The sequence below is a fragment of the Pimelobacter simplex genome (assembly GCF_900114845.1).
In the GTDB taxonomy this organism is placed as follows: domain Bacteria; phylum Actinomycetota; class Actinomycetes; order Propionibacteriales; family Nocardioidaceae; genus Nocardioides; species Nocardioides simplex.
The window spans coordinates 1,058,434-1,113,769 of sequence record NZ_FOUK01000001.1 but is presented as its reverse complement, the minus strand read 5'-3'; the positions used below and the strand labels follow the sequence as shown (position 1 = coordinate 1,113,769).

Here is a 55,336-nt window from a genome sequence, read left to right as displayed (position 1 = left end):
GACGCCGACCGCGGTCGCGTCGTGGCGATCGACCTCGACGCCGCGGATCCGGCCCCCGTCCCGCTCCCCCGGACGCTCATCGCCGAGACCGCCGACCAGCTGATCGGCGTCCTGGCGCCCGGCGACGAGCTGCTCGCCGTCCGCCTGGTCGACGCGCAGCCGTGCTTCGACCGGTACTCCCTGAGCGGGACGCACCTCGGTCGGCTCGCGGCAGCGGCCGGCGCGCTTCCCCCCTATGGCGGCCTGTGGGCCGATCCCACGAGTGCCGACTTCTTCCTCGGCATCTCCACGGTCACCCAGCCGCTCCTGGCGCTGCGCGGCACCGCGGGCTCCGACGACCTCGAGCCGCTCGACGACCTGGTCCCGCCCGGTGGTGCCTACGACCCACCCGCCGTCACCGTGAGCCGGGTGCGCGCTGCCAGCAAGGACGGAACGGAGGTCCCGTACTTCCACGTGCGCCGGGCCGACCAGGACCCGGCCGCCGCGGTGCCCACGCTCGTCTACGGGTACGGCGGCTTCGGCATCCCCGTGGGCGCCGACTACATGGAGATCTACCCGGCCTGGCTCGAGGCCGGCGGCGCGATCGCGATCGCGAACCTGCGCGGCGGCGGCGAGTACGGCACGGCCTGGTACGAGGCCGGGCGACGTGAGCACAAGCAGAACGTCTTCGACGACTTCATCGCCGTGGGCGAGCACCTGCTGGCGTCCGGGGCCGCCGACCACCTGGTGCTGCACGGCGGCAGCAACGGCGGACTCCTGGTGGCCGCGGTGCTGACCCAGCGGCCCGACCTGGCGACCGTCGTCCTGCCGGCAGTGGGGGTGATGGACCTGCTCCGGTTCCACCTGTTCACGTTCGGCGCGGCCTGGATCTCCGACTACGGCGACCCGGACGACCCCGACGACTTCGCCGTGGCGCTGGCCTACTCACCCCTCCACAACGTCCGTCCGGCGTCCTATCCTGCGACGATGATCGTCACCGGCGACCACGACGACCGCGTCGTCCCGTCGCACAGCCACAAGCTCACCGCGACGCTGCAGCGCGCCCAGCGAGGGCCGGCTCCGATCGTGACGCGCGTCGAGCGCGCCGCGGGCCACGGTGCGGGCAAGGCGACCTCGCAGGTCGTCGCCGAGACGGCAGACATGCTCGCGTTCGCCGCCCACCACGTGGGCCTGGTGCCCGGCTGAGGCTCGTCCGGCGATCAGGCGGGACGGCCGAGCTCGGTCCGGAAGAGCCGCTGCACGTTGGCTCCCAGCACCGCGACGACGTCGTCCTCGGCCCAGCCGCGGCGCAGGAGCGCCTCGGTGACGAGGGGAAGCCCGGCCGGGCCCTCCAGGCCGGGGATGTAGGCGTCGGGCGGGATGTCGTCGCCCGGGACCGGCTCGCAGCACGGCGGCTGGGTGTCGGCGAGGACCTCCTTGACGAAGTCCGGCCCGATGCCGACGTGGGCGATGCCGGCTACGTCCACCACGTGCTCCAGGTGGTCGACGAGCCGGTCGATCGAGTGGTCGGTCGCGTGCAGGTAGGGAGCGAAGAAGTTCACGCACACCACGCCACCGGTCGCCGCGATCGCCCGCAGCTGCGTGTCTCCGAGGTTGCGGTGGTGGTCGAGCAGCGCCCGGGCCGACGAGTGGGTCGCGATGAGCGGGCGGGTCGCGAGCTCGAGCACGTGGTCGACGCCGCCGAGACCGAGGTGGCTCAGGTCGAACATCATCCCGAGCCGCTCCATCTCGGCCAGCGCCTCGACGCCGGCGCGCGTGAGCCGGCTGCCGGCATCGTCCTCGCTGCTGCCGTCGGCGAGCATCGTGCGGCCGAAGTGTGCGATCGACGCCACCCGGACGCCGAGCCGGTGTAGCGTCGCGAGCAGCTCGACGTCGTCGCCGACGCCGGGGGCGCTCTCGAGCGCGAGCACCAGCGCGATCCTGCCCTCGGCCAGCGCGCGGTCGACCTCGGCGCCGTCGCGGCAGAGCGCGACCTCGTCGGCATTGCCCTCGGCGACCCGGTGGGCCGCCTCGACCATGCGCAGCGTGTGCCGCAGTGCACCCTCGGGCCGGTAGGGGTCGTCGATGAAGACCGGCAGCACCTGCAGGTCGACGCCGCCCGCCCGCAGCTGCGGCAGCCACTGCTCGCGGAAGAACCCCGCCCACCGCTCGACCGGTCGCGCGACGACCGCGCAGAGCAGGTCGTTGTGGGTGTCCGCGACGACGGCGCGGCGGTGCAGGGCCGCGCTCGTCCCGGTGCTCACCAGGTCACCCACTCCGAGCGGACGGTGACCTCGGCGAGGACGTCCGGCAGCGGCGTCACGCCCAGCCCCGGACCGGTGGGGACGGCGAGGTGGCCGTCGTCCATCCGGAACGGCTCGGTGAGGTCGGTGCGGTAGTAGCGGTCGGAGGCCGAGGTGTCGCCCGGCAGCGTGAACCCGGGCAGCGCCGCGAGCGCGACGTTCGCCGCGCGCCCGAGCCCCGTCTCGAGCATGCCCCCGCACCAGACCGGGATGTCGTGCGCCATGCAGACATCATGGATCCGCCGCGACTCGAGATAGCCACCGACCCGGCCGGGCTTGATGTTCACGATCGAGCACGCGCCGAGCGCGATGGCGTCCGCCGCCGCGCGAGCCGACACGATCGACTCGTCCAGGCAGATCGGCGTGCTCATCACCCGGGCGAGCTGGGCGTGGCCGACGATGTCCTCCTCGTCGAGCGGCTGCTCGATCAGGAGCAGGTCGAACGGGTCGAGCCTCGCGAGGTGGCGCGCGTCCTGGCGCCGGTAGGCGGTGTTGGCGTCGACCTGGAGCGGGATGTCGGGATAGCGCTCGCGCACGGCACGCACCGGCGCGACGTCCCAGCCGGGCTCGATCTTGAGCTTCACCCGGACGTAGCCCTCGGCCACGTACCGGTCGACGGCGTCGAGCAGCTCTCCGATGGAGTCCATGATCCCCACCGAGACCCCGCACGGGACCGTCTCCCGCGCCGCACCCAGCGCCGTGCCGAAGGACGTCCCGGCGGCCCGCAGCTCGGCGTCCAGGACGGCCATCTCGAGCGCCGCCTTCGCCATCCGGTGACCCTTGACCGGCGCCAGCACCCGCCCCACCTGGTCCGCCGACAGATCCCCGACGTCGGTCAGGGCCGGCACCAGGAATCGCTTGAGGACGTCGACGCACCCCTCGACGTACTCGGACGAGTAAAGCGGCTCGGCCATCGCCACGCACTCACCCCATCCCTCCCCCTCGTCGGTCACGACGCGCAGCAGCAGCGCCTCGCGCTCGGTCTCGGTGCCGAACGACGTGCGGAAGGGGGCGACGAGCGGCAGCGCCACCGTCACGAGCTCGATCCCGGTCAGCTTCATGGGGCCATGCTCGCCGCTGGCCGCCGCCCGCGCGTGGTCGCGCGGTACGGCGGCACGCGGGCCGTTTCGTAGCGGGCGACGACCGGCGACCTGCGGCAGTAGGCTCCCCCGCATGGCAGTCCGTGTCGACCTCAACATCTCGCTCGACGGCTTCGCGACGACGACCGACCAGACCCCCGACAACCCCTTCGGCGACGACTGGCCGCGCCTCACCGGCGCGTACACCGCGACCCGCACGTTCCGCGAGCGCGTCCTCCACGACACCTCGGGCGAGGGCACGACCGGCGTCGACGACAAGTACGCGCAGGCGTACTTCGACGAGCTCGGCGCCGAGATCATGGGCGCCGGCATGTTCGGCCTGCACAACTTCCCCGACGACCCCGACTGGCGCGGCTGGTGGGGCGACGAGCCGCCGTTCCGGATCCCCGTCTTCGTGCTGACCCACACCGCGCCGCGGCCCTCGATCGAGATGGCCGGCGGCACCACCTTCCACTTCGTCTCGGCGTCGCCGCGCGAGGCGCTCGACCGGGCGCTCGAGGTGGCCGACGGCAAGGACGTCCGGGTGGGCGGCGGGGCGTCCGTCGTCCGCGACTTCCTGGCGGCGGGCCTCGTCGACCAGCTGCACGTGGCGATCGCGCCGATCCTGCTGGGGCGCGGGATCCGGCTGTGGGACGAGCTGCGCGGACTGGAGTCCGGCTACGACGTCGTCACCGAGACGGCCGAGAGCGGCACGATCCACCTGACGTTCCGGCGCTAGCAGCGCGCGTCGATCAGCGACTGGGCCGAGGCCGGCAGCGTCGCCGGGTCGTCGAGGAAGCGGGCGGACTGGCAGATCCGGACCAGGCCGTCCCACACCTCGCGGTAGAGGAGCAGGTCCGCCTGCAGGTCCGCCGCCTGCTGCGGCGTGAGAGGGAACTTGTAGCTGCCGTCCCAGTGGCCCTGGCCGACATCGAGATCGAGCAGGTACGCCGTCCGGCGCCGGATGATCTGCGGCGCCCAGCTCCACTCCGGCCCCTGCGGCCGGAACACCACCTCGTCCTCGTCCGGCAGCCGCAACGAGACGGCCCGGTCGCTCACCACGTCCGCGACCAGCTCCGGCGCCAGGGTCAGCCACACCACGGTGTCGTCGCGGACGGCCAGGTGGGTCGCGGCGTAGTGGTTGGCCGGCGGCGCCTCCGTGAAGTCCCAGGCCACGGTGCGGGCGACGTCCGGGTCGTAGCGCGCCGCCGTGGGCCGCATCGGGCGGACGTCGTAGGTGCCGCCGAGGATCGCGACGACCCGTCGTACCTCGGCGCTGTCGACCGGCCGGCCGAGCGCGGTGGCGAAGGTCGCGTAGGGGGTCGGCGCCGGAAGCGGGCGGCTCACGGCTCCTCCGGCAGCGGGATGGGCTGCCAGGACCCGTCGTCGGCGCGTTCGAAGGCGGCCGGGGCGGGCGTGGCGAAGACGGCCTCGAGGTCCGGCTCGCCCTTGATCAGGTCGCGCAGCGGGACGAGCGTCGCGGAGCCGGGGTCGTCGAGCTCCTCCTGGGTCTCGGTGCCGGCGTAGACGCACCAGCCACTGTCCTGCTCGTTGCGCGGCGCGTAGCGCTCCAGCCAGCGGACGCCGTCGCCGCGCACGACGCCCGGCGAGGCGATCGCCAGCTTGGCGAGGCTGCCGAACCAGAGCTCCTCCATGCGCCGCGCCCGCGCGACGATCTCGGGCGCGCCGAGCTCGACGCGGACCCGGAGCAGACCGCCGTCCGCGCCCAGGTCGCGGTACACCGGGAAGGCGCCGTCGCCCCACGACGTGAAGAAGCCGCAGACCCGGCCGCCGGCGACGTCGGCCGTCGCGGACTCGCTCGGGGACTCGCGCATGGCGGCGAGGATCCGGTGGTCGTCGTCGTGGGGACGGTAGTCGGTCGCGACCTTGGCGGACGACGCCTCCAGGTGCTCGCGCAGGGCCGCGCCGAGCCGTCGTACCTCGTCGAGCGGGCGGTCCCGCCAGCCGTGGACGGTGTGCCCGGCCTCGTCGAACCGCTCGGCCCCCAGGCGCGCGGCGACCGCGTCGCCGTCCCGGCCCCAGAACACCAGGTCGACGAGCCCCTCCTCCATGTCGCCCGCGTTCCACGAGGACAGCGCGTCGGGGTCGGCGAACATCAGCCGGGCCCGGTCGACGAGCACGTAGCCGATCGCCTCGGACGACGCCACGTCCCCCTCGGCGACCTCGACCCAGACCGACCGCCACCGGCCCGCGTCCGGGCCCTCGGGGTCCATCCGCACCCCGCGCACGGGCAGTGCCCGGCCGGCCGGCACGCCCCGGACCACCACCCCCCACATGCCGTGGAAGGGCACCTCGGTGCCGGCCGGCGTCCGGTCCAGCAGCCTGCGGACGCGCTCGCGGTGCGGCATCCGCTCGATCGGCCGCAACTCGGCCTCGAGCCCGTGCCCCGCGCACACCGCCGCCAGCCGCTCCCGCACCGCGCTCGCATCACCCGGTACGTCGAACGCGTACCTGCCGTGCACCGATGCGAGGTCCAGGTGACCCGCCGCCCGCTCGGCGTCCGGCCCGACGACCTCGTGGTCGCCGCCCCGGTTGAGCGACGCCGTCAGCTCCGGGTCGAACCGGCCCTCCTCGACGACCGGCGACGCCTCCCCGGACCACAGCTCGGAGCAGCCGAAGTCGAGCAGCAGCAGCTCGCCCGATCGCGTCTCGACCACGCCGAGGGACTCGGTCGGGACTGCGGGGCGGGCGGGCTTCCGGAATCGCATGGCGCCATCCTGCCCTCGGGTGGTGGGGACGAACCTGCGAGCTCAGGCGGACAGGCGGAAGCCCGCGAGGGTGATCTCGAACGGGTCGACCGAGCCGTCCGACGTCATCCCGGTGTAGCCCTCCATGACGAAGCCGAAGAGGTGGTCGAGGGCGGCCTCGCCGAGCTCGAGAGGATGGAACGCGAAGGGGTACTCGTCCTCGTCGTCGTCCGTGGCCGGGAGCTCGCCGGCCCAGAAGGGCAGCTCGAACGCGAGCCGGTCGCCGACGTCCTCGAGGATCTCCCCCTCCCCTCCGTTGACGCTGAGCGCCCGCCGCAGCCCGCCGTCCGGGCCCCAGACGCCCATCGCGAACCAGTCGACGCTGCTGTGCATCGCGTGGACGTGCACGGTGCGGCCCGCGCCCTCCGCGAGGAATCGGCCGCCGACCTGCGACGGCCGGTCCAGGGCGACGCGGCCGGTGCACACGATCGCCGCGCCGGGCCAGACGGCGGCGAAGACCATCCCGTCGCGAGGGTCGGCGTCCTCGCCCAGCGTGCCGTCGGCGGCGGGCGTCACGGTGTGCCCCGGGAACAGGCGCCCGACCAGCGCCTCGGTCGCCCCGCGGTCGACCTCGGGACGCGCCGCGAGCACGCTCGCCACGTCGCCGTCGGCGTAGCAGATCAACGAGGTCTTGGCGCCCATGGGCGGGAGCCTAGGGGGCCGGGGTCGACGAGCAGGTCGTTTCTAGACGTTGAAGCCACCGGGTGAAGTCCCGAAAGCTGTGAGCACCTGATCGGCATACGTCGTCATTCCTCGCGCACGGATGCGTCGTCGCTGACCGATTTCGCCTCCACCATGCGCGTGACCTGCGCCCAGTATCGGACGCCCTTCGCCCCGTTCAGATGATTGAGGCGGTCGGCTTCGTTCTCGGCTTCTTCAGCGTCCTCTAGGACCTTCACAACTGTGACTTGTTGCTCAACCGTCGTGTCGAACTGAGTGGCGTACTCGTCGTACCGCACGACAACAGACAGAACGCTTCGCTCGCACAACGCGAGTATCGGGCAATGCTCGCTGTCCGGCGGCCGAGTTGCCAGGCGACGTTCCGCGAGCCTGACGTTGAACCGGAACTAGACGTTGAACCTGAACTCCACCACGTCACCATCAGCCATGACGTAGTCCTTCCCCTCCATCCGCACCTTCCCCGCCTCCTTGGCCTTCGCCATCGACCCCGCCGCGACCAGGTCGTCGAACGAGACGACCTCGGCCTTGATGAAGCCCTTCTGGAAGTCGGTGTGGATGACGCCCGCGGCCTCGGGGGCGGTGGCGCCCTTGGGGATGGTCCACGCGCGCGACTCCTTGGGGCCGGCGGTGAGGTAGGTCTGCAGGCCGAGGGTGTCGAAGCCGACGCGGGCCAGGACCTCCAGGCCGGGCTCGGTGACGCCGGCCTCGGCGAGGAACTCGGCGGCCTCCTCGTCGTCGAGCTCGATGAGCTCGGACTCGAACTTGGCGTCGAGGAAGATGGCCTCGGCGGGGGCGACGATCTCGCGCATCTTGGCCTTGAGGGCCTCGTCCTGGAGCTCGTCGGCGTCGCAGTTGAAGACGTAGATGAAGGGCTTGGCCGTGAGCAGCGAGAGCTCGCGCAGGAGCAGGCGGTCGATCGAGGTGGCGATGATCGGGGTGCCGGCCTCGAGGGCCTCCTTGGCCTGCTTGGCCGCGTCGAGGTTGGCGGCGAGCTCCTTGACCTTGCGCGCCTCCTTCTCCAGGCGGACGACGGCCTTCTCGACCGTCTCGAGGTCGGCGAGGATGAGCTCGGTCTGGATGGTGGAGATGTCGTTGGCCGGGTTGACCTCGCCGTCGACGTGGGTGACGTCCTCGTCGCGGAAGACGCGGGTCACCTGGCAGATGGCGGCGGACTCGCGGATGTGGGCGAGGAACTTGTTGCCCAGGCCCTCGCCCTGGGAGGCGCCGCGGACGATGCCGGCGATGTCGACGAACTCGACGGTGGCGGGCAGCTGGCGCTCGGAGCCGAAGATCTCGGCGAGCTGGGCCAGGCGCGGGTCGGGGACGCCGACGACGCCCACGTTGGGCTCGATGGTGGCGAACGGGTAGTTCGCCGCGAGGACGTCGTTCTTGGTCAACGCGTTGAAGAGCGTCGACTTGCCTGCGTTGGGGAGACCGACGATGCCGATGGTGAGTGCCACGGGGGGCGATTCTATGGGCGGGCGGCCCGGCTGCGCGCATCGACGCGAGAACGGTACGGGTGGGGCTACCCCCGAGTCGGAGCCCCACCCGTGCCGTCCACCACCGGGTCAGGAGCCGTAGAGCGCCCGGACCCCCGTCGCGTCGGACGCCTGGAACTCCAGGTCGGCCGAGCTTCCGTTGCACTGCGGGTAGTGCATGATCGACGCCGAGTCGTACGGCGTCAGCGGCCGCCAGTTGTTGTCCTCGAAGCAGGTGCCCGCCTCAGGACGGGTGTGCTCGTGGCGGAAGCCCAGCACGTGGCCGAGCTCGTGGCCGAGGATGTCGCCCGGCTCCCAGTTGCCCGAGGACCAGATCGAGTCGTCGACGAGCACGTTGCGCGAGCTCTTGGCCGAGCTCGGGAAGAACGCGCGGGCGATGTACTGCGAGGTGTTGACCGGCTCGACCGAGAACACCACGTTGTTGTTGCGGGTGGTGCAGCTGCCGTTCTGGGCCGGGACGTAGACGAAGTTGACCTTCGACGTCGCGTTCTCCCACAGCGCCGTGCCGGCGTTCATGGCGGCGACGATGTCGGCCTGCCGGGTGCCGAACTTCGTGCTGACGCAGTAGGTCAGGTTGAGCGCCTGGCTCGCGCTCCACTTGTCGTCGCGGCCGTTGACCGTGTTGACGATGAGGTCGCCCTCGTGGCCGTCGCGGTCGTGGTTGCCGAAGGGGCCGACCATGCTGTTGTAGAACTTCTTCAGCTCGGCCTTCGTGCTGAGGGCCTCGTCGCCGTTGACGACGTACGCGCCGTCGACGTCGACGTAGGTCGACGCCTCGAACTCCTGGTACGTCGGCGGCGCGCTGAGCGTGCTCCAGCCGGTGTCGGCCGACGCCGAGCCCGAGCCCGAGGCGGCTGCCCCCGCGAAGGCGGTCACCAGGCAGGCGACGCCGACGGAGATCCTGCTGATCCGAGATGACAACATCCAAGAACCTTTCTCCCGAGAGTGGATCCGGCACATCGAATCGCTCGGATCGGCCTCAGGACAAGAGATTCTCCGACTCAGAAAGCGGCAGGGTCCGCGGCTGCACGAACGTGAGCCACGGACGGCGGCCACCCGACCGGCCGCCTGAGCCGCCGGCGACGGCAGCGACTAGCCTGCCCAGGTGCGGATCGCCACCTGGAACGTCAACTCCCTGCGCACGCGGATCGACCGCGTCGAAGCCTTCCTCGACCGGCACGACGTCGACGTGCTCGCCGTCCAGGAGACCAAGGCCCGTGAGGAGCAGCTCCCCCTGATGGGCCTGCAGGCGCGCGGGTACGAGATCGCCGCCCACGGCCTGAACCAGTGGAACGGCGTCGCCCTGATCAGCCGCGTCGGCCTCGACGACGTCGCCGTCGGCTTCCCCGACCAGCCCGGGTGGGGCGACCCGTCCGAGGTCGAGGCCCGGGCGATCGGCGCCACCTGCGGCGGCGTCCGCGTGTGGAGCCTCTACATCCCCAACGGCCGCAAGCCCGACGACCCGCACTACCTCTACAAGCTCGACTGGCTCGCCCGGCTGCGCACCGCGGCGGAGTCGTGGCTCGACGTGCCGACGGCGCTCGTGGGCGACTGGAACATCTGCCCCACCGACGACGACGTCTTCGACGTCACCCAGTTCAAGAACTCGACCCACGTCACCCCGCCCGAGCGCGCGGCCTTCCAGTCGTTCCTCGACGGCGGGTGGTCGGAGGTCACCCGCGCGCACGCCCCGGGCTACACCTACTGGGACTACTACCGGCAGCGCTTCGAGCGCGACCGCGGGCTCAAGATCGACTTCGTGCTCGGTTCGGCGCCGCTCGCCGAGCGGGTCCGCGGGGCCTTCATCGACCGCGAGGAGCGCGACCCGAGCGTGTTCGCCGGGGCGCCGTCCGACCACGCGCCGGTCGTGGTCGACCTCGCCGACTGAGGGCACCGGTGCCCAGGACCTTCGTCCCCGCACACCGGTCAGATGCGGCTCTCTCCGGCCGATCAGGGTAGAGATGTCGTGACAACCCCCCACCAGAAAGCAGCACCTTGCTTCGCGCCAGAATCGCGCCCCTCGCCGTCCTGACCTCCCTGTTCCTCACCGCGACGGCCCCAGGCCTGGCACCGGCGCCGGCCCACGCCGAGACGCTCGCCGTCCCCGGGTCGACGTCGGCGACCGTGGGAGCGGCGTCGACCTTGGAGGTCGCAGTGCCCCCGGGGGTGACGCCCACCGAGGTCACCGGGCGGCTGCGGCTCGACGACACGATCGACGGGACGGTCGCGTTCGTCGTGGGTGGCCGGATCGCGGCCCGGGTGCCGGCGCGGGCGGCGGCGAAGGTCGTGGTGCCGGTCGGGCGCGGTGACGTGGTGGACGGCCGGCTGCAGGTGCAGGTCCGGGTCGACGCCGAGGGTCGCGGGGACGCGTGCACGACGGTCAGCGACGTGCGGGCGACGCTCGACCAGGTCGCGCTGCGGGTCGAGGGCCGCGAGACGGCGCCGACCTCCCTGGCGGACTTCTTCGCCCCCTACGCGACGGCGGTCGACGTCGTCGTTCCTGCCGACGCCGGCGAGCCGGTGCTGGCGGCCGGGCTGACCGCGGTCGCCGCGATCAGCAGCCGGTACGCCGACACGACGGCCGTCCGTCTCACGACCCCCGACGACGTCACGGCGGCCGGTCCCGGCGTCCGGGTCGTCCGCCTCACCCCCGGCACCGGGACGGCGACCAGCGAGCTCAGCGACGACGCCGGGGTCGCGACTCTCACCCTCGGCGGCGGGGACGACGAGCTCGTCGCGGCCGCACGGGGCCTGGGCGCCGAGGCGCTCGGCCTGGCCGACGCCCCGAGCACCGAGGGGCTGGCCGCGACGGGCGAGCGCGGCGCGACGACGACGGACGAGCTGACGCTCGGCGAGCTCGGCGTCGACCGGGCGGTGCTGAGCGGGTACGGCCGCGTCGAGCAGTACGTCGGGATCCGCCAGGACGCCTTCGGTGGCCCGGTGGGCGCGCTGCGGATCGACCTCAACGGGACGCACACCGCCGTCCCCGAGGGCGCACGGGCCCAGCTCGACGTCTACGTCAACGACCGGCTGGTCGACTCCACGCAGCTCGACGACGACCCGGTGCTGCACCGCGAGATCGAGGTGCCGGCAGCCGACGTCCAGGGCGACAACGGGCTGGTCGTGGTGCTCAGCGCCGTGCCGCCGCGCGAGTGGTGCGTGGGCGGCGACCGGCAGCTGCCGATGGAGGTCCACCTCGACACCGCGCGGACCGTCGTCCACGCCGACCGCGGCGGCGCCCGGACCACCGGCTTCGCGTCGTTCCCGCAGAACCTCGGCGGCCGCCTCGCGGTCGCCGTGTCCGACCACGCGGCCGACCCGGTCGCCGCCGCGGTCGACGCCGGCGCCGTGGTGGCCGCGCTGCAGCGGCGCGCGGCCCGGCCGCTCGACGTCCGGATGGTGCCGGCCGCCGACCTGCGCGACGGCACGACCTCCGGCCTCCTGGTCGGCGCCGGCGAGGACGACTCGACGGCGCTGAAGGCGCCGCTCCGGCTCTCCGGGATGCGCCTGCTCGACTACGCCGAGGCGACGTTCGAGGTCGGCACCGACCAGCCGTACGCCGCCCTGGTCGCCGTCCGGCACCGCGGGCGCGACGTGCTGATGCTCGGCTCGTGGGCGCCGGGCGGCGACGCCGCCGCGCTGGAGCGCCGGGCCGCCACCTACCTGGCGACCGAGGGCTGGGGTGCGCTGAGCGCGAACCTGCTCGTGCAGCCGGCGGCCGGTGACCCGTTCACGATCGACGCCGACGCCGTCGTCCCCCAGCAGGAGCGGGTCGACGAGCAGCGCTCGTTCGCCTGGTGGCTCGTCGGCGGGCTCGCCGTCCTGCTGGCGCTCCTCGGCGGGCGCTGGCTGCTCGCCCGGCGCCGGCGCCACGAGATCACCGAGATCGTCGACGCCCAGGTCGCCGCGGACGCTGAGGCACAGGCCGGTGACCACGACCGCTCCTGAGCGCACCGGGACCCGCGCCGGGACCCGCGCCGAGGCCCGCGCCGGCGCGGGCCGCCGGGTCCCCGGCAGCGTGCCGGTGTTCCTGCTCGGCTGCGCCGTGGGCACGATCGCGTCGATCTGGACAGTCCGGGCCGGCACCAACCTCGACTACGGCGACGCGATGGCGCACCTCACCATCGCGCGCCGCATCCTCGACGGGCAGACGCCCGGGCTGCAGCAGCTCGGCACGGTCTGGCTGCCGCTCCCCCACCTGCTGCTGATGCCGCTGGTCCAGGACATGTACCTGTTCCGGACCGGCATCGCCGCGTGCATCCTCGGCACCCTCTGCCTGGGCATCTCGGCGACCGCGCTGCACCGGATCATGGTCCGGCTCGGCCTCGGCCGCACCGCCCGCGTGGTCGGCCTCGGCGTCCTCCTCGCGAACCCCAGCCTCCTCTACGCCTACACGACCGCGCTGACCGAGCCGGTGCTCATCGCCGCCATCCTGGCGTGCATCGCGGGCCTGTCGGGCTGGGCGTTCAGCGGACGCCGGCTCAGCGGCGGCGAGCTCGCCGTGTTCGCGGGCATCCCCGCCGCCTGCGCCGTGCTCACCCGGTACGAGGGCTGGGCGCTCGTCGCCAGCGGCGCGATCTACGTCGTCTTCGTCGTCGTACGACGTGGCGACGGCGTGCGCCGGGCGCTCGTGATGGCCGCGGCCTTCGCGTCCGCCCCGCTCGCCGCGATCGGCTGGTGGCTGTCGTACAACGCCGCCTGGTACGGCAATCCGGTCGAGTTCCTCACCGGCCCCTACTCGGCCGCCGCGTTCACCGAGGTGTTCGTCGAGCAAGGCCAGCTGACGACGAAGGGCAACCTCGGCCTGTCGTTCAAGGTGTTCGGCTGGGCCGCCGTCGAGTCGGTCGGGCTGCTGCCGCTGATCGCCGCCGGGATCGGCCTGGTCCTGATGACCTGGCGCTGGGGCATCGACAACCGGGCACTGACCATCTGGCTCGCGGGGACGTCGAGCGCGTTCCTGCTCTTCAGCCTCACCACCGGCCAGCACATCATGGTCAACGACGTGTCCCTGCCGTCCGGCGCCTACAACAACCGCTACGTGCTGTCCGCGGCGCCGTGGGCGGCGCTGCTGTGCGCCTACCTCGCCCACGAGATCGGACGCCGGAAAGCCCTCGCCGGCGCGGGTGTCGTGGTGGCGACGGTGGCCGCTCTCACGGCGCAGAACCTCTGGTGGGCGGGCGATCCGGGCGAGCGGATGACCGTGATCGAGGAGGCCCACCTGGGCCAGCGCAACTTCACCGACGTCAAGAAGATGGCGCGCTGGCTGCACGACCACTACGACGGCGGCAACCTCCTCATCGACGAGAGCGCCGACAAGCTGGCGGTCGCGCCGGTGATCGCGATCGACTTCGACCAGGTCTACAACCGGGCCGCGGGCGACGCCTTCGACGACGCCCTCGCCGACCCGGGGAGCCACGTGCGGTGGGTCGTCATGCACCGCACCCAGGTGACGACGTACGCGACGAAGGCCGCGCTGGACCTGGTCACCACCGCCCTCGCGGACGACCCGGCGTTCCTGGCCGGGTACGAGCTCGTGTACGAGATCGCCGACCTCGGCGTCTACCGCCGGATCGGGGGCTGATGTGCAGATCGGCAGCCACCTCGTCGCGACCGGGCGGATCACCCCCGAGCAGCTCGACACCGCGCTGACCCACCAGCGGGCCGAGGGCGGGCAGCTCGGCCAGCACCTGGTCCTGGCCGGGGCGCTGACCCGGCGCGAGCTCTACGAGGCGCTCGCGGAGCACTGGGAGACGGCCTCGCGCGACCTCGTCGCGCACCCGCCCGACCCGGCACTCGCCGGACGACTCGACATCGCCGAGCTCAGCCACCTCGGCTGGGTCCCCTGCGAGGAGCGGCCGGACGGGACGCTCGTCGTCGCCACGTCGGTGCGGCCGACGCCCGAGCTCCTCGAGCAGGTCCGCGAGCGCTTCGGCACCGACCAGGTCGAGCTCGTCGCGAGCACGCACTGGGACGTCTTCCGGGCCAGCGAGCAGGCCAACCGCGGCAAGCTCCAGCGCCTCGCCGAGGACATGCTCGCCGAGGAGCGTCCCGAGCACTCCGCCCGGCGCGGGCTGACCCGGCTGCAGCTGGTGCTGCCGTTCGTCATCGGGCTCGTCTTCCTCGTCGGCGCGGTGCTGGAGCCGCGCCGGGCGTTCGTCGTCCTGCTGTCGGCGACGAATCTCGTGTTCCTGCTGAGCATCCTCTTCAAGGCGGGCTCGAGCCTGCGCGCGCCCCTCATGCGCGCCCGGCGCGAGCGGCGCCGCCTGGCCGAGATGCGCGAGCGGCAGCGCCGCGGCCTGGCGCCGGAGTGGCAGCCCGGCGGGGACGACGCGGAGCTGCCGGTCTACACGATCCTGGTCCCCGCCTTCCGCGAGGCCAACATCATCGACAAGCTGATCCGCAACCTCGGCGCGCTCGACTACCCGCGCTCCCGGCTCGACGTGATCGTGCTGATGGAGGAGAACGACCCCGAGACGGTCGCCGCGGCCAAGCGGGTGGCGCCGCCCGACTACGTGCGGCTGCTCGTCGTCCCGGCGGGCGAGCCGCAGACCAAGCCGCGCGCCTGCAACTACGGCCTGGCCTTCGCCCGGGGCAAGTACGTCGTCATCTACGACGCCGAGGACCGGCCCGAGCCGCTCCAGCTGCGCAAGGCCGTCGCCGCCTTCGAGCGCGACGCCTTCGAGCACGAGCACCTCGGCTCCACCCGCCCGCGGCTCGCGTGCGTGCAGGCCGCGCTGCACTACTTCAACGCCGACTACAACGTGCTCACCCGGATGTTCGCCATCGAGTACGCGCACTGGTTCGAGTCGATGCTCCCCGGCATCGACGGCAGCGGCATCCCGCTCCCCCTGGGCGGCACGTCGAACCACTTCGACACCGAGGTGCTGAAGCGGCTCGGCGCCTGGGACCCCTACAACGTCACCGAGGACGCCGACCTCGGCCTCCGCGTCTCGGTCGAGGGCTACCGGGTCGACGTCCTCGACTCGACGACCGGCGAGGAGGCGTGCGCGACCGTCCCGGCCTGGATCCCCCAGCGCACGCGGTGGATCAAGGGCTACCTGATCACCGCGGCCGTCAACATGCGGCACCCGCTGCGCTTCCTGCGCCGGGTGGGACCGCTCGGCATGGTGGGCATGGTCGGCCTCATCATCGGCACCCCGCTGACCTTCCTCGCCTACCCGCTCGTGCTCGGCTTCACCGTCATCACGTACGTCGGCGTGCGGCTGATCGGGCTCGACCTCCCCCACTGGGTCGTGCTGAGCAGCCTGGTGACGGCGGTGCTCGGCAACGCGCTCATGATCATCGTGTCCGGCATCGCCGCGACCCGGCGCTACAACTGGCGGATCGGCGTCTTCGCGCTGCTCAACCCCCTCTACTGGTGCCTGCACGCGTATGCGGCGTGGCGGGCGCTCGGCCAGACGATCTTCAGCCCGCACCGCTGGGAGAAGACGCCGCACGGCATCTCCGAGGACTACGAGAGCACCGCCCACGTGTAGGGCTCAGAGCGGCTGCCAGGCCGGCTTCGCGTCGTACACCTCGCGGTAGTGGGCGCGCCGGACCAGGCCGGCCGCCGCCTCGGCGTCGCACAGCACGGTCGCGTGCGGGTGCAGCTGCAGCACCGAGGCGGGGCACGACGCCGTCAGCGGTCCCTCGACCGCGGCCGCGAGCGCGGCGGCCTTGCCCGCGCCGGTGGCGAGCAGCAGGAGGTGCCGGGCGCGCAGGATCGTGCCGAGCCCCTGGGTCAGCACGTGGCGCGGCACCTCGTCGATCGCCCCGAAGAACCGGGCGTTGTCGCGCCGGGTCTCGTCGGTGAGCGTCTTGATCCGGGTCGCCGACGCGAGCGACGAGCCGGGCTCGTTGAACGCGAGGTGGCCGTCGCTCCCGATCCCCAGCACCTGGACGTCGACCCCGCCCGCCGCGGCGAGCGCCTCCTCGTAGCGGGCGCCCGCCGTGGGCAGGGCGTCGGGCGCCGGATCGGGGCCGTGGACGCGCTCGGGCGGGATGCCGAGCGGGTCGGTGAGCTCGCGGGCGATGGTGGCGCGGTAGGACTCGGGATGGCCGGGCGGCAGGCCGACGTACTCGTCGAGGGTGAAGCACCGCACCGAGTCGTACGACGGTCCGGCGCCGGCGCGGTGCCGCCGGATCAGCTCGCCGTAGGCGGGCAGCGGCGTCGAGCCCGTCGCCAGCCCGAGGACGGCGTCGGGACGGGCCCGGACCACCGCCTCGACGACGTCGGCGGCGAGGGCCGCGACCTCGCCGGCGTCGGCAAGGGGGACGACCTCCATCAGCGGCCTCCCCGGCGGTCGTGCAGCACCCGGCCGCCGACGACGGTGGCGACCACGGTCAGGTCGTCGTCCACGAGGACGAGGTCGCCGCGCGCACCGGGCGCGAGCGTGCCGCGGGACGGGTCGCCCAGCAGCGCAGCCGGGACCGTCGTCGCGGACGCCACGGCCTCGGCGAGCGAGCAGCCGGTCGCCGCGCGCAGCACGCGCAGGCACGCCGGAAGGTCGGCGGCGGAGCCGGCGAGCGTGCCGTCCTCGAGCCGCACCGTCCCCTCCCGCACGACGACCGCCTGGTCGCCCAGCCGGGCCGGACCGTCCGGCATCCCCAGGGCGGCGGTGCAGTCGGTGACGGCGAGCAGCCGTCCGGGACCGAGCGCCCCGGCGAACGCCGCGACCGTGGTGGGGTGCAGGTGGTGACCGTCCGCGATGACGCCGACGGTGAGGCGCGGGTCGGCCAGCGCCGCGCCCACCGGACCGGGCAGGCGGCCGGCCAGCGCGGGCATGGCGTTGCCGAGGTGGGTGACGGCGCGGGCTCCTCGGTCGGCGGCTGCCGTCATCTGCTCGGGCGCCGCCTCCGTGTGCCCGAGTGCGACGACGACGTCCCGCTCGGCGAGCGCCGTCACCACGTCGAGGGCACCGGGGAGCTCGGGCGCCAGCGTCACCATCGCGACGCCCGCCGCCCGGGACCAGCCGGCGACCAGGTCCGCGGAGGGCTCGGCGAGCCACCGCGGCGGGTGCGCGCCCTTGCGGGCGGGCGCGATCATCGGGCCCTCGAGGTGCACGCCGAGCGGGACCGCCCCGGTCCATCCCGCCGGCGGTCCCGCCGCGAGGACCGCGAGGGCGCGCTCCCGCGCCTGCGGCGCCGAGGTGATGATCGTCGGCAGGAAGGCGGTGACGCCGTACCGCGGGAGGGCGGCGGCGACCTCCCACAGCCGCTCCGGCTCGTGCGTGAGGTCGATGCCCGCAGCACCGTTGACCTGGAGGTCCAGCAGCCCGGGGAGCACGTGCAGGCCGCGCGCGTCGAGCACGTCGCCGCCGGTGGCGGTGGGTGCCACGTGGCCCTCGGCGATCGTGACGTCGACCGAGCCGCCGGTGACCCGGAGGCTGCCGCCGCTCACGACGGCTTCCCCAGCAGGGCTGCGCCCAGCGCGGCGACCGGTACGTCGAGGGGCGCGAGCCGCAGCCGGCCCGGCAGGTCGAGCGAGCGGAGGAACGGCGAGGCCGCGGCCTGCTCCGCCAGGGCGTGCGCGACCGCCACCCGGAGCCGGTCCCCGACCTGGGCGACGCCACCGCCGAGGACGACGACGGCCGGGTCGACCGTCAGCGCGACCAGCCGGACGGCGTCCGCGACCCGGGCGGCGAACCGGTCCCGGACCGCGACCGCGTCGGCGTCGCCTGCGGCGGCCGCGTCGAACAGCGCCTGCCCCGCGGGCTGGCCCGAGCCGCTCGGCCACAGCGCCGCGAGGGCCGACCCGGACGCCATCGTCTCGAGGCACCCGACCTGGCCGCACTCGCAGCGCGGGCCTGCCGGGTCGACCGGGATGTGCCCGATCTCGCCGGCCGCGTTCTGCGCACCGCGCCGCAGCCGTCCCTCGAGGACGAGCGCCGCAGCCAGCCCGGTCCCGAGACTGAGGTAGCCGAGGTCGTCCAGCCCCAGCAGCGCGGCGGCCCCGAGCGCGGCGGCGTTGGCGTCGTTGTCGAGGACGACCGCCGTACCGACGGCCGCGCCGAGCCGGGCGCTGAACGGGTAGCCGTCGGCCACGCCGAGGTTCACGGCGTGCCGCACGGTGCCGTGGGCGACGTCGACCAGGCCGGGGATGCCGACGCCGATCACGCCCGTCGTACGGTCTCCGGCGGCCGCGCGCAGCTCCGCGACGACGTCCGCCGCCGCGGCGACCACCTGGTCGCCGCCGCTCGGGCTCGCCACCCGCACGGACCCGAGCACCTCTCCCTGTGCCGACGCCACGACCCCGAGGATCTTGGTCGCACCGATGTCCAGTCCCATGAGCACGCCGCTCACCTGTCGAGCCCCGCTTCCCGAAGAATCTCCGTCACCGCCGCGATCGACGGCTGTCCGTTGCCCTGCGTGCAGATGCGCGCGTGGGGCGCGTGCGCCCACCCGGTGCGGGGGCCGGGCCAGCCCCACTCGACGACGACCAGTGGCCCGGGATGGGCCGCCAGCGCGGCCGCCACCTCGGGGCGCCGGTGCGCGTCGCGCACCTGGACGACGAGCGCGCCGTCCGGCAGCGGCTCGCCGGCGGCCACCTCGAGATCCGCGACCAGCCCCCACCGTCCGGGACCGACCGCGATGTTCGCCTCGGTCGCGACGCTGACGACGCGCGCGCCGGCCCCCGTCAGGTCGGGCAGCGGCCCTTCGACCAGGCACGCCGCGCGGGCCGCGGCGGCCAACCGGCCCACCTCGACCCCGCAACCGGGCGACTTCGTGCCCGCAAGCCCCCCACTTCGCGGGAGGTCGGCGATCCGGGTGGCGGCGTCGGTGAGCCGGGCGAGGGGCAGCCGGCCGGCGTCGACGGCGGTGACGATCGCGGCCTGGACCTCGCGGACGAGGCCGGCGTCCTTGTCGGGGCCGATGCAGAGCAGGTCGCAGCCGGCGGCGAGCGCGAGGACGGCGGCCTCCGGGATGCCGCGGGACGCGGAGGCGCCCGCCATGTCGAGCGCGTCGCTGACGATCGCGCCGTCGAAGCCGAGCTCGTCGCGCAGCAGGCCCAGCACCGGCGCGGACAGGGTGGCGGGGTGGTCCGGGTCGAGGGCCGGGACCAGCAGGTGCGAGGTCATCACGGCGGCCGCTCCCCCCGCGACGGCGGCAGCGAAGGGCCGCAGCTCGCGCGCCCGGACGACGTCCGCCGGCGCTGCCAGGACGGGCAGCGTCAGGTGGCTGTCCTGAGCGGTGTCGCCGTGCCCGGGGAAGTGCTTCACGCACGCCGCGACGCCCTCCGCCTGCAGCCCCTCGACCCAGGCGGCGACGTGGCGTCCCACCCGGGCGGGGTCGGCACCGAAGCTGCGGGTGCCGATGACGGGGTTGTCCGGGTTGCTGTTGACGTCGGCGACCGGGCCGAGGTCGAGGTCGATCCCCAGCGACGCGAGCTCGGCACCGACCGCGGCGCCGACGGCCCGGGTCAGGTCGAGGTCGTCGACCGCGCCGAGCACCGCGGCGCCCGGCACCGGGCTGGCCTCGCGGGTGTGCAGGCGGGTGACGTCGCCGCCCTCCTCGTCGAGCGCGACGAGCGCCCGCGGGCCGGCCGCCCGGACGGCGGCCACCAGCACCGCGACGTCCTCGGCGGTGCCGGTCAGGTTGGAGCCGAAGAGGCAGATCCCGCCGAGGCCGTCGGCGAGCAGCGCCGCCCAGTCCGGTGGCAGCGACGGCCCGGCGAAGGACGCGAGCTGCACCCGCAGCGCCAGCGCGGCGACGTCCGGGGTCGCGCTCATCCCTTCACCGCGCCCGCGGTGAGCCCGGAGACCATCCGGCGCTGCACGATCAGGAAGAAGATGACCACCGGGATCGTGATCAGCGTGGACGACGCCATGATCGCCCCCCAGTCGACCCCCCGGCTGCGCGAGTCGGTGAACGCGACCAGCCACACCGGGAGCGTCTCCTTGGCCGGGTCGGTCATCACGACCACCGCGAGCGTGAACTCGTTCCAGGCCTGGATGAACCCGAAGACGCCCGTCGCCACCAGCCCCGGCGCGAGCAGTGGCAGGGTCACCCGGAAGAACGCCTGGGTGCGCGAGCAGCCGTCCATCATCGCGGCCTCCTCGAGCTCGCGCGGGACGCCGTCGACGAACCCGCGCAGGGTCCACACGGTGAACGGCAGCACGCCGGCGACGTAAACGATGGTGAGGCCGAGCACCGAGTTGAGCAGCCCCATGCCGTCGAGCATCTTGTACTGGCTGATGAACAGCGCCTCGGCCGGGATCATCTGGATCACCAGCAGCGCCAGGATGAACGAGCGCCGTCCCCGGAACCGGAACCGGCTCACCGCCACCGCCGCGAGGAACGCGAACAGGATCGCCACCACCACGGTCAGCAGCGTCACGCTGAGGCTCGTCATGAGCGCGTCGCTGAACCCGCCGTCGGTGAGCACCTTGCGGTAGTTGTCGAGCGTGCCGTGCCACGGGACGAGGACGGGGTCCTCCCCCTTGATCCGGTTGCGCGGCAGGAAGGAGCGGCTGACCATCCAGTAGACCGGGAAGATGCAGACCAGCAGGACGACGAGCCCCACCACGTCCGCACCGAGCCGTACGGCGGTCGGGGTGCGCCGCGCCATCAGTCCTCCTCCTGCTTGAGCATCAGCCGGACGTACGGCGCGGTGAGCACCACGGTCAGCACGAGCATGAACATCGCCGCTGCCGCGGCGGTGCCGAAGTCACCGCCCTTGATGCCGAGCGTGTAGATGTAGGTGCCGAGCAGGTTGGTGTCGTCGCTGACCCCGCCGGCCTTCTGCAGCGTGTAGATCTGCGTGAACACCCGCAGGTCCCAGATGATCTGCAGGAGCACCACCACCAGGAGCACCGGCCGGATCGCCGGCAGCACCACGTGCACGAACCGCTGCCACGGCCCGGCGCCGTCGATCGCCGCGGCCTCCACGACGTCCTCGGGGACCTGGGTCAGCGCGGCGTAGAGCGTGAAGGCCACGAACGGGACGCTCATCCACACCACGATGATCGTCGCGACGAAGAAGAACGACCAGGGGTCGAGCAGCCAGCCGTGTCCCTCGAAGTCGCCGCCGGCCCGGGTGAGCAGCCAGTTCACGACGCCGTACTCGGTGTCGAAGAGGAACTGCCACACGGTCATCGCGGCGACCACCGGCATCGCCCACGCGAGCAGCAGCCCGCACTGCGCGAGGATCCGCACGGTCCGGCTCATCCGCGCCATCAGCAGCGCCACCCCGAGCCCGATCCCGAACGTCAGCCCCGCGTTGACGAAGCAGAACGCGATCGTCCGCAGCACCACCACCCACAGCGCGCTGTCGGTGACCAGGTCGCGGTAGTTGCCGAGACCCACCCACTCCGGCGCCTGCCCGAACTGCTGGGCCAGGCCGAACTCCTGGAGGGAGAGCACGACCTGGCGCAGCAGCGGGTAGCCGAGCGCCAGCGCGAGCAGCGCGGTCGCCGGGAGCACGAGGCCCAGCGGCAGGCTGGGACGTCGTACCGCACGTCGCGTCACGGGGCGGTTCCTTTCTGGGGGTGCGGCCGACGGGTCGGTGGGCCTAGCCGAGCTCGGCGTTGATCTTGTCGTCGGCCGCCTTCGCGAGCTCGGCGACGTCGCCACCCTGCGCGAGCCGGCTGTAGAGGTCCTCGAGGATGAACTTGCCCTCGATGGTCGCCCACGTGGCCGCGGCCGGCGTCAGCTTGGCGTTGGACGCCGCCTCGATGGTCGCCTTCGCGAACTCGTCGTCGCCGAGCTTGCTCGCCAGCGACTCCTTGGCAGGCGTCAGGCCGGCCTCGGCGAGGATCGTCTGGTACTCCTCGCTGAGCATCAGCTCGACCACGTCGCGCGAGAGGTCCTGGTTGGGCGACTTCGCGGAGATCGCGATGTCGGAGCCGCCGAGGAGCACGGGCGCGGGTCCGCCGTCGCTGCCGGGCAGGGCGAAGACGCCGACCTTCTCGGCGAGCTTCGGGCAGCCGCTCTTGGGGTCGGTGAGCATGCCGTAGACCCAGCCGGGGCGCGACATCATGCCGATCTTGCCGGCGCAGAAGGGCGTGACCGGGTCCGACTCGTTGGCGTCGGCCGGCGCGCCGGAGGCGGAGGCGTAGAGGTCCTGGAAGGCGGTCAGGCCCTCGATCGACTCGGGGGTCGAGAGCGTGGCCTTCCAGGTGTCGCCGTCGGCGGCGGCGAAGTCGCCCCCGGCGTCCCAGAGGAAGGCGGCACCGTCGCGCCAGTCCTTGCCGGGCAGCCAGTAGCCGGAGAAGTCGGCCTTGCCGCTGTCGGCCTTGAGCTTGCCGGCCGCCGCGACGAAGTCGTCCATGGTCGCGGGGACCTCGGTGATGCCGGCCTTCTCGAAGAGGTCCTTGCGGTAGAAGACGTACGTCGAGCCCGCGTAGTAGGGCACCGCGAAGGTCTTGCCGTCGATCGTGGCGCCGTCGACGAAGCCGCTCAGCAGGTCGTCGCCACCGAAGCCGTCGAGGTCGTCGGTGAGGTCGCTGAACGCGCCGACGGTGGTGAAGGTCGGGGCCTGGGTGTTGCCGACCTCGACGACGTCGGGCGTCTGGTCGGCGGAGGTGAGCGCCGTGGTCAGCCGCTCGACCAGGCCCTCCCACTCCTGCTGCTCGATGGTCAGGGTCGACCCGGGGTGGTCCTTCTCGAAGGTCGTCTTGAGCCAGTCGCGCGCCGCCTGGGGGGTGTCGGCGCCGTTGAGCCACACGACCAGGTCGGCCTTCTCGGGGCCGCCACCGGACGGCTTGTCGTTGTCGGATCCGCATGCACTGGTCACGCCCAGCAGGGCGGTGACGGCCGCAACGGCCAGGGTCTTCTTGATACGCACCGCTATTTCCCTTCGATCTACCAACCGGACGCGGGGGTCCCCTGCGTTCAGGACACTCCGAGCTCGCCCGCGAGCACGACACCGGTCGCACCGACGAGCACGCCGTCGTCGCCGAGGGGCGACGGACGGACGACGAACTGCTGGGCCGAGACGGGGAGCACGCGCTCGCGCACCACCCGCTCGGCCACCTCGGCCAGCGGTTCGACCAGGTCGGCCGGTCCGCTGAGCACCACCTCGCCCAGGTTGAGCGTGGCGACGACGGGGGCGAGCACCTGGCCGAGCCGGGCACCGGCGTCGGCGAGGACGGCGGCGGGGTCGCCCGCGGCCAGCTCGCGACGCAGCCGCGGCACGGCGAGATAGGTCTCCAGGCAGCCAGGGCGACCGCAGCCGCAGCGCGGGCCGTCGGGGTCGACCTGCACGTGGCCGATCTCGCCGGCGGCCCCGCCCTGGCCGTGCAGGAGGGCGCCGCCGATGACGAGCCCGGCACCGAGACCGGTGCTGAGCCGGAGCAGCATGAGGCCGCCGTCGCCCCGGCTGCCGAAGACGAACTCCCCCATCACCGCGGTGTTGGCGTCGTTGGCGACGTACACGGGCTGCTGGAGGGCCTCGGTGAGGACGTCGGCGAGCGGGAGGTCGTGCCAGCCCAGGTTCGGAGCGTCGCGGACGACGCCGTCCGGGCTGACCACGCCGGGCGTGGCGACGCCGACGCCGAGCAGCGGGCGGCTGCTGCGGGCGGTGAGGTCGGCCGCGAAGGCGCGGACGGCGGCCACGGCGTCGTCGCCGCGGCGGCCCTCGAGCGGGCGGGCGTCGCGGAGCACGACCTGGCCCGCGAGGTCGAGGACCGCGCCGGTGACCTGGTCGTCGACGGACAGGTCGATGGCCACGACGTGCTTGGCGTCGGGGACCAGCCCGATCAGCGTGGGCGGCTTGCCGACCCGGCTCTCCGACGGGGTGCCCAGCTCCTCGACCAGTCCCTCGGCGAGCAGCTCGGCGACCAGGTCGGACACGGTGACCCGGGTCAGCCCGCTGCTGCGGGCCAGGTCGGCGCGGCTCGCGGGACCGGTCGCGAAGAGCTCCTGGAGCACCATCGACCGGTGGTGGCGACGGGAGTCGGCCCGGGCGAGCTTGATCCGCTCTCGGGGCGACCGGTCGGTCGGGCTGCGCCAGGACATGTTTGTTAGTTCAGCACACTTACATATACCCTCGCAAGACCCGAATGCGATCCAGGTCACACTGGGTCACCGAGACAGCGAGGCAGGAGCAGCGATGGCGAGCATCACCTTCGACGGCGCCCAGCGGTGGTACGCCGGGGCCGACGCCCCCGCCGTACCGGGCATCGACCTGGTGGTCGAGGACGGCGAGTTCCTCGTCCTGGTCGGCCCCTCCGGCTGCGGCAAGACCACCACCCTGCGGATGCTCGCCGGCCTCGAGGACGTCGACGCCGGCCGGATCCTGATCGGCGAGCGCGACGTCACCACGCTCCCCCCGAAGGACCGCGACATCGCGATGGTCTTCCAGAGCTACGCGCTCTACCCGCACAAGACGGTGCGCGAGAACCTCGGCTTCGCGCTCAAGATGGCCAAGGTCGAGCGCACCGAGCGCGAGCGCCGGGTCGACGAGGCCGCCGCGCTGCTCGGTCTCACCGAGCTGCTCGACCGCAAGCCCAAGCAGCTCTCCGGCGGCCAGCGCCAGCGGGTCGCGATGGGCCGCGCGATCGTCCGCTCCCCCCAGGTGTTCTGCATGGACGAGCCGCTCTCGAACCTCGACGCCAAGATGCGCGTGCAGACCCGCAGCGACATCGCCCGGCTGCAGCGCGAGCTCGGCGTGACCACCGTCTACGTCACCCACGACCAGGTCGAGGCGATGACCATGGGCGACCGGGTCGCGGTGATGGACGCCGGCGCGATCCAGCAGGTCGACACTCCCCTGGCCCTCTACGACAAGCCCGCCAACCTCTTCGTCGCCGGCTTCATCGGCTCCCCCCAGATGAACCTCCTGGCCGGCCGGGTCGACGACGGCCACGTCCACCTCGGCGGGTACGACCTCCCGCTCGACCCCGCGACCGCCCGCGTCCTCACCCCCGAGGTCACCGTCGGCGTCCGCCCGGAGGCCTGGACGCTGGTCGCCCCGGGCGCCGGGCTGCCGGTCCGGGTGCACCTGGTCGAGGAGCTCGGCTCCGAGGGCTTCGCGCACGGCACGGCCGACCTCGGCACGCACACCGCCCCGCTCGCCGTCCGGCTGCCCTCGCGGGGGCACGTCGGGCCCGACGACCTGCTCCACGTCGCCGTCCCGCCGGGCGCGGCCCACGTCTTCGACACGGCCAGTGGTCGCCGGCTCAGCCCCTGACCTGGTCTAGCGTGGAGGGGTGAGCAGCACGGCGCAGCCGCGTCCCCGCACCCTGTGGGAAGAGGGGCGACGTCCCGGACGGGACGTGGTCTCGCTCGCCGTCGCGCTCCTGCTCACCGCGACCGTGCTCGACCTGCTGCTCTCCGACGGCCTCGGCCTGCTCTTCGACCTGGCCTTCGTCACCGTCTGCGTCGGCGCCGCGCTCGCCGTCCGGCCGAGCGACTTCTTCGCCGTCGGCGTGCTGCCGCCGCTGGCGATGTTCGCGATCGTGCTGCTCCTCGCCCTCACCGACCCGGGCTCGGTCGCCCGCGCCGACGACAACGCCGTCCAGGCCACGGTGTCGGGGCTCTCGCGGCACGCGGTCGCGCTGGTGCTGGGCTACGGCGCCTGCCTGGGGCTGCTCGCCGCCCGGCGCTCGTACCTGCAGCGGCACCACGAGACCGACCACTAGCCGCGCGCGGCAGCGCGGCGGGAGGCACCCGGCGGGCAGCTTGCTGCCGATTCGTGGGGCCGGAGACGCGCTCGCGCCAACCAGGTCAGAAGCGGTCGGGGTCTCCCGCGCCGCGGCGGAGCACCTCGGGCGCACCGTCGGACCAGTCGACGACGGTGGTCGGCTCGGCCGGTGTCTCGCCCGCCTCGACGACGATGTCGACCTCGTGGTCGAGGTCCTCCTTGATCTCCCAGCCCATCGTGCGCGGCTCGGTCTCACCGGGGAGGATCAGCGTCGAGGTCAGCAGCGGCTCGCCGAGCTGCTCGAGGAGCGCCTGCACGAACACGTGGTCGGGGATCCGGACGCCGACCGTCTTCTTCTTCGGGTGCAGCAGCCGGCGCGGGACGTCGGGCATGGCCGGCAGGATGAACGTGTAGGGCCCCGGGGTCGCGGCGCGGATCGCGCGGAACGCCGAGTTGTCGACGTGCACCATCTGGCCCAGCTGGGAGAAGTCGCGGCACACCAGCGTGAAGTGGTGCTTGTCGTCGAGGCCGCGGATCTTGAGGATCCGGTCGCGGCCGGCCCGGTTGCCGATCCGGCAGCCGAGCGCGTAGCCCGAGTCGGTGGGGTAGGCGATCAGCGCGTCGTCGTTGAGCGCGTCGACGATCTGCTGGAGCAGGCGCGGCTGGGGGTTGTCCGGGTGGACGTCGAGGTAGCGGGCCATCAGAGGCGCACGGCGGTCTTGGTGCTGCGCCCGGCGGCCTTGAGGTCGCGGTGCAGCTCCTTGGGCAGGGAGAAGGCGAGCGTCTCCTCAGCCGTCTGGACGGCCCGGGCGTCGGGGTAGTTGCGCTCGGCGAGGTAGGCCAGCACCTCGGTGACGAGGTGGTCGGGGACCGAGGCGCCCGAGGTCACGCTGACGGTCGCGGCGTCGTCGAGCCAGGACTCGTCGAGCTCGGACACGTCGTCGATGCGATAGGACGCCTTGGCGCCGGCCTCGAGGGCCACCTCGACCAGGCGCACCGAGTTGGACGAGTTGGCCGAGCCGACGACGATCACCAGGTCGGCGGCCGCGCCGATCTCCTTGACCGCGACCTGGCGGTTCTGGGTGGCGTAGCAGATGTCGTCGCTGGGCGGGTCCTCGAGCTGCGGGAACTTCGCACGCAGGCGACGCACCGTCTCCATGGTCTCGTCGACGCTCAGCGTGGTCTGGGACAGCCAGGCCAGCTTGGCGTCGGGCGGGAACTCGAGCGTGGCGACGTCGTCGGGGTGCTCGACCAGGACGGTCTGCTCGGGCGCCTCGCCCGCCGTCCCCTCGACCTCCTCGTGACCGGCGTGGCCGATCAGCAGGATGGTGTAGCCGTCGGCCGCGAAGCGGACCGCCTCGCGGTGCACCTTCGTGACCAGCGGACACGTCGCGTCGATCGTCTTAAGCTCACGCTCGGCGGCCTCGTTGACGACCGCCGGGGAGACCCCGTGGGCGGAGAAGACGACGGTGGCGCCGACCGGCACCTCGTCGAGCTCCTCGACGAAGATCGCGCCCCGCGACTCGAGGTTGGCGACGACGTGCTTGTTGTGGACGATCTGCTTGCGGACGTAGACCGGCGCGCCGTAGAGGTCGAGCGCCTGCTCGACCGTCACGACCGCCCGGTCGACCCCCGCGCAGTAGCCGCGCGGGGCGGCGAGCAGGACCTCGCGCTCGCCGTCGTCGAGCAGGCGCGGAGTACCGAGGTCGATCGTCATGGCTCCAGTCTACGGACGGCGGCGGGCCCGGCCGAAAGCGCGACGGCCCGCCACCCTCGCGGGTGACGGGCCGTCGGACGAAGCGGGTGCTTCAGGCCTTCTCGGCGTCCTCGGTGGACTCCTCGGCGGGAGCCTCCTCCTCGGCAGCCTCGGTCGCCTCGGTCGCCTCGGGGGCCTCGGTCTCCTCGGTGGCCTCGGTCTCCTCGACCTCGGTCTCCTCGACCTCGTCGGCCGGAGCCGGCGCGGGCGCCGCCTCGGCCTTGGCGGCCTTCGGCGCGGAGGGCGTGAACGCGCCGGTCACCAGCTCGATCACGGCCATGGGGGCGTTGTCGCCCTGGCGCGGACCGATCTTGGTGATCCGGGTGTAGCCGCCCGGGCGCTCGGAGAACGTCGGCGCGATCTCGGTGAAGAGCGTGTGCACGACACCCTTGTCCCGGATGACCTTGAGGACCTCGCGGCGCTGGTGCAGCGGGTTCTCGCCGGCGTGGGCCTTCTTCGCCTTGGTGATGAGCTTCTCCGCGTACGGACGCAGCGTGCGGGCCTTCGCCTCGGTCGTCGTGATCCGGCCGTGCTCGAAGAGCGCGGTGGCCAGGTTCGACAGGATGAGGCGCTGGTGCGCGGCGCTACCGCCGTGGCGGGGGCCCTTCTTGGGCTTCGGCATGTCTCTCTCGTTTCTTCCCCGGCCGTGTCAGGTACCGGGGCAGTCGTCCCGGCCGTACGAGGTACCGGGTCCATTGGGTGGGTGGTCTGGCCGCCGAGCGATCTCTCGCTCAGCGGACCTCGACCGCGAGGCCGGCAGCGTGTCGGGAGGCGTCCGATGGCAGCTTGCTGCCTCTTCCAGACGCCGGAGACACGCTCGGCCCGACTAACTCAGAACTGCTCGTCCTCGACGAAGGCGGTGTCGTCCTCGTCGTCGTCCGAGTAGTTGGCCAGGGCGGCCGACGGGTCGAAGCCCGGGGCGCTGTCCTTGAGGGACAGACCCATCTCGTGCAGCTTGGCCTTGACCTCGTCGATGGACTTCGCGCCGAAGTTGCGGATGTCCAGCAGGTCCTGCTCCGAGCGGCTGATGAGCTCACCCACGGTGTGGATGCCCTCGCGCTTGAGGCAGTTGTAGGACCGGACGGTCAGCTGCAGGTCCTCGACCGGGAGGGCGAGGTCGGCGGCGAGCTGCTCGTCGACGGGCGACGGGCCGATGTCGATGCCCTCGGCCTCGACGTTGAGCTCACGGGCCAGGCCGAAGAGCTCGACCAGCGTCTTTCCGGCCGACGCGATGGCGTCGCGGGGCAGGATGGACGGCTTGGTCTCGACGTCGATGACGAGCTTGTCGAAGTCGGTGCGCTGCTCGACTCGGGTGGCCTCGACCTTGTAGGTCACCTTGAGGACCGGGCTGTAGATCGAGTCGACCGGGATCCGGCCGATCTCGTTGTCGGCGCCCTTGTTCTGGACGGCCGACACGTAGCCGCGGCCCCGCTCGACGACGAGCTCGAGCTCGAGCTTGCCGTTGTCCGAGAGGGTGGCGATCTTCAGGTCGGGGTTGTGCACCTCGACACCGGCCGGGGGCGCGATGTCGGCACCGGTGACGTCACCGGCACCGGACTTGCGGAGGTACATGGTGACCGGCTCGTCGTGCTCGGAGGAGACGACGAGGCCCTTGAGGTTGAGGATGATCTCCGTGACGTCTTCCTTGACGCCCTCGATGGTCGAGAACTCGTGGAGGACGCCGTCGATCTTGATGCTCGTGACCGAGGCACCGGGGATCGAGGAGAGGAGGGTGCGACGCAGCGAGTTGCCGAGCGTGTAGCCGAAGCCGGGCTCGAGGGGCTCGATGACGAAGCGCGACCGGAACTGGTCGACGGTCTCCTCCGACAGGGTGGGGCGCTGTGCGATGAGCACTTGTTTCGTTCCTTTCCGGATCGACCGCTATATGAGGACCCAGACGTGGTGCGGAATTGGAGAAGAGGTACTGCGGAGATGCCGGTGCCCGCCCCGGTCTCCTCGCGTTGCGGAGGGGGACCGGGACGGGCCGACGATCACTTCTTGGAGTAGTACTCCACGATGAGCTGCTCCTGGATGGGCAGGTCGATCTGCTCGCGCACGGGCACCGAGTGCACCAGGATCCGCATGCGGTTGGGGAGCGCCTCGAGCCAGGCCGGCACGATCCGCTCGCCGTGGGTCTCCCGGGCGACGATGAACGGCGTCATCTCGAGCGACTTCTCGCGCACGTCGATGATGTCGTACTGGGTCACCTGGAAGGACGGGATGTTGACCTTCTTGCCGTTGACCAGGAAGTGACCGTGGGTCACCAGCTGGCGGGCGTGGCGCCGCGTCCGGGCGAAGCCGGCGCGGTAGACGACGTTGTCGAGACGGCACTCGAGCAGCTGGACCAGGTTGTCGCCGGTCTTGCCCTGGCGACGGGCGGCCTCCACGTAGTACTTGTGGAACTGCTTCTCGAGGACGCCGTAGGTGTAGCGCGCCTTCTGCTTCTCCTGCAGCTGGTTGCGGTACTCGCTCTCCTTGATCCGCGCGCGGCCGTGCTGGCCCGGCGGGTAGGGGCGCTTCTCGAAGGCGGCGTCGCCGCCGACGAGGTCGACGCCGAGACGGCGCGACTTCTTGGTCAGGGGTCCGGTGTAACGGGCCATTGAAGTTCTCCTCTAAGTCCTGGTCAGACGCTCAGACGCGCCGGCGCTTCGGCGGGCGGCAGCCGTTGTGCGGGGCGGGGGTCACGTCCTGGATGGTGCCGACCTCGAGGCCGATCGCACCCAGCGAGCGGATCGCCGTCTCGCGGCCCGAACCCGGACCCTTGACGAAGACGTCGATCTTCTTCATGCCGTGCTCCATCGCGCGGCGACCAGCGGCCTCGGCGGCCATCTGAGCGGCGTACGGGGTGGACTTGCGGGAGCCCTTGAAGCCGACGGTGCCGGCAGAGGCCCACGAGATCACCGCACCAGTGGGGTCGGTGATCGTGACGATCGTGTTGTTGAACGTGCTCTTGATGTGGGCCTCGCCCTGAGCAACGTTCTTCTTCTCCTTGCGGCGCACCTTCTTGGCGCCCGCGCGAGCCTTGGGAGGCATTCGCTATCTCCTCTAGATGAGCTGGTCGTGAAGGAAGTGAGATCGCACGAGGCGATCGATCACTTGGCCTTCTTCTTGCCGGCAACCGTGCGCTTCGGGCCCTTGCGGGTACGAGCGTTGGTCTTGGTGCGCTGACCGCGGACCGGAAGGCCCATGCGGTGACGGCGACCCTGGTAGCTGCCGATCTCGATCTTGCGGCGGATGTCGGCCTGAACTTCGCGACGGAGGTCACCCTCGATCTTGAAGTTCGCCTCGATCTCGTCGCGAAGCTTGACCAGCTCCTCGTCACCCAGCTCGTGGACGCGGAGGTCGGGGCTGACGCCCGTGGCCTCCAGCAGCTGCTGGGCGCGGGTACGGCCGATGCCGTAGATGTAGGTGAGTGCGACCTCGATGCGCTTGTCGCGCGGCAGGTCGACTCCGACGAGGCGTGCCATGGTGGCTTCCCTTTCGAACAGTCACGGTGGTGTGGTCGTGATGCGTCCGGGCATGTCGTGCTTGGTAGCGCCCAGCTCCGGCCATCCGCTCCGGAGGTGATTCGGTCGTGGCCCGTCGGGCCGACCTAAGCGATCACGTAGTTGTCGTATTCAGTTGTGGCGAGAGGAACTCAGCCCTGGCGCTGCTTGTGGCGCGGGTTCTCGCAGATCACCATGACGCGGCCGTGGCGACGGATCACCTTGCACTTGTCACAGATCTTCTTCACGCTCGGGTTGACCTTCATGTCAGCCCTTTCTAGCTAGTGGCGGAGAAGCGAGCCGGCGGCTCACTTGTAGCGGTAGACGATCCGTCCGCGGGACAGGTCGTACGGCGAGAGCTCCACCACCACGCGGTCCTCGGGGAGGATCCGGATGTAGTGCTGCCGCATCTTGCCGCTGATGTGAGCCAGGACCTTGTGGCCGTTGCTCAGCTCGACGCGGAACATGGCGTTGGGAAGGGCCTCCACGACGGAGCCCTCCATCTCGATGACGCCTTCTTTCTTCGCCATGTCTCACAATCTGCTCGGGGATGTGTCTACCGGTGGCCCGGGAACCTCCCGGCTACCCGCAGGTAACCGAGTGGACCTCGTACGTCCGTGCACCACACACAGAACCCACGTTGGACCGACACGCCAGTCTATCCACAGGGGTTGACAACGCCCAATCGGCGACGACGGGGGCTCAGCGGGCGAGGAGCTCCAGGGTCCGCAGGCGCGCGGGGGCGGTCCGGGCGTCGGTGCCGCGGAAGGCGCCGCCGACCGGGTTGACCATCACCTCGTCGACGCCGTACGTCGTCGCGAGGCGCTCGATCTCGGCGCGGGCCGTGGCGGCGTCCCCGATCACCCAGCGCGAGCGCATCGCCTCGACGACGCCCTCGTGGGCCTCGGGCAATCCGGCGTCGACGATGGTCTCGGCGTCCTCGACCGTGCGCTGGGCGATGAGCGGCTGGCCGGTGCGGAGCGCGAGCATCTGGAGCAGCTGCGGGAGGGCGAGGCGGTGCGCCTCGTCGGCGGTCTCGGCGACGGAGGCGTTGACGGTGAGGAAGGTGCGCGGCTCGGCAAGCTCGGGCGAGGGCTGGAAGGTCGTGCGGTAGAGCTCGAGCGCCTCGGCCGTGCCGGAGCCGGAGAAGTGGTGCGCGAAGACGTACGGCATGCCCTTGGCCGCCGCGAGCCGGGCCGAGTAGTCGGAGGAGCCGAGCAGCCAGATCTGCGGGACCGAGCCGGCCACGGGCGTCGCCTTGAGGACGTGCTGGCCGCCGCGCAGGGCCAGGCCCACGCCGTCCGGCTCCATCATGGCGAGCACGTTGTCGACGTACTCGGGGAAGCGGGTGACCGCCTCGTCGCTGACCCCACCCGCACCGTGGCGCAGCGCCCAGCTGGTCACCGGGTCGCTGCCGGGTGCGCGGCCGATGCCGAGGTCGATGCGCCCGGGGAAGGCCGCCTCGAGCAGCGCGAACTGCTCCGCGACGACCAGCGGCGCGTGGTTGGGCAGCATCACTCCCCCGGACCCGACCCGGATCCGCTCCGTCGCCGACGCCACCAGCCCGATCAGCACCGGCGGGTTGGTCGCCGCGACGGCCGGCATGTTGTGGTGCTCGGCCAGCCAGAAGCGCCGGTAGCCGAGGCCGTCCGCGGCGCGGGCCAGGTCGAGCGTCGCCGCCACCGCGTCGCCGGTGGTCTGGTCGCTGCGGACGGGGACGAGGTCGAGGACGGAGAGCGTGAGAGACATCGCCAGTTCCAAGGCTCCCGAGGGCCCCGGCATTCCCGCGAAGGGGCACGTTCCGGCGGGCGAAGGACCGCTCAGTCGTCGGACGTCGCGCTGCGGCGCACCAGCAGGAGCCCCGCACCGTACGCCGCCAGGCACAGCACGCCCATCATGAACAGGTCCATGAAGTAGTGGCCGCCGCCGCCGAGGGCGATCCAGTCCTCGTCGTCGGTGCCGGCGCTGTTGCGGAGGAGGTCCATCGCGGAGGCGGAGGCCGCATAGCCCCACCGGGACGGCGAGAGCCAGGCGATCTGCTCGAGGATCGGGCGGCCGGCGACCTCGAGGAGGGCACCGGAGAGGACGAGCTGGAGCATGACCATGCCGACGAGGGCGGGCATGGTCTGCTCGGTGCTGGTGACGACGGCCGAGAGGGCCAGGCCGATGACGGCCATGGTGAACGAGAGGCCGGCGATGGCGAGGCCGACGCGGAAGGTGCCGAGGGTGCCGTCGGCGCCGGGCAGGCCGACGGTGGCGATGAGGGTGACGACCAGGCCCTGGACGAAGGCGGCCGTGCCGAGGACGAGCACCTTGCTCGTGAAGTAGACGCCGGGCGAGAGGCCGACGGCGTACTCACGCTTGAAGATCGGTCGCTCCCCCACGAGCTCGCGGATCGCGAGCGCGGTGCCCATCAGGCAGGCGGCGACGATGAGCACGGTGAGGCGCTGCTGGGCCTCCTTGATGCCGTCGCCGTTGGCGAAGGCCTCGTCGAGCGAGAGCCCGCCGCCGCCACCGACGAGGCGGCTGAGGCCGCCGAGGATGAGGGGCAGCAGGACGAGCATCCCGAGCAGCAGCTTGTCGGCGAGGACGACGGCGAGGTTGCGCTTGATCAGCGTCGAGAGCTGCCGCGAGACCGACTGCCGCGGCGGGGCCGGGACGGCGCCGCCGTAGGACTGCCCGGCGATCGCCGACGTGTCGACCGCGTGCCGCGGGACCGGGATGCGCTGCCAGAGGTCCGGCTCGTCGAGCAGGTCGAAGACCTCGGGGTAGTTGGACTTGCCGAAGTGGGTGAGGACGCCGTCGGGCGGGCCGAAGTACGCGATCCGGCCGCCGGGCGCGAGCACGAGCACGTTGTCGCAGACGTCGAGGGCGAGCACCGAGTGGGTGACCACCATGACGACGCGACCGTCGTCGGCGAGGCTGCGGAGCTGGCGCATCACCTCGAGGTCGAGGCCCGGGTCGAGGCCGGACGTCGGCTCGTCGAGGAAGAGCAGCGGCGGCGCGGTGAGCAGCTCGGTGGCGATCGAGACGCGCTTGCGCTGCCCGCCGGAGAGCTGGGTGCCGATCCGGTTGTCCATCCGCTGCTGGAGCTGGAGCTGGTTGGCGACGTGGTCGACGCGCGCGTCCCACTCCTGCGCGGTGGTGTCGGGCGGCAGCCGGAGCTGGGCCGCGAAGCGCAGGCCCTGCTTGACCTTGAGCTGGGGGTGCAGGATGTCCTGCTGCGGGACGAGCCCGATCTGGAAGCGCAGCTGGTCGTAGTGCTGGTAGAGGTCGTGGCCCTGCCAGATCACCCGTCCGTGGCTGGCCGGCTTGAGGCCGGTGAGCGCGCCGAGCAGCGTCGACTTGCCGGCGCCCGAGGGTCCGATGACAGCGGTGAGGCTGCGCGGCTCGAGCTTGAACGAGATGTTCTCGATCAGCCGCTTGCCGCCGCCCACGACCTGGGTGAGCCCGTCGGCGTAGAGCGTGAACTCGTGGGCGGTGGCCGAGGCGATGAGCTGCAGGCCGTCCCAGCGGAAGGTCTGGTTGCCGAAGATGACCTCGGAGCCGACCTGCAGCGGGACGGCGCCCTGGACCCGCGCGCCGTTGACGAAGGTGCCGTTGAACGAGCCGAGGTCGTGCAGCACCGCGAGCGAGGACGTCGTCGCCGGGTCGAGCCGGGCGTGGTGCCGGCTGACGAGCGCGTCGTCGAGGACGACGTCGTTGGAGTGCTCGCGCCCGATGGTGAGCGAGCGGCCGGCCTGCAGCTGCTGGGGCAGCACGATGGAGTGCCCGTGCGGCAGCTGTCCCGGCGGCACCACGCCGGCCGGGCGCCACGCGTCGACCGGGGCGCCGCTGGCGGGGACCTGCGGCGGCGGGAGGTTCTTCCAGAACTCGCCGGTCGGGGCCGGCACCGGGCGCGAGGACGGCGCGGGCGGGACCGGCGCGGGCGGGACCGGGGCGGGCGGTGGTGCCGCCGTCATCAGCACGCTGACCACGACCGGCTCGCCGACCGGGCCGCCGAGGTGCAGGCTGACCGGGGCACCGCCCAGCGGGAGCCGGGTGATCCGCTGCCCGGAGACGAAGGTCCCGTTGCTGCTGGCGTCGACGACCACCCAGCCGCCGTCCTCGATCTGGAGGAAGGCGTGGTGGCGGGAGGCGCGGGCGTCGCTGACCGGGACGTCGCAGTCGAGCTCGCGCCCGATCACGACCCGCGGTCCGTCGAAGGTCCGGGTCTGTCCGGCCCACTGCACCTGGAGTCGGTCCACGCGTTGAGTCCTCGGTCGGTCGGGAGCGGATGACGTCACGAAACCCTAAGGCATCGTGACGCCCCCGCTCCCTACCCGGGAAGAACGCCCGCCGAACCCGCGGGATCCGCGCCCCGCCAGCAACCGGTCAGCGCCAGTCGGGACCGGCGGTGTCGTCGACGTCCGCGGGGTCGCGCGGCGCGACCGCGTGGTCCGGGACGTGGTCGTCGCCGGCGCTGTCGCGCGAGGTCTTCCAGAGGCTGGCGACGGCGGTGACGACCAGCGTCACGATGATCACGCCGAGGCTGAACAGCGACGGGATGTCCCAGACGGCGACGTGCTCACCGCCGTTGATGAACGGCAACTCGTTCTCGTGCAGGGCGTGCAGGACCAGCTTGACGCCGATGAAGGCGAGGATGAAGGCCAGGCCGAGCGAGAGGTAGACGAGCTTCTGCAGGAGGCCGCCGAGCAGGAAGTACAGCTGGCGCAGGCCCATCAGCGCGAAGACGTTCGCGGTGAAGACCAGGTAGGGCTCCTGGGTGATGCCGAAGATCGCCGGGATCGAGTCGAGCGCGAACAGGATGTCGGTGACGCCGAGCGCGATGATCACGATGAGCATCGGCGAGACGAAGCGGACGCCGTTCTCGTGGTACCAGAGCTTGAGGCCGTGCCAGCTCTCGCCGACCCGCATCCGGCGCCGGGTGAAGGCGACGATCGCGTTGTCCTCGGGGTGCTCGTCCTCGTGGGCGCCGTAGGACTTGACCAGCTTGACGGCGGTGTAGACCAGGAAGGCGCCGAAGGCGTAGAAGATCCAGCTGAAGTTCTCGATCAGCGCGTAGCCGAGGGCGATGAAGATGCCGCGGAAGACGAGCGCGAGCACGATGCCGACGAGCAGCGCCTCCTGCTGGTACTTGCGGGGCACCTTGAGCGCCGACATCAGGATGATGAAGACGAAGAGGTTGTCGATCGAGAGCGAGTACTCGGTCAGCCAGCCCGTGTAGAACTGGATGCCGTAGTCGTGCCCGTGGTGGACGAGGATGAACACGCCGAAGGCCACGGCTGCGCCGACGTAGACGGAGAGCGCGATCGCGCACTCCTTCATCGAGGGCTCGTGCGGATCGCGAGCGATCACGAACACGTCGAACAGGAGGACTCCGACGGTCACCAAGATGGTGATCGTCCATTCCAGGGTGGTCACGTCCATAGAGGTGTCCCTTCAGGGGCGGATGCGTCGACAGATCGCCCGAGGTCTCTTCCGCTGCCGACGCGTGAGGCGCCGTGTGCAGCCTACGGGACCGGAGCGGGCGACTTCGACCGCTCGTGATGACGAGCCCGCAGCGAAGGAGTACTCCCCCCTGGTGCGCGGAATCCTCGCACGCCCGGCGCGCGAGGGTCCAATCACGACCTCAGGGCAGGCCGGTGACCCGGGCCATCGTGGCGAGCTTCGCGCCCGTCTCGCGCACCTCGGAGGCGGGCTCGGAGCCGGCCACGATGCCGGCGCCGGCGAAGAGCCGCAGGCGCGGGCCGTCCATGACGGCGGCCCGGATGGTGACGGCGAACTCGCCGTCGCCGCGGCCGTCGACCCAGCCGACGCAGCCCGCGAACCAGTCGCGCAGGTCGCCCTCGAGGTCGGCGATGACGGCGTTGGCCGCCGCCGTCGGCACGCCGCCCACCGCCGGCGTGGGGTGCAGCAGCTGGGCCAGGCGCAGCGCGCTCGGCCCGTCGACCCCGTCGGCGAGACGGGCCCGGATGGGGGTGGCGAGGTGCCAGACCGTGTCGGTGGAGAGGAGCTCGGGCGTGGCCGGGTACTCGATCTCGACGCACACCTCCTTGAGGGCGTGCACGATCGCCTCGACGACGAAGGCGTGCTCGGCCAGGTCCTTGGCCGACTGGCGCAGGCCCTCGGCCCGGCGGGCGTCCTCGTCGGGATCGGCCGAGCGCGGCACCGAGCCGGCCAGCGGCGTGCACGAGATGCTCAGGCCCTCGCGACGCACCAGGAGCTCGGGGCTGGCGCCGACCAGGATCGGTCCGTCGCTCGGCGGGCCGGCGTCGGTGCCCGGCACGAGCGGCACGCTGAACACGTAGCGCCCCGGGCGCGTGGTGAGCAGCCGGTCGATGATCTCGGCCGGCACCAGCGGCGGCGTGCTCACGACGTCGAGGCAGCGGCCGAGGACGACCTTGTGGAGCGCGCCGGTGGCGATCTTGGCCAGCGCGGCCTCGACCATGCCGGCGTAGGCGTCGGCGGTCGGGAACTCGGTCACCTCGTAGGTGCGCTGCACGCTCGCGTCGTGCGGAGGCCGCTGCAGCGCGTGCTCCGAGCCGACCACGAGGTGGGCCAGCGCGGGCGCGCCCGCGGCGAAGGAGAGCGCGCACAGGGCCCGCTCCCCCGGCTCGAGCGCCGCGACGACGCCGTCGGCCCAGGCCGGGTCGGCGCCGTCGGGCGTCTCGACGGTGCGCCGCACCGCACTCGCGACGTAGGCCTCTTCGCCGGAGGCGAAGAGCATCGGCCGCGTCGCGAGTGCGGCGGGGGTGATCGGGTCCCGCGCCATGGCTCCTAGCCTAGGACACCGTCCTACGACGGCGACCCGCGACCACGGCGCCCGCGCCCGCGAGGAGCAGGGCGAGGCCGAGGAACACGTGCCACGGCTGGTACGGCGCACCGGTGGCCGGCAGGTCGCCGCCCTTGCCGTCCTTGCCGCCCTGGCCGTCGCCCTCGCCGCCGACGGCGTCGAACCGGTTGACGACCCGCACCGACGCCTGGCCGGGGCCGCTCGTCGTCCCGAGGTCGACCGACGTGCTGCGGCTGCGCTCGCTCACCTTCCGGCCGGCCACGTCGGCGTGCATCGTGGTGCGGGATGCGCCGCCGTGGTCGAACTCGGTGAGCTCGCAGGCCGCGCTCGACGGCAGGCCCTGGTACGACGCCCGGTAGCCGTTGCCGCGCGAGAGGACCCGCTCGGCACCGCCCGGCACGTCGAAGCCGACGCGCTGGCCGGCGACGAGCCAGGTGCACACGAGGCGCACCCGGAACGGACCCTTGGCGCCGGCGACGGTGGTGTCGCCGACGACCTCCTTGGTCACGTCCAGCGAGGTCAGCGCGAACGTGTTCGTCGCGTGGAGCGTGACCTCGCTCAGGCCGCCCTGCTGGTCGGGCGCCGGCACCTCGACGACGCCGTCGGCCGGGTCGAGCACGCTGGTCGTCGCACCGGCGGTGCCGGTCTCCTCGACCGTGCAGGACGTGCCGACGGCGAACGGGCCGAGCGTGCTCGTCCCGCCGGCGCGCAGGCGCACCGTGTCGTCGTACGCCGTCTGGCCGCGGTAGGTGCAGCGCACGCCGAACTCGAACGTGCCCGTGCCCCAGGCGGCGGCGCCGTCGCCGTCGACGGTCTTCTCGAGCCGCACCGTGCCGGCGTCGTAGGCGTTGGTCACCTCGACCTCGGCCGGGTCCACCCCGGGCGTCACGACCGCCGAGCCGTCGCCGTTGTCGACGACCCCGTCACCGGTGACGACGACCTGGTCGGCGAACCAGCGGTCGGTCTCGGTGAGGGTGCAGGTGGCACCCACCGGGATCCGGTCCGCCGGGGCGGTGAAGGTCTCGTCGGCGCGCAGCGTGAACGACAGCTCGGTGGTGCCGGCACCGTCGAAGGTGACGTCCTTGCCCGAGCCGGCCGCCGTGCAGGCCAGGGTGAAGGTGAACGGACCGAAGGTGGTGCCGCTCGCCTGCGTGTCGACCCGCTTGGTCACCGACAGACCGGTGAACTGGTAGTCGTTCGTGATCGTCCCGGTCGGCACGTCGGCCGGGTCCGCGACGTCCTCGACGTCGACCGTGACCGGCGTACCGGAGCGCGACGTCTCGCCGTACTCCCCGACCGGACCCTGCTCGGTGAACGTGCAGCTGCTGCCGTTGGCACTGATCGGGACCGCGTTCACCACGGCCTTCCAGTCCGTCGCCCGGCGCAGCGTGAGCACCGGGGTGGGCTGGATGTCGAGCGGCACGCCGCCCGCCTCGCAGGCCACCTCGACCTTGACCTCGTCCGGGGCGTAGGCCGCCGCCGGACCGGTGATCGCCTTGAGGATGCCCGCCTTGCCGGTGTGCAGGTGCACGCCGACCCGGTTGGGGGCGATCTGGCGGAACATGGCGACACCGCTGTACTTGAACTTGATGCCGTGCTGGTTCCAGGCGATCAGGTCGTCGGCCGGCACCGTGCGGCGCACGCCGCTGGCGTCGGCGTCGGAGGCGAGGACGTTGGTCGTCGAGAAGGTGACGTCCACCGCCTGGCCCGCGCGCAGCGACTGGTCCGGGGTGCTGCGGAAGTCGAGCTTGACCCGCAGACCGGTCACCTGCGACCAGTTCGTGCCGGCATCGGCCTGCGTCCACACCTCGCCGTTCTGCTCGCAGACCGGCTGGGTGGCCAGGTTGGTCCAGGTGCCGACGCAGACGCCGGCACCGGTGGTGACCTCGACCCGCGTCGTCGTCCCGGCCGGTGCCGTGACGAGCGGTGCCCCCACCAGCTGCGGCCGGAACGCCGAGCCGCGCGCGCTGCCGGAGACGAGCTGCCGGTCGCCGCGGACCGGGAGCTGGTCGAAGACCGTCATCTCGTCGATGTTGACCGTGCCCACGTTCATGCTGTGCAGGACCCAGTCGTCGGTGCCGTCGACCTCGCTGTTGGCGACGCAGGGCGAGCGGTAGTACGCGCCACCGGTGACCTGCAGCGACGGCGTGCACACCACGGCCGGGTTGTCCGGCGCGGACGCACCGGGCAGCGAGCCGCGCACACCCTTGACCGTGTACAGGTTCGGCCCGGCGACGGTGCCGACGTAGTCGGTCGTGCCGCAGGTGCGCGCGTCCTGGTTCCAGTCGTCGGTGAGCGGACCGTTGGCGACCCGGTTGCGGCAGCTGGTGAGCGTCTCCTCGGTACGGGCCGTGATGGTGTTGAGCGCCGTCTGGCCCGTGCCCAGACCGGGCTGCAGCTCGAGGTGCAGCCGGATCTTGAAGACCTCGCCGGGCTGCATCTGCCGGCCGCCCTGGGGCCAGGTGAACGTCAGCTCACCCGTCCCCGGGGTCACCGTCACCTGGTCCGAGAGCGTGCCGCCGGTCGACGTGCTGAACTCCGGCGCCGGCGTGCCCGTGTAGAGCAGCTGCGGCGGCAGGACGTCGCGCAGCTCGCTGAGCGTCAGCCAGCCGGTGCCCGTGTTCTCGACCGTCAGGTCGAACGGGACCGCCTCGCCGACCGACGCGAGCCGGTTGCCGTCGTTGGTCAGCTTGCGGACCGCGATCTCCCGGGTGCCGGGCGACAGCTCGATCGACGCGTCGGCGTCGACCGGACCGGCGTCGTTGCCGTCGGGCCGCGAGGTGGACGACGACTGCGTGTTGGTGATCGTGCCGTCGAAGCGGACGGGGTCGCCCGAGTCGCGGTACGTCTCCCGCAGCCGGACCCCGAACGTCGCGGAGACCGCCCAGTTCGGCGCCGGGACGGTCGCCGAGAACAGCTTGTCGTCGGCGCGGCTGTAGGTGAGCCGGAGCCCCTGGACGTCGGCCGCCGTGATGCCGACGGGCAGGGCCGGCTGGTCGGCCGGCGTGCCGATCAGCCACTGCGTGCCGTCCCAGGCGTCGATCTGGATCCGGTCGACGTTCGCGGGCCGCAGGAAGCTCGTGAAGCCGGTGAACCGGAAGGTGTTCCAGAAGTCCGCGGAGTCGGCCTGGTCCTCGATCGTCACCCGCTGCGGGGACAGCGTGCTGCGCGGGGACGAGCCCTGGTTCGCCCCGATCGTCACCGTGACCGGGACGTCCGGCTTCGGCTGGTTGATCCGGGCCGGCGTGATCGTCTTGCTCGGCGCCACGTTCACCAGGCCGCCGGTCAGCCGCAGCGTCGCGTCCGCGACGTCACCGGTCTTGACCCCGACCCCGGCGATGGGGTCGTACGACTGCGCGAACACGCGGTTCACGACGTCGAGGTTCTCGCCCGCACGCAGCACCTGGTTCGCACCGGTGCTCCGCAGGGTCGGCCGCAGGCGCGTGCTCAGCGCGATGCTGAGGTTGTTGTCCTGCGTGATCGTGCCGCCGCTGGTCGCCGGGTCGGCGGCCTGGAAGGTCACGCTGATGCCGACGACCGTGCCCGGGGCGGTGACGCCCGCGTTGACCGCGGCCGCCGTGGTCTGCTCCGTGGAGTAGTCGCCCGTCGCCGCGTCGTACCGCAGCAGCCAGACGGTGCTGGCCGCGAGGTCCACCTGGGCCGGACGCGACGCGCTGATGGTCACCCCGGTCAGGTCGAAGCGCTCGAACGGGTTCGGGCGCGACGGGTCGGTGAGCAGGTCGGCGTCCACGTCGAACGGGTCCGCCGTGGCACCCGCCGCGTCCGCGCTGCTCTGGCAGCCCGTCAGCGTCGTGTCGGTGCACGCGGCCGGGTCCGTCAGCCGGACGTACGACGCCCGCGCGGTCGAGCCGTTGTGACCCACCAGGGTCCAGGTCGCCGTCGGGTAGTCCCCCGCGTCGGTGCCGACGGGCGGCACGAAGACGGGATCGGTCGGCGCGACCGACTTGGCGACGGCCACGACCGGCTCCGGGTCCAGCACCTGGATGGTGTCGGAGTCGGTGGCGCTCACCGGGGAACCGCCGCCGGCCGGCGTGCCGCTCAGGGCGACGTCGTTCTCGACCAGGCCCTGGTCGGCGGTGTTGTAGTCCTCGTCCTCGACGACGAAGCGGCCGTCGGAGCGGGCCTTGTCGCGCACCTGCCACAGCAGCGAGAACCGGCGGTCGGTGCTGCCGGCGCCCACGCCGCTGCCCGGGTCGGGCGCGAACGGGTCGAGCGTGCTGCCCGCCTGCTGGGCGGCCTGGCGCCGGGTCGTGTCGGCCGCGGTCTCGGCGACCACGATCCGCACGCCCACCGTGGAGCCACGCTCCGCGGTGCTCAGCGTGTAGCCCTTGAAGCCGCCGTCGGCCGCGCGCCACGAACCGCCGGGCGCCGGGACGACGACCCACGCGGTGCCGTTGTACAGCGCGACCTCGGTGACGGTGTCGTACTGCAGGTACCAGCCCGTGGTGTACGGCGTGCCCGAGCCGGCGATCGGCTCGATGCGGACCAGGTCGAAGGCGTCGTAGACCGTCTGGGCCACCGGCGTCGTCGCCGGAGCGGCGCCGTCGGTGATGCTCACCGGCGAGAAGCCCTTGCTGAGGTTCCAGTCCAGGTGGGTCGTCGCCTGGTCACCCGACTGCGCGTCGACCGCCGCCTCGACCCACTGCTTGCGGATGTCGACGCCGGGGCCGGGGCCGCCGGCGTCGGTGATCACGCTGCCGGTGCCCTGGGCGCCGTCGGCGTGGGTGAGCTGGTTGCCGCCGGCGGACTCGCCGTCCGCGGTGACCGTGGCCGAGTTGACGTACGGCGTCGCCGTGTCGTGGCCGGGCGTGATCGCGCCACCGCCGCGCAGGTCGTTGCGCGCGCCGAACTCGATGTTCGGCGTGACGGTGGTGTCGGCGGGGAAGCCGGCCGCGTTGTGGAACGAGAACCGGATGCCCTGGACGTCGTCGGCGCTCAGGCCGGCGTCGCTCAGCGCGTCCTGGGTGTCGGCGGCGTTGAGCCGCAGCACGCTCGCGGCGCCCAGCGGACCGTGCACGACGAGGCTGTGCCAGGCGCCGCCGGTGTCCTGCACCTCGACCGTGAGCCGGGTGCCGGCCGGCACCTGGGTCGGCGCGATCGAGACGAGGTCGAACGCGTCCCAGAACTCGGCCGGGCCGTTGCCGACGACGTCCTCGACCACGATGTCGTGGACCAGGGCGCCGTCACCGTGGGCGATGGCGTTGGCCCGCAGCGAGGAGATGACCGACTCGCCCGGCTCGACGGCGACCGAGGGCCGCACGGTCTTGATCAGGCTCGTGGTGATCGCCGGGTCGACGATGCGCAGGGTGTCGCGGGCCTCGTCGCTGTCGGTGAGGCCGTTCGGGGCCTGCACGTCGACGTCGACCTCGTTGGTGAGCGTCACCTGGGGCTGGCCGCCGGTGGCGTCCTCGGTCGTCTTGATGGTGAACGCCGCGCCGCCGGTCTCGTCGGCCTCGATCGGTCCGGTCCAGGTGATCTCGAAGCCCGAGATCTTCTGGGTCGGCCCTGCCGGGGTCTGGCCGCTGCTCAGCGTCTGGCTCTGCGTGCCGCCGCCGAGCAGGTGGTAGACCAGCTCGGCGCTGGTGGCGTCCGCGGGCCAGCTGAGCGGCGCGGTGAAGCCGCCGAAGGTGACCTCGTCGTCGAAGAAGTCGAGGTCGGCGATCTTCAGCCGGTCGACCGGGACGCCGCCGTTGGTGCCGCTGATCGTCGCGGTGGCCTGCTGGCCGGCGGTGATCGTGCCGGGCGAGATGTCCTTGGCGGCCTCGACCGACGGGATGGCCGGGCGCACGACGTACGACGCCGTGGCGTCCTTGGTCGCGTTCGGCTGGCCGGCGAGCTGCGCGCTGCCGGTCGCGGTGTTGTCGACCCGGTGCTCGGTCGTCGACAGGTCGGCACCCGTGGTGCGGTGGGTGGCGCGCTGCTCGAGGTCGAGGGTCAGCGTGGCCCGCTGCCCGGGCGCGATCGGCCCGGTGCAGGTCAGCCGGATGCCGCCGACGTCGGCGTTCGTCACGCCGGCCGGGAGGGCCAGCGGGTCGGCCGCCGGACGGTCGGCACCCTGGACCCACGACCACGTGCCGCCGCTGCGGACGTAGGCGTCCCCCCCGGACGGTGTCGCAGCCGGCGGGCAGGCTGACGCCCGAGAAGCCGGTGAAGTCGGTGATGGTGAAGGGGTTGCTGGCGTCGAGCGCGCTCGCGCCGTCCGGAGCGTTCTTCGGCTCCTGGACGGTCAGCTTGTCGACCGCGACGTTGCTGTCGTTGCGCACGCCGAGGGCGATCGCGGAGTCGGCGCCGGGGTTGTAGGCCTGGCTGCCGGGCGTCCAGCCCTTGGTGACGTCGACGCCCATCCGGATCGGCGACTCGATGGTGATCGAGGCGCTGCTGTCCTTGGAGTTGGCGTTCGACGCGCTGACGGTCGCGGTGTTGACGATCTCCGGGCTGGTGCCCGGCGGGTAGTCGTCCGGCACCTTCAGCGAGATCGAGATCGTGTACGTCGTACCGGCCTGCAGGCCGACGCCCACCGGACCGTCGGTGACCTGCGCCAGGTCGACGGTCAGCGACGTGCCCGCCACGACCTTCGCCGGCGGGGTCGCCGAGCTGCCCGGCTGCCAGGTGACCGTCCGCGGCACCGCGGTGGCGTTCGGGCTGTACGTGACGTTCTGGATCGGGAACCCGACCAGCTCGTCCGGCAGCTCGTCCACCACGCGGGCGTCGAGGCAGTCGTCCTCCGAGCAGCGGACCTGGATCTGGTAGGTGAACGACTCCCCCGGCTTCGGGGTCGCGTTGTCCACCGACTTGTCGATCTGCAGCGAATCGGCTGCGGCCTGGGCCGACGGCACCGCCGCCAGCACACTGATGATTGCAACGAGCAGCGTCAGGGCCCCCACGGCCCAGCGACGCACGCTTCCACCCTCATTCGGGCGTACGTGTCCCATATTTTGTTTGTCCCTCCCTCTCCGCCAAGGACGGTACGGGGAGGAACCGGGACTTCTGGCCCGAACGGCACAAATGTTACGTAGGTCTCACCAAAATCGCCCCGATGCCGCCCTGGAGGGGGTCAGGATGGGCTAGGCACGGAACCCGATCGGGGGTCGCGCGGCACGGAGCCGGTCGGCTCACTCGCCGCCGTAGGGGACGCCGAGCTCCTCGAGCCGCGCGCGGCCGCCGTCCTCGGCGGTGAGGACCCAGACACCCGCCTCGGTCAGCGCGAACGTGTGCTCGAAGTGCGCGGCCCAGGTGCCGTCGGCGGTCACCACGGTCCACTCGTCGTCGAGGACGTCGGTGTCGTGGGTGCCGAGCGTGATCATCGGCTCCACCGCCAGCGCGATGCCGCGCTTGAGCCGCGGCCCGCGCCCCGGCCGGCCCTCGTTGGGCACGTCGGGCTCCATGTGCATCGACGTGCCGATGCCGTGGCCGGTGTAGCCGTCGACGATGCCGTAGTCGCCCGCGGCCCGGACGTGGCTCTCGACGGCGTGCGAGATGTCGCTGACCCGGCCACCGATCCGCGCGGCGGCCAGGCCACGCCACAGCGCCTCCTCGGTGACCCGCACCAGCGCGGCCACGTCGGGCCGGACCGGACCGACCGCCACGGTGATCGCCGCGTCGCCGTGCCAGCCCTCGACGATGGCGCCGCAGTCGATCGAGATGACGTCGCCCTCCGCGAGCACCTGCGCACCCGGGACGCCGTGCACGACCTGCTCGTTGACCGACGCGCAGATGCTCGCCGGGAACGGCGGGACGCCGTACCCGAGGAAGGACGGCGTGCCGCCCTGCTCGCGGATGCTCGCCTCGGCCAGCGCGTCGAGCTCGGCGGTGCTGACCCCCGGGCGCACCGCGGCACGGAGCCGCTCGAGCGTGCGCCCGACCACGAGCCCCGCCGTCCGCATGGCGCGGACCTGCTCGGGGGTCTTGATCTCGATCCGGTGCTGGTCGAAGAACACGGTCAGACCGCCCGGGCCGAGCCCGCCGGGCTGTTCAGCCGAGCCTGCGAGGCCCGGGCGGCAAGGTCCGTCTGCGACACGCTCGGGCCATTCAGCTCTGCGGAATGTCGTCGAGCGCGTCGAAGATCCGCTGCTGGACCTCGTCGATCTCGCCCATGCCGTCGACCGAGACGACCAGGCCGCGCTCGGCGTACACCGCGATGAGCGGCTCGGTCTCGGCCGTGTAGACCTCGAGGCGACGCCGGATGACGTCCTCGGTGTCGTCGGCGCGACCCTCGGTCTCGGCCCGCTTGAGCAGGCGGCCGAGGAGGGCCTCCTGGTCGACGGTGAGCACGAGCACCGCGTCGAGGCGGTGGCCGGTGGCGTCGATCATCGCGTCGAGCTCGGTGACCTGGGACAGCGTGCGCGGGTAGCCGTCGAGGAGGAAGCCCTTCTCGGCGTCCGGCTCGGCGATGCGTCCGCGGACCATGTTGTTGGTGATCTCGTCGGGGACGTACTCGCCCCGGTCCATGTACTTCTGCGCCTCGACGCCGAGCGGGGTGCCCCCGCTGACGTTGGCCCGGAAGATGTCGCCGGTCGAGATCGCGGGGACCTCGAAGTGGCCGGCGACCGCCTTCGCCTGGGTGCCCTTGCCGGCCCCAGGGGGGCCCATGATCAGAAGCCTCAACGGAGGAATCCTTCGTAGTTGCGCTGCTGGAGCTGGCTCTCGATCTGCTTCACCGTGTCGAGGGCGACACCCACCATGATCAGGATGGAGGTTCCACCGAAGGGGAAGTTCTGGGAGGCATTGATCAGCACGAACGCGATCAGCGGCACGAGCGAGATCAGACCCAGGTAGAGAGCGCCCGGCAGCGTGATGCGGGACAGGACGTAGGACAGGTAGTCCTGGGTCGGCTTGCCCGCCCGGATCCCGGGGATGAAGCCGCCGTACTTCTTCATGTTGTCGGCCACCTCTTGCGGGTTGAAGGTGATCGACACGTAGAAGTAGGTGAAGAAGATGATCAGGAGGAAGTACGCCGCCATGTGGACCGGGTTGCCCTGGTCGACGAGGTACTCGTTCACCCAGCGGATCACCTTGCTCGGGTTCTCGGAGTTCTGGTTGAACTGGACCGCCATCGCCGGCAGGTAGAGCAGCGAGCTGGCGAAGATGACCGGGATGATGCCGGCCTGGTTGACCTTGAGCGGGATGTACGTCGAGCTGCCGCCGAACATCTTGCGGCCCACCATCCGGCGGGCGTACTGCACCGGGATCCGGCGCTGCGCCTGCTCGATGAAGATGACGGCCGCGACCAGGACCAACCCGATCACCACCACGATGCCGAACGTCCACCAGCCCTCGGTGATCTTCACCTGCCACAGCGCGGCCGGGAAGGTCGCGACGACCTGGGTGAAGATGAGGATCGACATGCCGTTGCCGACGCCGCGCTCGGTGATGAGCTCACCGAGCCACATGATGACGGCGGTGCCCGCGGTCATGGTCACGACCATGACGAGGAAGGTCTTGGTGTCGTTGCTGTGCAGCAGGTCGCGATCACAGCCCTGGAGCAGGTTGCGCGACCGGGCCAGCGCCACGATGCCGGTGGCCTGGAGGACGGCGAGGCCGAGCGTGAGGTAGCGCGTGTACTGCGTGATCTTGGTCTGCCCGGACTGACCCTCCTTCTTGAGGGCCTCGAGGCGCGGGATCACCACGACGAGCAGCTGCAGGATGATGCTCGCGGTGATGTACGGCATGATGCCGAGCGCGAAGATCGTCAGCTGGAGCAGGGCGCCGCCGGAGAAGAGATTCACCAGGCTGTAGAGACTGGCGTTCTCACCCTTCTGGGCCTCGCCGATGCAGAACTCCACGTTGGAGACGTGCACACCGGGGGCGGGGATCTGCGAACCGGCCCGGAAGATCACGATGATCACCAGGACGAACAGCAGCTTGCGCCGCAGGTCCGGGGTCCGGAAGGCGTTCACGAACGCGCTGAGCACTCGGGTCCTCTTTCTACTCCAGGCTGCCGTCTCGGCAGGCCGTCGATCCGGCGGGGGTGACCACCTGACGATGACGGGCGAGCGGCCGCGGGAAGCCTAACAGGCGGGGTGTTGCAACCGTGCTGCGAGCCGGGAGGTGGTCGCGGGGACGCGACGCACCGACCGGCCCGAGACACACGAAGGGCGCGGTCTGCTGACCGAAGCCAGCCACCGCGCCCCTCGCGAGTGCCTCACAGGACCGTGATGGTCCCGCCGGCGCTCTCGATCTTCTCCTTGGCCGAGGACGAGAACGCCTCGGCGCTCACCGCGACCTTGACCGTCAGGTCACCCTGGCCGAGCACCTTGACGGGGTGGCCCTTGCGGACCGCGCCCTTGGCGACCAGCGTCTCCGGGGTGACGTCGCCACCCTCGGGGAACAGCGCGCTGATCTTGTCGAGGTTGACGACCTGGAAGGTCACCTTGAAGGGGTTCCGGAAGCCCTTGAGCTTCGGGAGCCGCATGTGCAGCGGCATCTGGCCACCCTCGAACGCGACCGGGACCTGGTAGCGGGCCTTGGTGCCCTTCGTACCACGACCGGCGGTCTTGCCCTTGGAGCCCTCACCACGACCCACGCGGGTCTTGGCGGTCTTGGCGCCCGGGGCCGGGCGCAGGTGGTGCAGCTTGAGCGTCATCGTCACTCGCCTCCGACAACCTCGACCGTCACCAGGTGACGGACGGTCTGGACCATGCCCCGGATCTCGGGACGGTCCTCCTTGATCACGACGTCGCCGATCCGCTTGAGGCCGAGGGTGCGCAGGGTCTCGCGCTGGTTGGCCTTGGTGCCGATCTTCGACTTGGTCTGCTGAACCTTGAGCTGTGCCATCAGACCGACACCGCCTGGTTCGACGAGGACTTCGCGGCCACCGCAGCGGCCTCGCCCTCGGCCTTGGCCTTGAGCAGCGCCGCCGGGGCGACGTGCTCGACCGGCAGGCCACGACGCGCGGCCACCGTCTCGGGCATCTCCAGCATGCGGAGGGCCTCGACGGTCGCGTGCACGATGTTGATCTGGTTCGACGAGCCCAGCGACTTGCTGAGGACGTCGTGGATGCCGGCGCACTCCAGGACGGCGCGCACCGGACCACCGGCGATGACACCGGTACCGGGGGCGGCCGGGCGCAGGAACACCACGCCGGCAGCCTTCTCACCCTGGACCGGGTGCGGGATCGTGCCCTGGATGCGGGGGACGCGGAAGAAGTTCTTCTTCGCCTCCTCGACACCCTTGGCGATCGCCGCGGGAACTTCCTTGGCCTTGCCGTAGCCGACGCCCACCAGACCGTCGCCGTCGCCCACGATCACGAGGGCGGTGAAGCTGAAGCGACGTCCACCCTTCACGACCTTGGCGACGCGGTTGATGGCAACGACCCGCTCGACGTACTGGTTCTTGTCGGCGCCGCCGCGGCGATCGTCACGGCCACCACGGCCGCCACGGTCGCCACCCGAACGCTGTCCGCGCTGGGCTCCGCTCATGATCTCTCCTCAGTCCTGTTCGCGGTCAGAAGGTCAGGCCGCCCTCGCGGGCGCCATCTGCCAGGGCCGCGATGCGACCGTGATACTTGTTGCCGGCGCGGTCGAAGACGACCGACTCCACGCCCTGCTCCTTGGCACGGGCGGCGACGAGCTCGCCGACCTTCTTGGCCTTGGCCGTCTTGTCGCCGTCGAGGGCGCGCAGGTCGCCTTCGAGCGTCGAGGCCGACACCAGGGTCTTGCCGACCAGGTCGTCGACGACCTGGGCGGTGATGTGCTTGCTCGACCGGGTGATGACCAGGCGCGGACGCTCGGCCGTCCCGGAGATCTTCTTGCGACCGCGGACCTGACGGCGCAGGCGCGAGGACGCGCGAGCGGACAGCTTCCGCTGGTACTTCAGGGTGATCGCCATGTCACTTACCAGCCTTTCCGACCTTGCGACGGACGTGCTCGCCGGAGTACCGGACGCCCTTGCCCTTGTACGGCTCGGGCTTGCGGAGCTTGCGGATGTTGGCGGCGACCTCGCCGACCAGCTGCTTGTCGATGCCGACGACGCCGAGCTTGGTCGGGCCCTCCACCGCGAAGGTGATGCCCTCGGGGGCGTCGAAGATGATCGGGTGCGAGTAGCCGAGCTGGAACTCCAGCTGGGTCGGGCCCTTGGACAGGACGCGGTAGCCCACGCCCACGATCTCGAGCTTCTTCTCGTAGCCCTCGGTCACGCCCACGACCATGTTGTTGATCAGGGTGCGGGACAGGCCGTGAAGCGCCTTGGACTGGCGCTCGTCGTCGGGGCGCTTGACGTCCAGGACGCCCTCGCCCTTCTCGACGGTGATCGGAGCAGCGACGGTGTGGCTCAGGGTGCCCTTGGGACCCTTCACCGTGACGTCGGCGCCGTTGATCTGGATGTCTACCCCAGCCGGGACCGGGACGGGGAGCTTGCCGATGCGCGACATGTTCTTCTCTCTCCTTCCCTTGTCACCAGACGTAGGCGAGGACTTCCCCACCCACGCCCTTCTGGTTGGCCTGGCGGTCGGTCAGCAGACCCTGGCTCGTCGAGATGATCGCGACGCCCAGGCCACCGAGGACCTTGGGCAGGCCGGTGTGCTTGGCGTACACCCGCAGACCGGGCTTGCTGATGCGGCGGACGCCGGCGATCGAGCGCTCGCGGTTGCGGCCGTACTTGAGCGTGATCGTCAGCAGCTGGCCGACGCCGTTCTCGTTGTCGGCGACCCCGAAGGAGGTGATGTACCCCTCCTGCTTGAGGATCTCCGCGACGCCTTCCTTGAGCTTGCTGTACGGCATGGTCACCGCGTCGTGGTACGCCTGGTTGGCGTTGCGCAGACGCGTGAGCATGTCTGCGATCGGGTCAGTCATCGTCATGATGTGTGTTCTTTCTCGAAGTGGTTTCGCGCCGCGCGTCGGCGGTGCGACCTTCTACGTGTTGGGGTTACCAGCTCGACTTGGTGACGCCGGGCAGCTCACCACGGTGGGCCATCTCCCGCAGGCAGATCCGGCACAGGCCGAACTTGCGGTAGACGGCCTTGGGGCGGCCGCAGCGCTGGCAGCGGGTGTAGCCGCGCACCGCGAACTTCGGCTTGCGGGCGGCCTTGACCTTGAGCGCAGTCTTCGCCATGTCAGTTCTCCTTGAACGGGAAGCCGAGCTGCTTCAGCAGCGCGCGCCCCTGCTCGTCGTTGGTCGCCGTGGTGACGATGGTGATGTCCATGCCCCGCTGGCGGTCGACCTTGTCCTGGTCGATCTCGTGGAACATGACCTGCTCGGTCAGACCGAAGGTGTAGTTGCCGCGGCCGTCGAACTGCTTGGGCGAGAGGCCCCGGAAGTCGCGGATGCGCGGGAGCGCCAGCGACAGCAGACGGTCGAGGAACTCCCACATGCGGTCGCCGCGCAGCGTGACGTGCGTGCCGATCGGCATGCCCTCACGGAGCTTGAACTGGGCGATCGACTTGCGGGCCTTGGTCACGGCCGGCTTCTGGCCGGTGATCGCGGTGAGGTCGCGGATCGCGCCCTCGATCAGCTTCGAGTCGCGGGCAGCCTCGCCGACACCCATGTTGACCACGATCTTGGTCAGACCGGGGACCTGCATGACGTTGGCGATCTCGAACTCGGACTTGAGCGCCGGGAGGATCTCCTCGCGGTACTTGGTCTTGAGCCGAGGGGTGACCTTCTCGATGGTGGTCTCGCTCATCTCAGATCTCCTTCCCGGTCTTGCGGGAGATACGGACGCTGCGCGTCGACGGGTACTCCGAGCCGTCGGGGCGGCGCTTGGTGACGTCGACCCGCTTGTAGCCGATCTTGGTCACGCCGTCGCCCTCGACCAGCATCACGTTGGACACGTGGATCGGGGCCTCGGTGGTGATGATGCCGCCGGTGTTGCCGGAGCGCCCACCCTGGTCGACGACCTTGGTGTGCTTCTTGATCCGGTTGACACCCTCGACGATCACGCGCTCCTCCTCACGGAGGACCTTGATGATCTTGCCCTCGGCGCCCTTGTCCTTGCCGGCGATGACCTTGACGGTGTCGCCCTTCTTGACGCGCAGGTTGGGCTTCTTGCGCACCTGCTCGGACTTCTTGCGGGTAGCCATCACAGCACCTCCGGCGCGAGCGAGATGATCTTCATGAACTTCTTCTCCCGCAGCTCGCGACCCACGGGGCCGAAGATGCGGGTGCCACGGGGCTCGCCGTCGTTCTTGAGGATCACCGCCGCGTTCTCGTCGAAGCGGATGTACGAGCCGTCGGGCCGGCGGCGCTCCTTGACGGTGCGCACGACGACCGCCTTGACGACGTCGCCCTTCTTGACGTTGCCGCCGGGGATGGCGTCCTTGACGGTGGCGACGATGACGTCGCCGATGCCGGCGTAGCGACGACCGGAGCCGCCGAGCACCCGGATGCAAAGGATCTCCTTGGCACCGGTGTTGTCGGCGACCTTGAGTCGCGACTCCTGCTGAATCATCGATTTCTCCTGGTTGTCGTGCCGGTTCTCAGACCCTCAACAGGGACCTGAGCCTGGCCGAACGGATTTACTTCGCGCGCTCGAGGATCTCGACCACGCGCCAGCGCTTGGTCGCCGACAGCGGGCGGGTCTCCATGATGAGGACACGGTCGCCGACGCCGCAGTCGTTCTGCTCGTCGTGGGCCTTGAGCCGCGTGTTGCGGCGCAGGACCTTGCCGTACAGAGCGTGCTTGACGCGGTCCTCGACGGACACGACCACGGTCTTGTCCATCTTGTCGCTGACCACGAGGCCCTCGCGGGTCTTGCGGGCGTTGCGCTGAGTCGTCTCGGCGGACTCGCTCATCAGTTCTCCTCCTCGGTACCCGGGGCGGTCCGGATGCCGAGCTCGCGCTCACGCACCACGGTGTAGATCCGGGCGATGTCCTTCTTGACCGTGCGGAGCCGACCGTGGCTCTCCAGCTGGCCGGTGGCCGCCTGGAAGCGCAGGTTGAACAGCTCCTCCTTGGCCTCGCGCAGCTTGGCCTCGAGGTCGGTGTCGTTGAGCTCGTCCAGCTCGTGGGCGTGGATCAGGTTCGCCATCAGAACTCACCAGCCTCTCGCGTGATGAAACGGCACTTCATGGGGAGCTTGTGGATGGCGCGGCGCATCGCCTCGCGGGCGACGTCCTCCGGCACACCGGACAGCTCGAACATGACGCGGCCGGGCTTGACGTTGGCGACCCACCACTCCGGGGAGCCCTTACCGGAACCCATGCGGGTCTCGGCGGGCTTCTTGGTGAGGGGACGGTCCGGGTAGATGTTGATCCAGACCTTGCCGCCACGCTTGATGTGGCGGGTCATGGCGATACGGGCCGACTCGATCTGGCGGTTGGTCACGTAGTGACCCTCGACCGCCTGGATACCGAAGTCACCGAACGCCAGCGACGTACCGCCCTTGGCCGCACCCCGACGCTTCGGGTGGTGCTGCTTGCGGTGCTTGACGCGACGCGGCATCAACATGGGTCAGGACTCCGTTCCGGTGGTCGGCTCGGCGGCCGGCGCAGCCTCGACGGCCTCCGCCGAGGCGGGGGCGTCGGCGTTGCGGTCCGAGCGGTTCGGGCGGTCGCCGCGCGACCCACGGGTCGGCCGGTCGCCACCACGGCTGGGGCGACCGCCGCGGCCGGGGACACCGGCGCGGGCAGCAGCCTGGGCCTGGCGCTCGGCACGGGTGCCGGCGACCTCGCCCTTGTAGATCCAGACCTTCACGCCGATGCGGCCGAAGGTCGTGCGGGCCTCGTAGAAGCCGTAGTCGATGTCGGCACGCAGCGTGTGCAGCGGGACGCGACCCTCGCGGTAGAACTCGGTGCGCGACATCTCGGCGCCGTTGAGGCGGCCGGAGCACTGGATCCGGATGCCCTTGGCACCGGACCGCATCGAGGTCTGCATGGCCTTGCGCATCGCGCGGCGGAACTGCACCCGGCCCGACAGCTGCTCGGCCACGCCCTGGGCGACCAGCTGCGCGTCGATCTCGGGGTTCTTGACCTCGAGGATGTTCAGCTGGACCTGCTTGCCCGTGAGCTTCTCGAGCTCACCGCGGATGCGGTCGGCCTCGGCGCCACGGCGGCCGATGACGATGCCCGGACGCGCGGTGTGGATGTCGACGCGGACCCGGTCCCGGGTGCGCTCGATCTCGACCTTGGCGATGCCGGCCCGCTCCATGCCCTTGCTGAGCAGCTTGCGGATCGCGACGTCCTCGCCGACGTAGGACTTGTACAGCTTGTCGGCGTACCAACGCGACTTGTGGTCGGTGGAGATGCCGAGGCGGAAGCCGTTCGGGTTGATCTTCTGACCCATTACTTCTTGCCCTTCTTCGCGACGACCTCAGCCGGCTGGACCGCGATGGTGATGTGGCTCGTGCGCTTGTTGATCCGGGTGGCCCGGCCCTGCGCACGGGGACGCCAACGCTTCATCGTCGGACCCTCGTCGACCCGCGCGACCGAGACGACCAGGTCGCCCGCGGGCAGGCCCTCGGTCGTCGTGGCGTTCGCGACGGCGCTCTGCAGCACCTTGGCGACGGTCTCGGAGGCCGACTGCGGCGCGAACTGCAGCAGGGTCAGCGCCTCGTCGGCGGGCAGGCCGCGGACCAGGTCGATGACGCGGCGCGCCTTCATCGGGGTGATCCGCACGAAGCGGGCGGTCGCGAAGGCGCCGGGCTCGTCGCCCAGGACCGACTCGCGCCGCGCGCTGACGCGGTTGCGCTCAGTGGTGCTCATCGACGGCGTCCCTTCCGGTCTTCCTTGACGTGACCGCGGTAGGTGCGGGTCGGCGCGAACTCACCGAGCTTGTGGCCGACCATGGAGTCGGAGATGAAGACCGGCACGTGCTTGCGCCCGTCGTGGACCGCGATCGTGTGGCCGATCATCGAGGGGATGATCATGGACCGGCGCGACCAGGTCTTGATGACGTTGTGGCTGCCCTTGTCGTTCTCGGCGTCCACCTTCTTGAGAAGGTGGCCGTCGACGAAGGGGCCCTTCTTCAGGCTGCGAGGCATCTCTCAGTTCCTTCAGCGCTTGTTCTTGCCGGACTTGCGGCGTCGGATGATCTGGGAGTCGCTGGCCTTGCGCTTGCGCGTGCGGCCCTCGGGCTTGCCCCACGGCGAGACCGGGTGGCGACCACCGGAGGTCTTGCCCTCGCCACCACCGTGCGGGTGGTCGACCGGGTTCATGACGACACCACGGACGGTCGGGCGCTTGCCCTTCCAGCGCATGCGGCCGGCCTTGCCCCAGTTGATGTTCGACTGCTCGGCGTTGCCGACCTCGCCGACCGTCGCGCGGCAGCGCACGTCGACGTAGCGCATCTCGCCCGAGGGCAGGCGCAGCGTCGCGCGGGAGCCCTCGCGGGCGACCAGCTGGGCGCTGTTGCCGGCCGAGCGGGCCAGCTTGGCGCCGCCGCCCGGACGAAGCTCCACGCAGTGGATCGTCGTACCGACGGGGATGTTGCGCAGCGGCAGGTTGTTGCCGGGCT

The 55,336-nt window shown here is 71.7% G+C and carries 60 protein-coding genes and 1 pseudogene (2 of these 61 running past the window's edge); 10 read left to right on the top strand and 51 right to left on the bottom strand.

Annotated elements, in window-relative coordinates; translation table 11 throughout:
• A protein-coding gene (locus tag BM223_RS05365; RefSeq protein WP_052138942.1) for a prolyl oligopeptidase family serine peptidase crosses the window boundary here: on the top strand, positions 1-1,185 show its 3' portion. Its footprint begins 912 nt before the window's first position; 1,185 of the gene's 2,097 nt are visible here — the last part of the coding sequence; the start codon falls outside the window, past its left edge; the stop codon is at positions 1,183-1,185.
• 14 nt (positions 1,186-1,199) lie between these two features.
• On the opposite strand, the gene BM223_RS05360 is transcribed toward BM223_RS05365, so the two are convergent.
• Both BM223_RS05360 and menC read right to left on the bottom strand, forming a co-directional pair.
• A complete protein-coding gene (locus tag BM223_RS05360; RefSeq protein WP_075018526.1) occupies positions 1,200-2,243 on the bottom strand; it encodes a dipeptidase in 1,044 nt (347 codons plus the stop codon).
• Positions 2,240-3,343 (bottom strand): o-succinylbenzoate synthase, encoded by a 1,104-nt coding sequence (gene menC / locus BM223_RS05355; RefSeq protein WP_038681045.1) that lies wholly within the window; start codon positions 3,341-3,343, stop codon positions 2,240-2,242. Before menC ends, BM223_RS05360 begins: the two co-directional genes overlap by 4 nt.
• Positions 3,344-3,455: 112 nt before the next feature.
• Between menC and BM223_RS05350 the strand changes: the two genes are divergently transcribed.
• Positions 3,456-4,100: a dihydrofolate reductase family protein gene (locus BM223_RS05350; protein ID WP_038681047.1), complete on the top strand. Its 645-nt coding sequence runs from the start codon at positions 3,456-3,458 to the stop codon at positions 4,098-4,100.
• On the opposite strand, the gene BM223_RS05345 is transcribed toward BM223_RS05350, so the two are convergent.
• The 6 genes from BM223_RS05345 to BM223_RS05320 all read right to left on the bottom strand — a co-directional run bounded on the left by BM223_RS05345 (position 4,097) and on the right by BM223_RS05320 (position 9,233).
• Positions 4,097-4,708 (bottom strand): hypothetical protein, encoded by a 612-nt coding sequence (locus BM223_RS05345; RefSeq protein ID WP_038681049.1) that lies wholly within the window; start codon positions 4,706-4,708, stop codon positions 4,097-4,099. The two genes, BM223_RS05350 and BM223_RS05345, sit on opposite strands and share 4 nt — an antisense overlap.
• Positions 4,705-6,090: a DUF2185 domain-containing protein gene (locus BM223_RS05340; protein ID WP_038681052.1), complete on the bottom strand. Its 1,386-nt coding sequence runs from the start codon at positions 6,088-6,090 to the stop codon at positions 4,705-4,707. The genes BM223_RS05345 and BM223_RS05340 overlap by 4 nt, the downstream gene beginning before the upstream one ends.
• Positions 6,091-6,132: 42 nt before the next feature.
• Positions 6,133-6,771, bottom strand: coding sequence for a DUF6928 family protein (locus BM223_RS05335; RefSeq protein ID WP_038681054.1), 639 nt, complete (start codon positions 6,769-6,771; stop codon positions 6,133-6,135).
• 104 nt (positions 6,772-6,875) lie between these two features.
• Entirely contained in the window at positions 6,876-7,088 is a 213-nt protein-coding gene (locus tag BM223_RS05330) for a hypothetical protein (RefSeq protein ID WP_038681056.1), read from the bottom strand.
• A gap of 108 nt (positions 7,089-7,196) precedes the next feature.
• Complete coding sequence (gene ychF, locus BM223_RS05325; RefSeq protein WP_038681058.1) at positions 7,197-8,270, bottom strand: redox-regulated ATPase YchF; 1,074 nt, start codon at positions 8,268-8,270, stop codon at positions 7,197-7,199.
• 108 nt (positions 8,271-8,378) lie between these two features.
• Positions 8,379-9,233, bottom strand: a complete 855-nt coding sequence (locus BM223_RS05320; RefSeq protein WP_075018470.1) for a M57 family metalloprotease — start codon at positions 9,231-9,233, stop codon at positions 8,379-8,381.
• Positions 9,234-9,414: 181 nt separating this feature from the next.
• On the opposite strand from BM223_RS05320, the gene BM223_RS05315 reads away from it, so the two are divergent.
• The 4 genes from BM223_RS05315 to BM223_RS05300 all read left to right on the top strand — a co-directional run bounded on the left by BM223_RS05315 (position 9,415) and on the right by BM223_RS05300 (position 15,805).
• The gene (locus BM223_RS05315; protein ID WP_038681060.1) at positions 9,415-10,197 is read left to right on the top strand and encodes an exodeoxyribonuclease III; all 783 of its coding nucleotides are present in this window, start codon (positions 9,415-9,417) and stop codon (positions 10,195-10,197) included.
• Positions 10,198-10,304: 107 nt separating this feature from the next.
• A complete protein-coding gene (locus BM223_RS05310) occupies positions 10,305-12,257 on the top strand; it encodes a cellulose biosynthesis cyclic di-GMP-binding regulatory protein BcsB (protein WP_141267339.1) in 1,953 nt (650 codons plus the stop codon).
• Positions 12,238-13,890, top strand: coding sequence for a hypothetical protein (locus tag BM223_RS05305; RefSeq protein WP_052138944.1), 1,653 nt, complete (start codon positions 12,238-12,240; stop codon positions 13,888-13,890). Before BM223_RS05310 ends, BM223_RS05305 begins: the two co-directional genes overlap by 20 nt.
• A gap of 1 nt (position 13,891) precedes the next feature.
• The gene (locus BM223_RS05300; protein WP_075018469.1) at positions 13,892-15,805 is read left to right on the top strand and encodes a glycosyltransferase; all 1,914 of its coding nucleotides are present in this window, start codon (positions 13,892-13,894) and stop codon (positions 15,803-15,805) included.
• A gap of 3 nt (positions 15,806-15,808) precedes the next feature.
• On the opposite strand, the gene BM223_RS05295 is transcribed toward BM223_RS05300, so the two are convergent.
• Genes BM223_RS05295 through BM223_RS05260 form a run of 8 tightly spaced genes read right to left on the bottom strand, consistent with a single transcriptional unit; the run spans position 15,809 to position 24,266 of the window.
• Entirely contained in the window at positions 15,809-16,594 is a 786-nt protein-coding gene (locus BM223_RS05295; protein WP_038681063.1) for a glucosamine-6-phosphate deaminase, read from the bottom strand.
• A complete protein-coding gene (nagA, locus tag BM223_RS05290; protein ID WP_235318993.1) occupies positions 16,594-17,709 on the bottom strand; it encodes an N-acetylglucosamine-6-phosphate deacetylase in 1,116 nt (371 codons plus the stop codon). The genes BM223_RS05295 and nagA overlap by 1 nt, the downstream gene beginning before the upstream one ends.
• On the bottom strand, positions 17,706-18,596 hold the full coding sequence (locus BM223_RS05285) for an ROK family protein (protein WP_052139394.1): 891 nt from the start codon (positions 18,594-18,596) through the stop codon (positions 17,706-17,708). Before BM223_RS05285 ends, nagA begins: the two co-directional genes overlap by 4 nt.
• An 11-nt stretch (positions 18,597-18,607) precedes the next feature.
• Entirely contained in the window at positions 18,608-20,038 is a 1,431-nt protein-coding gene (locus BM223_RS05280) for a glycoside hydrolase family 3 protein (protein ID WP_038681067.1), read from the bottom strand.
• Positions 20,035-20,877 carry a carbohydrate ABC transporter permease gene (locus tag BM223_RS05275; RefSeq protein ID WP_141267343.1) on the bottom strand — a complete coding sequence of 281 codons (843 nt, stop codon included), beginning with the start codon at positions 20,875-20,877 and terminating at the stop codon, positions 20,035-20,037. The genes BM223_RS05280 and BM223_RS05275 overlap by 4 nt, the downstream gene beginning before the upstream one ends.
• A complete protein-coding gene (locus BM223_RS05270) occupies positions 20,877-21,776 on the bottom strand; it encodes a carbohydrate ABC transporter permease (protein ID WP_200887006.1) in 900 nt (299 codons plus the stop codon). Before BM223_RS05270 ends, BM223_RS05275 begins: the two co-directional genes overlap by 1 nt.
• Before the next feature lie 43 nt (positions 21,777-21,819).
• A complete protein-coding gene (locus BM223_RS05265) occupies positions 21,820-23,094 on the bottom strand; it encodes an extracellular solute-binding protein (protein ID WP_052138945.1) in 1,275 nt (424 codons plus the stop codon).
• Positions 23,095-23,141: 47 nt separating this feature from the next.
• The gene (locus BM223_RS05260; RefSeq protein ID WP_038681073.1) at positions 23,142-24,266 is read right to left on the bottom strand and encodes an ROK family transcriptional regulator; all 1,125 of its coding nucleotides are present in this window, start codon (positions 24,264-24,266) and stop codon (positions 23,142-23,144) included.
• Positions 24,267-24,360: 94 nt separating this feature from the next.
• Here BM223_RS05260 and BM223_RS05255 point away from each other — a divergent pair, with 94 nt between their 5' ends.
• Complete coding sequence (locus BM223_RS05255; RefSeq protein ID WP_038681075.1) at positions 24,361-25,440, top strand: ABC transporter ATP-binding protein; 1,080 nt, start codon at positions 24,361-24,363, stop codon at positions 25,438-25,440.
• Positions 25,441-25,459: 19 nt separating this feature from the next.
• Positions 25,460-25,891 (top strand): DUF6542 domain-containing protein, encoded by a 432-nt coding sequence (locus tag BM223_RS05250; protein WP_038681077.1) that lies wholly within the window; start codon positions 25,460-25,462, stop codon positions 25,889-25,891.
• Between the two features lie 85 nt (positions 25,892-25,976).
• Here BM223_RS05250 and BM223_RS05245 read toward each other — a convergent pair whose 3' ends face one another.
• The 14 genes from BM223_RS05245 to BM223_RS05180 form a co-directional block, all read right to left on the bottom strand.
• Entirely contained in the window at positions 25,977-26,594 is a 618-nt protein-coding gene (locus tag BM223_RS05245; RefSeq protein WP_038681079.1) for an L-threonylcarbamoyladenylate synthase, read from the bottom strand.
• Entirely contained in the window at positions 26,594-27,610 is a 1,017-nt protein-coding gene (locus BM223_RS05240) for a 4-hydroxy-3-methylbut-2-enyl diphosphate reductase (RefSeq protein ID WP_052138946.1), read from the bottom strand. The genes BM223_RS05245 and BM223_RS05240 overlap by 1 nt, the downstream gene beginning before the upstream one ends.
• Positions 27,611-27,701: 91 nt before the next feature.
• Positions 27,702-28,271, bottom strand: coding sequence for a 50S ribosomal protein L17 (gene rplQ / locus BM223_RS05235; RefSeq protein ID WP_038681081.1), 570 nt, complete (start codon positions 28,269-28,271; stop codon positions 27,702-27,704).
• Between the two features lie 209 nt (positions 28,272-28,480).
• Positions 28,481-29,503 (bottom strand): DNA-directed RNA polymerase subunit alpha, encoded by a 1,023-nt coding sequence (locus BM223_RS05230; protein ID WP_038681083.1) that lies wholly within the window; start codon positions 29,501-29,503, stop codon positions 28,481-28,483.
• Between the two features lie 137 nt (positions 29,504-29,640).
• Complete coding sequence (gene rpsD / locus BM223_RS05225; RefSeq protein ID WP_038681085.1) at positions 29,641-30,249, bottom strand: 30S ribosomal protein S4; 609 nt, start codon at positions 30,247-30,249, stop codon at positions 29,641-29,643.
• A 31-nt stretch (positions 30,250-30,280) separates the two neighbouring features.
• The gene (gene rpsK, locus BM223_RS05220; protein ID WP_038681087.1) at positions 30,281-30,682 is read right to left on the bottom strand and encodes a 30S ribosomal protein S11; all 402 of its coding nucleotides are present in this window, start codon (positions 30,680-30,682) and stop codon (positions 30,281-30,283) included.
• 59 nt (positions 30,683-30,741) lie between these two features.
• Positions 30,742-31,116, bottom strand: a complete 375-nt coding sequence (gene rpsM, locus BM223_RS05215) for a 30S ribosomal protein S13 (protein ID WP_036547929.1) — start codon at positions 31,114-31,116, stop codon at positions 30,742-30,744.
• Positions 31,117-31,286: 170 nt separating this feature from the next.
• Positions 31,287-31,400 carry a 50S ribosomal protein L36 gene (gene rpmJ, locus BM223_RS05210; RefSeq protein ID WP_008361054.1) on the bottom strand — a complete coding sequence of 38 codons (114 nt, stop codon included), beginning with the start codon at positions 31,398-31,400 and terminating at the stop codon, positions 31,287-31,289.
• 42 nt (positions 31,401-31,442) lie between these two features.
• Positions 31,443-31,664 carry a translation initiation factor IF-1 gene (gene infA, locus BM223_RS05205; RefSeq protein ID WP_028656368.1) on the bottom strand — a complete coding sequence of 74 codons (222 nt, stop codon included), beginning with the start codon at positions 31,662-31,664 and terminating at the stop codon, positions 31,443-31,445.
• Positions 31,665-31,836: 172 nt separating this feature from the next.
• Positions 31,837-32,883: an LLM class flavin-dependent oxidoreductase gene (locus tag BM223_RS05200; protein ID WP_038681091.1), complete on the bottom strand. Its 1,047-nt coding sequence runs from the start codon at positions 32,881-32,883 to the stop codon at positions 31,837-31,839.
• A gap of 71 nt (positions 32,884-32,954) precedes the next feature.
• The gene (locus tag BM223_RS05195; protein WP_038681093.1) at positions 32,955-35,381 is read right to left on the bottom strand and encodes an FHA domain-containing protein; all 2,427 of its coding nucleotides are present in this window, start codon (positions 35,379-35,381) and stop codon (positions 32,955-32,957) included.
• Positions 35,382-35,508: 127 nt separating this feature from the next.
• Positions 35,509-36,564, bottom strand: a complete 1,056-nt coding sequence (locus BM223_RS05190; RefSeq protein ID WP_052138947.1) for a TerC family protein — start codon at positions 36,562-36,564, stop codon at positions 35,509-35,511.
• A gap of 202 nt (positions 36,565-36,766) precedes the next feature.
• Entirely contained in the window at positions 36,767-37,909 is a 1,143-nt protein-coding gene (locus BM223_RS05185) for an isochorismate synthase (RefSeq protein ID WP_052138948.1), read from the bottom strand.
• A gap of 10 nt (positions 37,910-37,919) precedes the next feature.
• A complete protein-coding gene (locus tag BM223_RS05180; RefSeq protein ID WP_075018468.1) occupies positions 37,920-43,961 on the bottom strand; it encodes a DUF5979 domain-containing protein in 6,042 nt (2,013 codons plus the stop codon).
• Between the two features lie 98 nt (positions 43,962-44,059).
• On the opposite strand from BM223_RS05180, the gene BM223_RS05175 reads away from it, so the two are divergent.
• Positions 44,060-44,251, top strand: coding sequence for a hypothetical protein (locus BM223_RS05175; protein WP_038681097.1), 192 nt, complete (start codon positions 44,060-44,062; stop codon positions 44,249-44,251).
• A gap of 27 nt (positions 44,252-44,278) precedes the next feature.
• Positions 44,279-44,404: a hypothetical protein gene (locus BM223_RS30020; protein ID WP_255319134.1), complete on the top strand. Its 126-nt coding sequence runs from the start codon at positions 44,279-44,281 to the stop codon at positions 44,402-44,404.
• Here BM223_RS30020 and BM223_RS30210 read toward each other — a convergent pair.
• The 21 genes and pseudogenes from BM223_RS30210 to rplB all read right to left on the bottom strand — a co-directional run.
• Positions 44,374-44,883 (bottom strand): annotated as a pseudogene (locus BM223_RS30210) (hypothetical protein); the annotation flags it as partial. The gene BM223_RS30020 and the pseudogene BM223_RS30210 overlap by 31 nt on opposite strands.
• A gap of 180 nt (positions 44,884-45,063) precedes the next feature.
• On the bottom strand, positions 45,064-45,888 hold the full coding sequence (map, locus tag BM223_RS05165; RefSeq protein ID WP_038681100.1) for a type I methionyl aminopeptidase: 825 nt from the start codon (positions 45,886-45,888) through the stop codon (positions 45,064-45,066).
• Positions 45,889-45,979: 91 nt separating this feature from the next.
• A complete protein-coding gene (locus BM223_RS05160; protein WP_141267346.1) occupies positions 45,980-46,555 on the bottom strand; it encodes an adenylate kinase in 576 nt (191 codons plus the stop codon).
• Entirely contained in the window at positions 46,552-47,862 is a 1,311-nt protein-coding gene (secY, locus tag BM223_RS05155) for a preprotein translocase subunit SecY (protein ID WP_038681105.1), read from the bottom strand. Before secY ends, BM223_RS05160 begins: the two co-directional genes overlap by 4 nt.
• A gap of 230 nt (positions 47,863-48,092) precedes the next feature.
• Entirely contained in the window at positions 48,093-48,533 is a 441-nt protein-coding gene (gene rplO / locus BM223_RS05150; RefSeq protein ID WP_038681107.1) for a 50S ribosomal protein L15, read from the bottom strand.
• Between the two features lie 2 nt (positions 48,534-48,535).
• Complete coding sequence (gene rpmD / locus BM223_RS05145; protein ID WP_038681109.1) at positions 48,536-48,724, bottom strand: 50S ribosomal protein L30; 189 nt, start codon at positions 48,722-48,724, stop codon at positions 48,536-48,538.
• Positions 48,724-49,368, bottom strand: a complete 645-nt coding sequence (gene rpsE / locus BM223_RS05140) for a 30S ribosomal protein S5 (protein ID WP_038681111.1) — start codon at positions 49,366-49,368, stop codon at positions 48,724-48,726. Before rpsE ends, rpmD begins: the two co-directional genes overlap by 1 nt.
• 25 nt (positions 49,369-49,393) lie before the next feature.
• Positions 49,394-49,777: a 50S ribosomal protein L18 gene (rplR, locus tag BM223_RS05135; RefSeq protein ID WP_038681113.1), complete on the bottom strand. Its 384-nt coding sequence runs from the start codon at positions 49,775-49,777 to the stop codon at positions 49,394-49,396.
• 1 nt (position 49,778) lies between these two features.
• Entirely contained in the window at positions 49,779-50,318 is a 540-nt protein-coding gene (rplF, locus tag BM223_RS05130; RefSeq protein WP_038681115.1) for a 50S ribosomal protein L6, read from the bottom strand.
• A gap of 22 nt (positions 50,319-50,340) precedes the next feature.
• Positions 50,341-50,745, bottom strand: a complete 405-nt coding sequence (gene rpsH, locus BM223_RS05125) for a 30S ribosomal protein S8 (RefSeq protein ID WP_038681116.1) — start codon at positions 50,743-50,745, stop codon at positions 50,341-50,343.
• Between the two features lie 67 nt (positions 50,746-50,812).
• On the bottom strand, positions 50,813-50,998 hold the full coding sequence (locus tag BM223_RS05120; RefSeq protein ID WP_011757321.1) for a type Z 30S ribosomal protein S14: 186 nt from the start codon (positions 50,996-50,998) through the stop codon (positions 50,813-50,815).
• Between the two features lies 1 nt (position 50,999).
• Positions 51,000-51,569 (bottom strand): 50S ribosomal protein L5, encoded by a 570-nt coding sequence (gene rplE / locus BM223_RS05115; protein WP_038681118.1) that lies wholly within the window; start codon positions 51,567-51,569, stop codon positions 51,000-51,002.
• A gap of 1 nt (position 51,570) precedes the next feature.
• Positions 51,571-51,966, bottom strand: a complete 396-nt coding sequence (gene rplX / locus BM223_RS05110; RefSeq protein ID WP_038681120.1) for a 50S ribosomal protein L24 — start codon at positions 51,964-51,966, stop codon at positions 51,571-51,573.
• The gene (rplN, locus tag BM223_RS05105; protein ID WP_011757324.1) at positions 51,966-52,334 is read right to left on the bottom strand and encodes a 50S ribosomal protein L14; all 369 of its coding nucleotides are present in this window, start codon (positions 52,332-52,334) and stop codon (positions 51,966-51,968) included. Before rplN ends, rplX begins: the two co-directional genes overlap by 1 nt.
• Positions 52,335-52,401: 67 nt before the next feature.
• Positions 52,402-52,677, bottom strand: coding sequence for a 30S ribosomal protein S17 (gene rpsQ, locus BM223_RS05100; RefSeq protein ID WP_038681122.1), 276 nt, complete (start codon positions 52,675-52,677; stop codon positions 52,402-52,404).
• Positions 52,677-52,913 carry a 50S ribosomal protein L29 gene (rpmC, locus tag BM223_RS05095; RefSeq protein WP_038681124.1) on the bottom strand — a complete coding sequence of 79 codons (237 nt, stop codon included), beginning with the start codon at positions 52,911-52,913 and terminating at the stop codon, positions 52,677-52,679. The genes rpsQ and rpmC overlap by 1 nt, the downstream gene beginning before the upstream one ends.
• On the bottom strand, positions 52,913-53,332 hold the full coding sequence (gene rplP, locus BM223_RS05090) for a 50S ribosomal protein L16 (RefSeq protein ID WP_038681126.1): 420 nt from the start codon (positions 53,330-53,332) through the stop codon (positions 52,913-52,915). The genes rpmC and rplP overlap by 1 nt, the downstream gene beginning before the upstream one ends.
• A gap of 3 nt (positions 53,333-53,335) precedes the next feature.
• Entirely contained in the window at positions 53,336-54,166 is an 831-nt protein-coding gene (gene rpsC / locus BM223_RS05085) for a 30S ribosomal protein S3 (RefSeq protein WP_038681128.1), read from the bottom strand.
• The gene (rplV, locus tag BM223_RS05080; RefSeq protein WP_075018467.1) at positions 54,166-54,585 is read right to left on the bottom strand and encodes a 50S ribosomal protein L22; all 420 of its coding nucleotides are present in this window, start codon (positions 54,583-54,585) and stop codon (positions 54,166-54,168) included. Before rplV ends, rpsC begins: the two co-directional genes overlap by 1 nt.
• Positions 54,582-54,863, bottom strand: a complete 282-nt coding sequence (gene rpsS, locus BM223_RS05075; protein WP_038681130.1) for a 30S ribosomal protein S19 — start codon at positions 54,861-54,863, stop codon at positions 54,582-54,584. Before rpsS ends, rplV begins: the two co-directional genes overlap by 4 nt.
• Positions 54,864-54,875: 12 nt before the next feature.
• Positions 54,876-55,336, bottom strand: the 3' portion of a protein-coding gene (gene rplB / locus BM223_RS05070; protein ID WP_038681132.1) for a 50S ribosomal protein L2. 376 nt of this gene lie beyond the right edge of the window; only the last 461 of its 837 coding nucleotides appear in the window; its start codon lies off the right edge, out of view — the gene reads right to left on this strand; it ends in the stop codon at positions 54,876-54,878.

What these genes read in the sequence shown, in the direction of transcription:
- rplV (WP_075018467.1), bottom strand. Translation starts at nt 54,585, where the DNA reads ATGAGCACCACTGAGCGCAACCGCGTCAGCGCGCGGCGCGAGTCGGTC.
- BM223_RS05350 (WP_038681047.1), top strand. Translation starts at nt 3,456, where the DNA reads ATGGCAGTCCGTGTCGACCTCAACATCTCGCTCGACGGCTTCGCGACG.
- rplO (WP_038681107.1), bottom strand. Translation starts at nt 48,533, where the DNA reads ATGACGCTCAAGCTGCACCACCTGCGCCCGGCCCCGGGCGCCAAGACC.
- rpsQ (WP_038681122.1), bottom strand. Translation starts at nt 52,677, where the DNA reads ATGAGCGAGTCCGCCGAGACGACTCAGCGCAACGCCCGCAAGACCCGC.
- BM223_RS05280 (WP_038681067.1), bottom strand. Translation starts at nt 20,038, where the DNA reads ATGAGCGCGACCCCGGACGTCGCCGCGCTGGCGCTGCGGGTGCAGCTC.
- rplQ (WP_038681081.1), bottom strand. Translation starts at nt 28,271, where the DNA reads ATGCCGAAGCCCAAGAAGGGCCCCCGCCACGGCGGTAGCGCCGCGCAC.
- rplX (WP_038681120.1), bottom strand. Translation starts at nt 51,966, where the DNA reads ATGGCTACCCGCAAGAAGTCCGAGCAGGTGCGCAAGAAGCCCAACCTG.
- rplF (WP_038681115.1), bottom strand. Translation starts at nt 50,318, where the DNA reads ATGTCGCGCATCGGCAAGCTCCCCGTCCCGGTCCCGGCTGGGGTAGAC.
- rpsS (WP_038681130.1), bottom strand. Translation starts at nt 54,863, where the DNA reads ATGCCTCGCAGCCTGAAGAAGGGCCCCTTCGTCGACGGCCACCTTCTC.
- rpsM (WP_036547929.1), bottom strand. Translation starts at nt 31,116, where the DNA reads ATGGCACGCCTCGTCGGAGTCGACCTGCCGCGCGACAAGCGCATCGAG.
- BM223_RS05275 (WP_141267343.1), bottom strand. Translation starts at nt 20,877, where the DNA reads ATGGCGCGGCGCACCCCGACCGCCGTACGGCTCGGTGCGGACGTGGTG.
- BM223_RS05335 (WP_038681054.1), bottom strand. Translation starts at nt 6,771, where the DNA reads ATGGGCGCCAAGACCTCGTTGATCTGCTACGCCGACGGCGACGTGGCG.
- rpsK (WP_038681087.1), bottom strand. Translation starts at nt 30,682, where the DNA reads ATGCCTCCCAAGGCTCGCGCGGGCGCCAAGAAGGTGCGCCGCAAGGAG.
- rpsD (WP_038681085.1), bottom strand. Translation starts at nt 30,249, where the DNA reads ATGGCCCGTTACACCGGACCCCTGACCAAGAAGTCGCGCCGTCTCGGC.
- rplR (WP_038681113.1), bottom strand. Translation starts at nt 49,777, where the DNA reads ATGGCGATCACCCTGAAGTACCAGCGGAAGCTGTCCGCTCGCGCGTCC.
- menC (WP_038681045.1), bottom strand. Translation starts at nt 3,343, where the DNA reads ATGAAGCTGACCGGGATCGAGCTCGTGACGGTGGCGCTGCCGCTCGTC.
- rpmC (WP_038681124.1), bottom strand. Translation starts at nt 52,913, where the DNA reads ATGGCGAACCTGATCCACGCCCACGAGCTGGACGAGCTCAACGACACC.
- rpsE (WP_038681111.1), bottom strand. Translation starts at nt 49,368, where the DNA reads ATGAGCGGAGCCCAGCGCGGACAGCGTTCGGGTGGCGACCGTGGCGGC.
- BM223_RS05285 (WP_052139394.1), bottom strand. Translation starts at nt 18,596, where the DNA reads ATGGGACTGGACATCGGTGCGACCAAGATCCTCGGGGTCGTGGCGTCG.
- rpmD (WP_038681109.1), bottom strand. Translation starts at nt 48,724, where the DNA reads ATGGCACAGCTCAAGGTTCAGCAGACCAAGTCGAAGATCGGCACCAAG.
- BM223_RS05200 (WP_038681091.1), bottom strand. Translation starts at nt 32,883, where the DNA reads ATGTCTCTCACGCTCTCCGTCCTCGACCTCGTCCCCGTCCGCAGCGAC.
- BM223_RS05120 (WP_011757321.1), bottom strand. Translation starts at nt 50,998, where the DNA reads ATGGCGAAGACTGCGCTCAAGGTCAAGGCCGCCCGCAAGCCGAAGTTC.
- BM223_RS05320 (WP_075018470.1), bottom strand. Translation starts at nt 9,233, where the DNA reads ATGTTGTCATCTCGGATCAGCAGGATCTCCGTCGGCGTCGCCTGCCTG.
- BM223_RS05190 (WP_052138947.1), bottom strand. Translation starts at nt 36,564, where the DNA reads ATGGACGTGACCACCCTGGAATGGACGATCACCATCTTGGTGACCGTC.
- BM223_RS05340 (WP_038681052.1), bottom strand. Translation starts at nt 6,090, where the DNA reads ATGCGATTCCGGAAGCCCGCCCGCCCCGCAGTCCCGACCGAGTCCCTC.
- BM223_RS05260 (WP_038681073.1), bottom strand. Translation starts at nt 24,266, where the DNA reads ATGTCCTGGCGCAGCCCGACCGACCGGTCGCCCCGAGAGCGGATCAAG.
- infA (WP_028656368.1), bottom strand. Translation starts at nt 31,664, where the DNA reads ATGGCGAAGAAAGAAGGCGTCATCGAGATGGAGGGCTCCGTCGTGGAG.
- rpsC (WP_038681128.1), bottom strand. Translation starts at nt 54,166, where the DNA reads ATGGGTCAGAAGATCAACCCGAACGGCTTCCGCCTCGGCATCTCCACC.
- rpmJ (WP_008361054.1), bottom strand. Translation starts at nt 31,400, where the DNA reads ATGAAGGTCAACCCGAGCGTGAAGAAGATCTGTGACAAGTGCAAGGTG.
- BM223_RS05255 (WP_038681075.1), top strand. Translation starts at nt 24,361, where the DNA reads ATGGCGAGCATCACCTTCGACGGCGCCCAGCGGTGGTACGCCGGGGCC.
- BM223_RS05240 (WP_052138946.1), bottom strand. Translation starts at nt 27,610, where the DNA reads ATGACGATCGACCTCGGTACTCCGCGCCTGCTCGACGACGGCGAGCGC.
- BM223_RS05185 (WP_052138948.1), bottom strand. Translation starts at nt 37,909, where the DNA reads ATGGCGCGGGACCCGATCACCCCCGCCGCACTCGCGACGCGGCCGATG.
- rplP (WP_038681126.1), bottom strand. Translation starts at nt 53,332, where the DNA reads ATGTTGATGCCGCGTCGCGTCAAGCACCGCAAGCAGCACCACCCGAAG.
- BM223_RS05245 (WP_038681079.1), bottom strand. Translation starts at nt 26,594, where the DNA reads ATGGCCCGCTACCTCGACGTCCACCCGGACAACCCCCAGCCGCGCCTG.
- rplN (WP_011757324.1), bottom strand. Translation starts at nt 52,334, where the DNA reads ATGATTCAGCAGGAGTCGCGACTCAAGGTCGCCGACAACACCGGTGCC.
- BM223_RS05295 (WP_038681063.1), bottom strand. Translation starts at nt 16,594, where the DNA reads ATGGAGGTCGTCCCCCTTGCCGACGCCGGCGAGGTCGCGGCCCTCGCC.
- rplE (WP_038681118.1), bottom strand. Translation starts at nt 51,569, where the DNA reads ATGAGCGAGACCACCATCGAGAAGGTCACCCCTCGGCTCAAGACCAAG.
- rpsH (WP_038681116.1), bottom strand. Translation starts at nt 50,745, where the DNA reads ATGACGATGACTGACCCGATCGCAGACATGCTCACGCGTCTGCGCAAC.